Below are 57,671 nucleotides of genomic sequence, written 5' to 3' on the forward strand. Positions count from 1 at the left end.
CCAAAGATCCCGACGCCATCGCGCGCCTGTCACCCGAAGAATATCGCGTGACCCAGCAAAACGGCACCGAACGCCCCGGCACCGGACCGCTTTTGGACAACAAGGAACCGGGCATCTACGTCGACATCGTCTCGGGCGAACCGCTGTTTGCATCCTCTGACAAATACGAAAGCGGCTGTGGCTGGCCCAGCTTCACCAAGCCGATTGAACCGGCCCATGTGAACGAGTTGCGCGATGACAGCCTGGGCATGATCCGCACCGAAGTCCGCAGCACCCACGGCGACAGCCATCTGGGCCATGTTTTCCCCGATGGGCCACGGGATCGCGGCGGCTTGCGCTATTGCATCAACTCGGCCTCGCTGCGCTTTGTCCATCGTGACGACATGCAGGCCGAAGGCTATGGCGACTATCTCGACCAGGTGGAGGATGTGGCATGAGCGACGCACGCGCAGTTCTGGCAGGCGGATGTTTCTGGGGCATGGAGGATCTGATCCGCAAACGCCCCGGCGTGAAATCCACCCGTGTGGGCTATACCGGCGGTGACGTGCCCAACGCGACCTATCGCAACCACGGCACCCACGCCGAAGGGATCGAGATCATCTATGATCCCGCCATCGTGTCCTATCGCGAGTTGCTGGAGTTCTTCTTTCAGATCCACGATCCCACCACGCCAAACCGTCAGGGCAACGATGTGGGGCTAAGCTATCGGTCGGCGATTTATTACGTCGACGAAGAGCAGAAAGCCGTGGCGCTGGACACGATTGCCGATGTCGAGGCATCTGGCCTGTGGCCCGGCAAGGTCGTGACCGAAGTCGAACCGGTCGGTGACTTCTGGGAGGCGGAACCCGAGCATCAGGACTATCTGGAACGCATCCCCAACGGCTATACTTGCCATTTTATCCGCCCTGACTGGGTGCTGCCCAAACGCGCGGCGGAATAGACCCTAACAAAGCAATTCAGCCGTCCGCGACACGCGGGCGGCCCGACGCCTCGACCGTCAGCGTCGCCTCGACAAAGACCTGCCGCGCTTCAGCCTCGGCGGTGCGAATGTCCCGCTCCACCCTCACCTGGATATCCCCTGCACCGGCAGCCTGTGCCTCGGAAACTGCAGCCGACTGCAGGGCCGTTTCCAGCCGTGTCAGAGCCGCATCCGACGACATGAAGTCCTCGGGGCCGCTGTCCAGATGCACCCGGAACCGTCCTTCGCTGGGCGAGGTCACCGTGCCGCTGCGCCGCATCGTCACGCGCCCCACAACGGCGCCGATGGCATTGGCCACGCCTGCGTGTTCCGGCAGGATCATCTTGCAGCCCATCAACGCCCCCACAGCCGGGTAATAGCTGGCGGCAGAGGCGCCCAGACCGATCACCGGCACATTCAGGCCGGTGTCAATCCGCACAACGCCTGCGTGCCGGCCCAACCCGCGTTGCATCAGAACGTGACGCGCCAGGGTTTCGGGGGACAGGCCAAAATCCAGCGTGTCCTCGGCAAAAGCAGTTTCTAACAGGGCCAATCCGGTCTGATGTGTCAGCTGATCGACAATGATCTGCGCCATCACCAGTGGATCACGCGCCAGCGTCACCCCGGCACCTGTGCGTCGCCTGCCAAACAGTTCCAGCGCCATCTGCGCCGCCTCTGTATTCCAGGCTGACACGACCCCCAGCACATGCGCCGCGTCCGACGGCGTGACACCCGCAACTTGGACAAGACCACGCTCGACCAGCCGTTTCAGCGCCGCGACCTCCATGCGCGATTTCAGCACCTTGCCCACTGGCCAGACTGCAGTGCCGATCCGATGCAGCAGGTCGGCATCCCGTTCCGCCAGCCCGTGCGCCTCGATCCCCTGCACCGCGCGGACAAAGCGGGCATCGTATTCACCGGGCGTCGTGCTGCGCAATTGTTGCTCTAACACATGCAAAACCACGTCTTCCGCCTCATGCGCGATCAGCGAAACGGGCAGCAAACGGCGCGGTCCCAGCGTCACGCCACCTTGCAGGCCGTCGACGGTAAAATGCACCTCGCTGTCCCCGCCAAGGCCGGTGGTGCGCATCGCCACCGCCTCGACCATCGTGCGATAGGGGCCGACCTGCGCGCCCGCGGGGTCAATCGCCGGCCGCCCGTTTTTCAGCATGGCAACATCCGTCGTGGTCCCGCCAATGTCACTGACCAGCGCCGTATCCGCCCCCGTCATCCACCGTGCCCCCACGATCGATGCGGCAGGGCCACTCAGGATCGTCTCGATAGGACGCGCCCGCGCCTGCTCAGCGCTCATCAGCGCCCCATCTCCCCGCACGACCATCATGGGCGCCGTCACGCCGAGATCTGCCAGCACCTGTTCCGCGCGGCCGATCAATCGCAACGTCAGCCCGATCAACCGCGCGTTCAGCACCGCCGTCAGCGCCCGCTTTGGTCCGTTCAACTTGGCCGACAGCAGGTGCGAGGCCGACACCGGCCGCCCGGTGATCTGCGTGACCAGCTCTGCCGCCCGCAATTCGTGTGCAGGATTGCGCGTGCCGAACTGGGCGGCCACCGCAAAACCACTGACATCCGATTTATGTGTCTCTAAAAAGGCGATCAGTGCCGCCTCGTCCAGGGTTGCAACCTCTACACCGGCGTGATCATGCCCGCCGTCAACCACGATATAGGGATCACCCTTTAATGCCTCGCGCAGCCCGTGCGCCTCCAGGTCCCTTTCCCGAAAACCGATATACACCAGCGCCACGCGCCCGCCCTGCCCTTCGACCAGCGCGTTTGTCGCCAGCGTCGTTGACAACGACGCCATCGTCACCTGATCCGCCGTCACCCCCGATTGCGCCAGCACCGCCCGCACCGCGGCCCCTACGCCAATCGCCAGGTCCTGCCGCGTGGTCAGCGCCTTGGCGCTGGCAATCACCACCTGCTCGTCGCGAACCAGCACCGCATCGGTATAGGTCCCGCCCGTGTCCACACCCAACAAGATCGCCATCAGGCCGTTCCCTTCAATCGCGCCACCGCCCAGCGCGCCGCATCGGCCACCGTCGCATCCGCATCTTCACAGAAGCCTTGCGCCACCGGCACAAGCGCAGCGACACCTGAATTCCCAATTGCGTACAAAACGTTACGAACAAACCGGTCGCGCCCAATCCGCTTGATCGGAGAGCCGGAGAACCGCGCCCGAAACGCCGCATCGTCCAATGCCGCCAGTTCCGCCAACGGCGGCGCTCCAACGCCCCCATGATAGCGCAGGTCGCTGGCCGCCACGGCGAACTTGTTCCACGGACACACCGCCAGACAATCGTCGCAGCCGTAAATCCTGTTGCCCATCAGCGCACGCAGATCCTCATCCACAGGGCCTGCGTGTTCAATCGTCAGGTAGGAAATGCAACGTCGCGCATCCAACTGATAGGGGGCCGGAAAGGCGTCGGTCGGGCAGATGTCCAGACAGGCGGTACAGGACCCGCAATGCCCCACCTCTGGCGCATCGGGTTCGAACTCTAGCGTCGTGAAAACAGAGCCTAAAAAGGCCCAGTTTCCCCATTCACGGCTCAGAAGATTGGTGTGTTTGCCCTGCCATCCCAAGCCCGCCGCCTGCCCCAGCGCCTTTTCCGGCACCGGAGCGGTGTCGACAAAAACCTTGATCTCGCCGCCTGCGGTCTCGATCAGCCACCGCCCTAACCGCTTCAGCCGTTTCTTGACGATGTCATGATAATCGCGCCCTTGGGCATAGGCCGAAATCACCCCCCGCTCGCGTTCGCGCAGCAGCGGCAATGGGTCATATTCGGGCGCATAGCTTTCAGCCAGCATGATGACCGACCGCGCCTCGGGCCACAGGGCGGCGGGGTTGCCGCGCCAGTGCATCCGCTCGGCCATCCAGCCCATCTGTCCGTGATAGCCCGCCTGAACGAACGCCTCCAAACGCGCCGCAGCCTGCGGCACCGCATCCGGCCTGCACACACGCGCCATCACAAAGCCCTCTTCGAGGGCCCGTGTGATAACCTGCTGCTTCAGGTCCATGTCTTCTCTGGTTCAAAAAATCCCGGGGTCAGGCCACAGGCCAAGGGGCAATACCCCTGTGCCACGCCCGCCTTAGAAATCCAGGTCATTGTAATGCCGCGGTGGTGGAAAGCCAGGGACCTGGTCGGCCAGAATATTGCGAAACGCCGGGCGGCTCTTGATCTTGGCGTACCAATCCTTGACCACAGCCGACCGGTTCCAATCCACGTCCGAGATATAGTCCAGCGATGACAGATGTGCGGCGGCAGCGAAATCGGCCAGCGTCATCTGGTCACCCGCCAGCCAGCGACGATGGTCGAGCAGCCAGGTCATGTAGTCCAGATGGTATTTGATCGCCTTGGCCCCGGCTTTCACGTTCTTCGAATCGGGATAGCCTTGTCCCATCATCTTCTTGTTCACCCGCTCGTACAGCAGCTTGGATGTCACCTCGTGGTGAAACTTGTCATCAAACCAGTTGACCAACCGCCGCACTTCCAGTCGCGCCACCGGGTCCTTTGGCAGCAACGACGGCTCGGGCCGCGTTTCTTCCAGGTATTCGCAAATCGGTCCGCTTTCCGACATGATGATCCCGTCCAACTGCAACACCGGCACCTTGGCTGCGGGGTTGCGGCGCAGGAAATCGGCGTCGGCCTCCCAATATTTCTCTTCTACCAGATCAACCCCGATCTTCTTCTCGGCAAGGCTCAGACGGACCTTGCGGCAGAAAGGGGACAGGGGAACGTGAAACATTTTGGCCATGGGACATCCGTTATAGGGTGAACGAAACGTTCACCTTCCTTGCACGGGCTGCGAGGGCTTTTCAACTCTCGAAACAGGTTGCGCGACCATCCGCTTTAATTGTCGCCGCCCCGTCCAGCACAGCAGCGGCACGACGCCGGACCGATTTGCTGGGGTTGCTGGCAGATCGCTCTTTGGGCAATGGCAGGATCGCCGCCAGACGTGCCGCCTGCACATCGCTCAACGCGTCCGGGGCCACACCGAAATAGTGACGGGCCGCCGCGTCGACGCCAAACACGCCCTCGTCGAATTCAACCACGTTCAGATAGACCTCGATGATCCGCCGCTTGGACCACAGCGCCTCGACCAGCGGGGTCATCAGCGCCTCGAGTGCCTTTCGGGACCAGTTCCGCCCGTGCCAAAGATAGACGTTCTTGACCACCTGCTGGCTGATCGTCGAGGCGCCCCGACCCGAGCCTTCTTCGATGGCGGTGCGGATCGCAACCAGGTCAAAGCCCCAGTGATTGCAGAAATTCGCGTCCTCGGCGGCCACGACCGACCGGGCCATCACAGGGGCCACGTTTTCCAAGGGCACCCATTCGCGTTCAATGCCCCCCAAACGGCGCGATTCCTGCGCCATGTAGATCGTGGTGGGCGGATTCACGACCGAATACAAAACCACCAGAAACACCATCAGCAAGAACACGGCGCAAACGGCACGCAACAGCCAACGCCCGGGGCGAAGGCGCTTTCTCGTCTTGGTCTTCGCGGTTTTTTTCGTCGTTTTTCGGGCCATCCAACAGCTATAAACGTCCCCGTCAAAGCCCGCAATCGTTGGCTGCATGCTAAGGAAAAACTGCGAAATAGCTAAAATCAGACGGGTTTCCACGTCTGGCCTCGCACCAAGATCGACCCTGTTCCAGCCCTATCGGCACCAGATGTCGGGGGTCAGGGACCACGCACCCCAACATACCCTTTCAGGCATGAAACGCGCAGGCTGGGAATGCAGAAAAATTTAAGAAATATCAATTTGTTAAGCGGCGCACGCAATCGGCATTCCATGCTAGTGTGATAACACGGCTGTTTGGCCGATTACGCAACTCCCGCAACGCAACATGGAGACATCGGGATGATTACCGCACTCAGCGCGTCCGGCTCTGCCGGGCTGTATACCACACCACAGCCTGCCGTGCTCAGCTATGCTGATGCAGCAACGGTATGGCTGCTTAGCTGGTCCGGCAACGACGAAAACATCATCGCCGCCAAGATGGGCACCAACGTGGGCCGCGTGGCCGACATTCTGGCAGAAAACACCTATGTCGGATCACGCGACAACGCCGTGCGCATGCGCAACGCGCGCGCTGCGATGATGCAACGATAGGGCCAAAAGGCCCCATCGTCTCTTACTCGGCCGGGATCGCCTTTTCCTCGATGGACAAGGGGGCCGGCAGATGCACAAGCATCTCTTTCGGGCAGACCTGCATAAAATGCTTCTGCTCGATATCCCAATGCTGAAGAATGTCCGCGGCCTTCTGGCTGCCGGTTTCCTCAAGGTGCCGTTCCAGCAGGGTTTCAAGCTGATCGTGCCAATGGTCGACCGTCACGGGGCAGGTCACCAGCGTTTCGCGGTTCATCATGGCCGACGCCTTGCCTTCTGGGTCATAGAGATAGGCCATCCCACCGGTCATACCCGCGCCAAAGTTGGCCCCGATATCGCCCAGGATCACCGCCACGCCGCCGGTCATATATTCGCAACCGTTGCTGCCACAGCCTTCGATCACCACCGATGCACCCGAGTTGCGCACGGCAAACCGTTCACCTGCACGCCCCGCAGCGAACAGATAGCCCGCCGTTGCACCATACAGTACGGTGTTGCCGATAATGGTGTTCTCGGACGCGACAATCGACGAGGACATTGGCGGACGCACAACGATGGTACCGCCCGACAGACCCTTTCCGACATAGTCGTTGGCATCGCCCGACACTTCCAGTTTCAGACCCGGTGCCGCAAAGGCGCCCAGCGACTGGCCCGCCGAGCCTGTCAGCTTGACCGTCAGGTGGTCGGGCTGCAGCGTGTTGCGCATCCCGAACTTGCGGACGATGTGGCTGGAAATACGGGTGCCCACGGTGCGATGAGTGTTCTGCACCGCATAGGACAGCTGCATCTTTTCACCGTCCTCCAGGAAACGCGCGGCGTCGCGCACGATCTGGGCGTCCAGCGTGTCCAGAACCGCATTGCGCGGCTTGTCCCGGTTATAGACGATTTCCGACGCGCCATCGACGGTGATCAGCAGCGGGTTCAGGTCCAGATCGTCCAGGTGGGCCGACCCGCGCGACACCTGCGCCAGCAGGTCCGCACGCCCGATCACATCGTCCAGGCTGCGCGCGCCAATCGACGCCAGCAGCTCGCGCACTTCTTGCGCGTAGAAGGTGATCAGGTTCACGACCTTGTCCGCGTTGCCGGTGAATTTGCCGCGCAGCGCTTCGTCCTGGGTACACACGCCCACGGGGCATGTGTTCGACTGGCACTGACGTACCATGATACAGCCCATCGCGATCAGCGCGGCGGTGCCGATGCCGTATTCCTCGGCCCCCATCATCGCGGCCATGACAATGTCACGCCCGGTGCGCAGCCCGCCATCGGTCCGCAGGGTGACACGGTCGCGCAGGTTGTTCATCGCCAGAACCTGATGCGCCTCGGTCAAACCCATTTCCCATGGCAGACCCGCATATTTGATCGAGGTCGCAGGCGACGCACCCGTGCCGCCGTTGTGGCCTGAAATCAGGATGATGTCGGCCTTGGCCTTGGCCACGCCCGCCGCAATCGTGCCGACACCGCTGGACGCCACCAGTTTCACGGTGACTTTGCAACGCGGGTTGATCTGCTTCAGGTCATAGATCAGCTGCGCCAGGTCCTCGATCGAATAGATGTCGTGGTGCGGCGGCGGCGAGATCAGCGTGACCCCTTTGGTCGAATGCCGCAGCCGCGCGATCAGGTCGGTGACCTTCATGCCGGGCAGCTGACCGCCTTCGCCGGGTTTCGCGCCCTGCGCCACTTTGATCTCAAGCTCTTCGCACTGGTTCAGATATTCGGCGGTCACGCCAAAGCGGCCCGATGCGACCTGTTTGATCTTGGCCGACGGGTTGTCGCCGTTGGCTTCGGGCACAAAGTGCGCCGGATCTTCGCCGCCCTCACCGCTGTCGGATTTCGCGCCGATGCGGTTCATCGCAACGTTCAGGGTCTTGTGCGCCTCGGGCGACAGGGCCCCCAGCGACATGCCCGGCGTCACGAACCGCTTGCGGATCGAGGTGATGCTTTCCACCTCTTCCAGCGGCACGGGCTTGCCCAGCGGTTTGATGTCCAGCAGGTCGCGCAGATGGATCGGCGGGTTGCTCCGCATCTTGGCGCTGTACTGCTTCCACAGTTCGAACGACGCGCGGTTGCAGGCCATTTGCAACATATGCATCGACGTCGCTTCCCAAGCGTGGGTCTCGCCGGATTTGCGCGCCTTGTAGAAACCGCCGATGGGCAGAACCGCATCGCTCAGCCAGCCACGGGCATGCACTTCTTCCACCTTGGACTGAATACCGGTGACACCGATCCCGCTGATCCGGCTGGTCATGCCGGGGAAGTATTCGGCGCACATGGCACGGCTCAGGCCAACAGCCTCAAAGTTCAGACCGCCGCGATAGGACGACACGACGCTGATGCCCATCTTGGCCAGGATTTTCAGCAAGCCCTGATCAATCGCCTCGCGGTAACGCGCGATGGCGTCGGTCAGGTTGCCGTCCAACAGGCCGCGTTCGATGCGGTCGGCAATCGAGTCTTCGGCCAGATAGGCGTTGACGATGGTCGCACCGCATCCGACCAGCACCGCAAAATAATGCGCGTCCATGCATTCGGCGCACCGCACGTTCAGCGAACAGAACGTCCGCAAACCCTTGCGGGTCAGATGCGAGTGCACCGCAGAAGTTGCCAGGATCATCGGCATCGCCACCTTGTCGGCATTACTGTGATGATCCGTCAGAACGATATGACCGGCCCCAGAGCGCACGGCGTCCTCGGCCTCGGCGCGGATACGGGCCAGACCGGCGCTCAGGGTGTTTTCACCCGGCGCAAAGGTACAGTCGATCTCGACCAGGTTCGCGTTGAAATGTGTGGTCAGTTCGTCCCATTGGGCGTTGCCGACAAAGGGGCTGTCCAGTGTCAGGATCTCGGTCTGGCTGCTGTCTTCGTCCAGCACGTTCTTGAGGTTGCCGAACCGTGTCTTCAGGCTCATCACGCGGAATTCGCGCAAGCTGTCGATCGGCGGGTTGGTCACCTGGCTAAAGTTCTGGCGGAAGAAATGGCTCAGCGGGCGGTACATTTTCGACAGAACAGCCGACGGCGTGTCATCACCCATCGACGCCAGCGCCTCTTTGCCGTCTTCGGCCATTGGGGCCAGAACCTGCTCCAGATCCTCGACGCTGAAACCGGCCGCGATCTGGCGGCGACGCAATTCGCCACCCGAGAACAGCGCCTTTTCAGTGACCGCACCAAAGCTGTCACCCAGTTCCTTGATCTTGCCGACCCAATCCCCAAAGGGCTGCGAGGCGGCCAACTGGTCCTTGATCTGTGCGTCGTCGAACAACTTGCCCTCGGTCATGTCCACGGCCAGCAGCTGACCCGGACCCAAGGCGCCCTTGCGCACGATGCGGGTTTCATCCAACGGCACCATGCCTGCCTCGGACCCCGCGATAACCATGCCGTCGTTGGTCACGACATAGCGCATGGGGCGCAGCCCGTTGCGGTCCAGACCGGCGCAGACCCAGCGGCCATCGGTCATCGCCAGGGCGGCAGGGCCATCCCAGGGTTCGATCACCGAGTTGCAATAGGAATACATGTCGCGCCACGCCTGCGGCAGTTCGACCGCCTGCTTGGACCATGATTCCGGCACCAGCATGGTTTTCGCCATGGGCGCGTTGCGGCCTGCACGGACCAGAACCTCGAACACTGCATCCAGCGCTGCGCTGTCAGACGACCCGCTGGCGACGATGGGTTTGATGTCCTCGGCCATCTCGCCAAAGGTGCTGGAGGCCATGCGGATCTCATGGCTTTTCATCCAGTTCAGGTTGCCCTTCAGCGTGTTGATCTCGCCGTTGTGGGCCAGCATGCGGAACGGCTGTGCCAGCCACCACTGCGGGAAGGTGTTGGTGGAATACCGCTGGTGATAGATCGCAAAAGCGCTTTCGAACCGTTCGTCCATCAGGTCGGGATAGAAATCGGCAACCTGTTCGGCCAGCATCATGCCCTTGTAGATGATGCTTCGGCACGACAGCGACGCGATATACAACTGGGGCGCTTGCGCGGCCAGCGCCGCCTTTTCGATGCGACGACGGATCACGTACAACTCGCGTTCGAATGTCTCTTCGTCCACGCCCTTGCTGTTCGAAATCAGGATCTGTTCGATCTCGGGGCGGGTCGCGTTGGCTTTTTCTCCCAGGCAGGCAACGTTCACCGGAACGTGGCGCCAGCCATAGATGTTATAGCCCATGCGCAGCACTTCGGATTCAACGATCGTCCGGCAGGTTTCCTGCGCGGCAAAATTGGTGCGCGGCAGGAACACCTGACCGACAGCGATCAGCTGGTCCTTGCGGGGGCGGTGGCCGGTGCGCTCGATCTGGTCATAGAAGAACGGCACAGGGATCTGCACGTGAATGCCCGCGCCATCGCCGGTCTTGCCATCGGCGTCGACCGCACCGCGGTGCCAGATCGCCTTGAGCGCGGCGATGCCGTTTTCCACGACCGCACGGCTTTTCGAGCCGTCGATGTTGACCACAAGACCAACGCCGCAGGAAGAATGCTCTTCTTCTTCGGAATACAGGCCGTTTTCGGCCATGTATTTGCGTTTGGCTTCCTCGGCCCGGACCCAGTCTGCATCATATTTGGTCATTGGTCGTCTCCTTCTACGGGCGCGAACATCGCGATTGTCTCGGGCGTGCTCAGTCGACGATGATCGCCGGCCAGCGCATAGCCCTGCGGACACATGTCCGCGAAAAATTCCAGTGTCAGCGGCGCGTTTGCCGCATTCTTGAACAGTCCCGCCGCAACATTGCGTTCACCCGCGGCGGGGATTTCGTAAAACAGCGTCGACCCGCAGGTCGCGCAAAAGCCGCGATTGGCCCAGTCGGACGAGGCATATGTCGTCACGGGGCCGTCAAAGCGCAGGCTACCAGCATCCGTGGTCAGCGACACGAACATACCGCTGGTGTGCGCGCGGCACATGTCGCAATGACAGGCCCGCAACACGGGATCGGTCACAGTGGCGGCCACGGTCACGGCGCCGCACAGGCACTGGCCGTTGATAGGCCGGCTCACTCCGCATCCTCCACATGAAGATGTGTCGCTTCGTAATCCGCCTTGCTGACCCGTTGCAGATCACCACCCAACACCACACCCGACGGTGCGCAATCGGCATAGACAACGCGCGTCAGCGCAGCCCCGCCAAAACCGTCGAACAGACCCGGCGACAACTCCAGATTGGCAGCACCTTCGCCTTCGGTATCGGCAAACCAGACCGCAGTGCCGCAGTTCTCGCACCATGCACGCTCGGAAAAGCTGGACGAGGCATATGATTTGATCGGACCGGCATAAGTGACCCGTTCGCGCGGAATTTCCAGCCCCATCAGAACCGACCCAGTCCAACGGGTGCACGCCGAACAATGGCACGCCGAAACATCGCCCAAGGGACCAGTGACGGTAACCGTCACCGCACCGCACAAGCACCGCCCCTTGATCTGTTCAGAATTAACCTCGGTCATGTCCTGTCTCGCTTGGGTAAAGGCCGCCGGTTGTGGTGGCCTTGTGCCTATTCCGCAGCAACCTGCTGCGGGGCTTTCATCTGATCCAAGATCGCGTTGGCGCAATCACGTCCGTCACGAATGGCCCATACGACCAGCGACGCGCCGCGCACGATATCACCGACAGCATAGACGCCATCCATCGCGGTCTTGCCTGTGGTGAACTCGGCCATGACGGTGCCCCAGCGGGTCACTTCCAGATCGGGTTGATCCCACAGTGCCGGCAGTGCCTCGGGCTCAAAGCCCAGCGCCATGATTACGATGTCCGCGTCTTCGACGTAATCCGCGCCTTCGATGATCTCGGGCGATTGACGGCCTGTGGCATCAGCGGCGCCCAGACGCATTTTTTGCACCATGACACCGGTGACGTTGCCGTCCTTTTCGGTAAAGCCCTTGGGCGCGCTCAGCCATTCAAAGACCACGCCTTCTTCCTCGGCGTTCTGCACTTCACGCTGGCTGCCCGGCATGTTGGCACGGTCGCGGCGGTACAGACATTTCACCGATGTGGCCCCCTGACGGATCGACGTGCGCACACAGTCCATCGCGGTATCACCACCGCCGATGACCACGACACGCTTGCCTTTCGCGTTCAGCTCGCCGCTGTCAAATTCCGGCACATCGTCACCAAAGCTCTTGCGGTTGCTGGCGGTCAGGAAATCAATTGCGCGCACCACGCCCTTGGACGTGCTGTTGGGCGCGGTCAGGTCGCGGCTTTTGTAAACGCCCGTGGCGATGATGATCGCGTCATGTTTCGCCCGCAGATCGGCAAAGCTGATGTCTTCGCCCACGTTGCAATTCAGTTCGAATGTCACCCCGCCCTGCGTCAGCTGGTCGTTGCGGCGCATGACCACGTCTTTTTCCAGCTTGAAGCCGGGGATGCCGTAGGTCAGCAATCCGCCCGCGCGGTCGTAGCGGTCATAGACCGTGACCTGCACCCCAGCCCGACGCAGCACGTCCGCTGCGGCCAGGCCACCGGGGCCCGCACCAATGATGCCAACGCTTTCGGCGCGCTCTGCCTGTGGTTTGATCGGCAGTACCCAGCCTTCTTCCCAGGCGGTGTCAGTGATGTATTTCTCGACCGCGCCAATGGTCACGGTGCCGTGGCCGGATTGCTCGATCACACAGTTGCCTTCGCACAGACGGTCCTGCGGGCAGATGCGACCGCAGATCTCGGGGAAGGTGTTGGTGGCTTGGCTGACCTCATAGGCTTCTTGCAAACGTCCCTCGGCGGTCAGGCGCAGCCAATCGGGGATGTTGTTGTGCAACGGGCAATGGGTTTGGCAATAGGGCACACCGCACTGGCTGCACCGGCTGGATTGCTCCTTGGCCTTGGCCTGTGCAAACTCGGCGTAGATTTCGTTGAAATCCTCGCGGCGCTGCTGGGCTTCACGCTTTTGCGGCATGTCCCGTTCAACGGTTACGAATTTCAGCATCGGCTGCTTGGCCATGGATTACCTACCTTGCTTGGGGTCCTCTGCGGGCCTGATAAAGGATGTCCAACAACATTAAAAGGCAGCAATGCTGACCTATATTAATCTTTTTCGACCTCGTCTTGTTGTCTTTGGCAAAATCTAGGTGTTATTAGTTCCGTATCGGACCTATATTGCCACTTTCAATTTGATTCGCAGCAATTATACCAGCGTCAGCGGGCCATTTGGGGACTTCCATGTCGTTGTATTATCTGCTGATCGCCGCCGTCATCCAGGGCATCACCGAATTCCTTCCCGTCAGCAGCTCGGGCCACCTGATCCTGCTGCCCGCGCTCTCGGGCGCACAAGATCAGGGGCTGGCAATTGATGTCGCCGTGCATGTTGGCACGCTGCTTGCGGTGATCCTGTATTTCTGGCGGGACGTCCGCAGCGCCCTGATCGGGCTGGGCAGGCTGGCGCGCGGCAAGGTCGACACGCCGGGGGCGATGCTGGCCTTTCTGCTGATACTCTCGACCGTACCCGTGATGATCGTGGGCCTTGCCATCAAGCTGGCCGGTCTGGACGAGGCAATGCGCTCGGTTGCCGTGATCGGCTGGACGATGCTGGGCTTTGGCATCGTGCTGTACTGGGCGGACCGCACCGGCGCGACGACCAAGGCCAAGGACGACTGGACCCTGAAAGACGCGGTTGCGATGGGACTGGCGCAGGTCATCGCCCTGATCCCCGGCACCTCGCGGTCCGGCATCACCATCACGGCGGCGCGCAAGCTGGGCTATGACCGCGAATCCGCGGCGACCCTGTCGATGCTGATGTCGATCCCGACCATCATCGCCTCAGGCGTGCTGCTGGGGGCGGATGTGGTGGGTCAGGCAAATTGGGCACTGGCCCGCGACGGCGGCATCGCGGCCGCCTTTGCCTTTGTCGCCGCCCTGCTGGCGCTGAAGCTGATGATGAAACTGCTGAAAAGCGTCGATTTCACGCCTTACGTGATCTACCGCATCATCTTTGGGCTGTTTCTGCTCTGGTGGGCGTATAGTTAAGCGCGCAGGTTCTTCGCGCTTTCCTTGATCGCATCGTACTGACCCGAAGGGCGGAACCGCCACAGATAGTCCGGCAGCACCGATTCCATGGCGACGGGCTCAATCCCCAGCTCGGCAAAGCCGCGCGCGCCTTCGCTGACCACGTTGTCGTGGCGCAGGTTTTTGACCTGATCACCGGTGATCGGCGCCTTGACGATACCCAGCGACAGCGTCTGCCCCAGGCCAGCCAAGGCCGCCACGATACGCGCAATGCCGAAGGGCACGTTCAGGACCAGACGGCGGCGACGGATCACTTGCAGCATCTGCGCCATCAGTTCACGGAACGTATCGACATCCGGCCCGCCCAGCTCGTAGACACCGGTCACGTCATCACGGATCACCGCAGCCTCGGCGGCGCGGGCGACATCCTCGACATAGACAGGCTGGAATTTCGTATCGGCACCGACCACGGGCAGGATCGGCCCCATGCGGGTCATCCCGGCAAACCGGTTAAAGAATTCGTCCTCGGGACCGAACACGATGGATGGGCGCAGGATCACGGCCTTGGGCATATGCTCCAGCACAGCAGCCTCGCCTTCGCCCTTCGTGCGCGCGTAATCGCTGTCAGCGTCCACATCGGCACCGATGGCCGAGATGTGCACCAGCTTGGCAACGCCCTGTTGCGCGGCAATCCGAGCGACGCGGGCCGCACCTTCGGCCTGTACGGCGTCAAAGGTGTTCTTGCCGTTCACGGCCAGAATGCCCACGCAATTGATCACCGCATCGGCGCCCATCATCACCTCGGCAACTGACGCATCGTCACGGATGTTACACAGCACCGGCTCGACCTGGCCAACGACACCATAAGGTTTGACAAAGATCGCCTCGTTGGGGCGGCGCACGGCGACACGAACGCGCCAGCCCGCCTTGGCCATGCGACGCGCAACATAGCGCCCGACAAACCCGGACCCGCCATAGATAGTGACCAGCTTGGACATCGCAAAAGCTCCTTGGGGCAATTCGTTGCAGTCGGGTCTAACGGGCGCGCCCGCGCCAGACAAGACGGCAATTTGGCGCGGTTTCGCTGGCGACGGGCAAAATTTGCAAAAACTCGGGCCTGAACCCGAAAAACAGAAGAGAATCTGTTTGACACCCCCCGCCAGCTTGCCTAAACGACGCGACACCACCCGTGCCCAGATGGCGGAATGGTAGACGCGCTGGCTTCAGGTGCCAGTGGCCGCAAGGCCGTGGAGGTTCGAGTCCTCTTCTGGGCACCATTTTCCTTGACAATCAGAACGACGCGAACACGCTGATTTCAGCGTGTTATTTGCGCGTCCTGCGCACTCCAGCACCCCGCCAGACATTGATAATACCGATGATAGCGCCAACCTAAGACCGGTGCAGCACGAGCGCGGTTGCTTCGCGCCTCAATGCGTTACGAAAATTCCTATGCTAAGTCATATTGGTAACATTTACATTGCATCGAATCGTCGGTTTGGTTAAATTGAAAGCAATACCTGAGGAGAGTTTCATGACTGCATTCATCTGTGACGCACAGCGCACCCCGATCGGGCGGTACGGCGGCGCATTGTCGGGCGTTCGGGCCGACGATCTGGCGGCGGCACCGATTGCCGCGCTGATGGCGCGCAACCCCGATGTGGATTGGGCCAGCGTCGATGATGTGATCCTTGGCTGCGCCAACCAAGCGGGTGAAGACAACCGCAACGTGGCGCGCATGGCGGCGCTGTTGGCGGGTCTGCCCGTGGATGTGCCCGGCTCGACCATCAACCGTCTGTGCGCCTCGGGCATGGACGCCGTGGGCCTTGCCGCGCGCGGGATCAAGGCGGGCGATCTGGACATGGCGATTGCCGGCGGCGTCGAAAGCATGAGCCGCGCGCCCTTTGTCATGGGCAAGGCCACCAGCGCATTCAGCCGCGCCGCCGAAATTTTTGACACCACCATCGGCTGGCGCTTTGTGAACCCGAAGATGAAGGCGCAATATGGCGTCGATTCCATGCCGGAAACCGCTGACAATGTTGCCGCCGACCACGATGTGAACCGCGCCGATCAGGATGCTTTCGCTGCCCGGTCGCAAGAGCGCTGGGCTGCCGCGCACGAGGCAGGCTTGTTTGCCGAAGAAATCAGCCCCGTGACCATCCCCCAACGCAAGGGCGATCCCATTGTCGTCGACACCGACGAACACCCCCGCCCCGGCACCACGCTGGACGCCTTGGGCAAGCTGCGGGCCATCAACGGCCCCGATCTGACCGTGACGGCGGGCAATGCCTCGGGCGTGAATGACGGTGCCGCGGCTTTGCTGCTGGCCTCCGAAGCGGCTGCGGCCAAAAACGGCCTGACACCGATGGCGCGTGTCGTGGCGATGAATGCCGCGGGTGTTGAACCCCGCGTTATGGGCATCGGCCCGATCCCGGCCTGCGAAAAGGTGCTGAAACGCGCCGGTCTGACCATCGACCAGATGGACGTGATCGAACTGAACGAAGCCTTTGCCTCGCAAGGTCTGGCGACCCTGCGTGCGCTGGGTGTGGCCGACGACGATCCGCGCGTGAATGCTCAGGGCGGCGCCATCGCAATCGGCCACCCGCTGGGCATGTCGGGCGCGCGTCTGGTGATGACAGCAGCCTATCAACTGAAACGTACAGGTGGGCGCTATGCGCTGTGCACCATGTGCGTGGGCGTCGGCCAGGGTGTCGCGCTTATCCTCGAGCGGGTCTGACAACGGCCCGCCCTTCTGACCGACGAAAGGTTTGAACGATGTATGCACAGATGGTGAAATCCACCGGCGAGGGGGTCCGCTCCCTCGACGAGATGGACCCGCAGGAACGCGCCTTTCAGGAGCGTATTGATGCAGGCGGCAAGATCGAACCAAAGGACTGGATGCCGGACGGCTATCGCAAGACGCTGGTCCGCCAGATCGGGCAACATGCCCATTCCGAAATCGTCGGTCAGCTGCCCGAGGGCAACTGGATCACCCGCGCGCCCACGCTTGAGCGCAAGGCGATCCTGCTGGCAAAAGTACAGGACGAGGCCGGCCACGGCCTCTACCTCTATTGCGCGGCGGAAACGCTGGGCGTCACCCGCGACCAGATGACCCGCGATCTGTTGTCGGGCAAGATGAAGTATTCGTCGATCTTCAACTACCCGACCCTGACATGGGCCGACATGGGTGCCGTGGGCTGGCTGGTGGACGGCGCCGCGATCATGAACCAGGTGCCGTTGCAACGCACGTCTTACGGCCCCTACGCCCGCGCAATGGTCCGCATCTGCAAAGAGGAATCGTTCCACCAGCGCCAGGGCTTTGACATCATGATGAAGATGGCCCGCGGCACGCCCGAACAGAAGCGTATGGCGCAGGATGCGCTGAACCGCTTCTGGTATCCCTCGCTGATGATGTTCGGCCCGTCTGATGCCGACAGCGTCCACTCGGCGCAGTCGATGGCGTGGAAGATCAAGATGAACTCGAACGACGAGCTGCGGCAGAAGTTTGTCGATCTGACTGCTCCGCAGGCCGATTACCTGGGCCTGACCATTCCCGACGAAAATCTGAAATGGAACGAGGAAAAGGGCGGCTACGACTTTTCCGAACCCGATTGGGACGAATTCTTTGACGTGCTCAAGGGCAATGGCCCCTGTTCGGTCGAGCGCCTGGAAGACCGCAACCGCGCCTGGGACGAGGGCCGCTGGGTCCGCGAGGCCATGCTGGCCCATGCCGACAAGAAACGCGCAGCCAAACTCGCAGCGGAGTAACCGATATGAGCAGCCCTGAATCCAGCGCCTATGAAAACACCGAAGCCGCCCCGCACGGCGGTCCTCGGCGCACCGAATGGCCCCTGTTTGAGATCTTTATCCGTGGTCAGCATGGCCTAAGCCACCGGCACGTCGGGTCGCTGCACGCCCCCGACGCGGAGCGCGCCATGCAGAACGCCCGCGACGTTTACACCCGCCGCAAGGAAGGTGTCAGCATCTGGGTCGTCGAGGCCAGCAAGATCACCGCGTCGTCCCCTGACGACAAGGGGCACATGTACGATCCTGCGGATGACAAAGTGTACCGCCATCCGACATTTTTCGACATTCCCGAAGAAGTGGGGACCATGTGATGGCCACCGACGCGCAATTGTTCGAATGGCTGTGCCGCATGGGCGACAACGCCCTGGTCTTGGGCCACCGCGTGTCTGAATGGTGCGGCCATGCGCCCGTTCTGGAAGAGGACATTGCCCTTGCCAACACGGCACTTGACCTGATCGGCCAGACGCAACTGTGGCTGGGATTGGCGGGCGAGGTCGAGGGCGCGGGCCGTGACGCCGACGCGCTGGCCTATCGCCGCGACGTGCTGGATTTCCGCAACCTGCTGCTGGTCGAACAGCCTAACCGCGATTTCGGCCACACGATGATGCGCCAGTTCCTGTTCGACGCATGGCACATCGAAATGCTGAGCGCGCTCAAGGGACATGACCACGAACAGATCTCTGCCATCGCGGAAAAGTCGCTGAAAGAGGTGACCTATCACGCCGAACGTTCTGCCGACACGGTGATCGCACTGGGCGACGGCACCGAAGAAAGCCACACCCGCATGCAGGCCGCGCTGGACCGTCTGTGGCCCTATGTGGGTGAGATGTTCCTATCGGATGACACCGACCGCGCCGTATGCGACCCCGCCCCTCTGCGCGCGGCGTTCGATGCGCGCGTCAACGCCGTTCTGGCCGAGGCAACCCTGACCCGCCCCGACAGTGATTTCGCCCACAAGGGCGGCAAGACGGGCGTGCGCCACACCGAACATCTGGGCCACATGCTGGCGGTAATGCAGTTCCTGCCCCGCGCCTACCCGGACGCACAATGGTAACTGTCCAGCCTTCTGTCGCGGATGTGTGGGAGTGGTTGGATGCCGTCCCCGACCCCGAGATTCCGGTGATCTCGCTGGTGGATCTGGGGATCATCCGCGATGTGGCATGGCAAGACGACACGCTGATCGTCACCGTGACACCCACCTATTCGGGATGCCCCGCAACGACGATCATCAACCTGGACATCGAAACCGCCCTGCGCGGCCACGGCATCGAAAAGCTTGAACTGAAACGCCAGCTTTCGCCCGCGTGGACCACCGACTGGCTGTCAGAAAAAGGCCGCGCCAAGCTGGAAGACTACGGCATCGCGCCGCCCCAGCCCGCAGGTGGCCCGCAGCAATGCCCGCACTGCAAATCGCAGGCAGTCGAGCGGATCAGCCAGTTCGGCTCGACCCCGTGCAAGGCGCAATGGCGCTGCACCGACTGTCTTGAACCCTTCGACTATTTCAAATGCATCTAGGCTGACCCAATGGCGCAATTCCTTCCCCTGACTGTCACCGACATTCATCACACGATCCGTGACGCGGTGGTTCTGACCCTGCAACCAGAGGACCCCGACGCCTTTGCCTTTACCCAAGGCCAATACCTGACCTTCAAACAGGATTTCGACGGCACCGAGCTGCGCCGCAATTATTCGATCTGCGCCGGTCTGGACGATGGCAAACTGCAAGTGGGCATCAAACGGGTGGACGGCGGGGCGTTTTCGACCTTTGCCAACACCCAGCTGAAGGTCGGTGACACCCTGCACGCCATGCCGCCCTCGGGCAGCTTTCACACCCCGATCGAACCGGACAAGGCGAAGAACTACCTTGGCTTTGCGGGTGGCTCCGGCGTGACCCCCGTGCTGTCGATCCTGCGCACGGTGATGACCCGCGAACCCGACAGCACCTTTACCCTGATCTACGCCAACCGCGCGGTCGGCACGATCATGTTCCGCGAGGAACTGGAAGACCTGAAAAACCGCTACATGGGTCGTTTGACCCTGATCCACGTGCTGGAAACAGGCCAGGACATCGACCTGTTCACCGGCCGCGTCGATCAGGACAAATGCGCCGCCCTGTTCAAAAGCTGGATCGACATCGGCAGCATCGACACGGCGTTCATCTGCGGACCCGAACCGATGATGCTGGCCATTGCCGACGCGCTGAAATCTCACGGACTGGCCGACGGACAGATCAAGTTCGAGCTGTTCAGCGAAAGCCAGAAGGGCCAGTTGGCCAAGCAGGAAATCAAGGAACGCGCCAAGGGTCAGGCAGGCACCAAAACCACAGTGATCATCGACGGCACCGGCCACCAGTTCGAAATGCCCAAGGATCAATCGGTGCTGGAAACAGCACTGGCCAACGATCTGGATGCGCCGTTTTCGTGCAAGGCGGGCGTCTGTTCGACCTGCAAGGCCAAGGTGACCGAGGGCGAATATGAAATGCTGACCAACCACGCGCTGGAAGACTACGAGGTCGAGGCGGGCTTTGTCCTGACCTGCCAGTGCTATGCGCTCAGCGATACATTGGTTGTGGACTACGACCAGCACTAACAGGGGTTTCCCATGCAACATGTACATTCTTTTGCCGCCGGTCAGTGGATTGCTCCGGGGGCCGGTGCGCGGTCCATTGCCTCGGCCATCACCGGCGACGTGATCGCAGACGCGGGCAACGATGCGCTGGATGTGCAGGCAATGCTGGCCTATGGCCGCGATGTGGGTGGTCCTGCCTTGCGCGCGCTGACGTTCCACGACCGCGCCAAAATGCTCAAGGCGTTGGCGCTGCACCTGCGCGAACATCGGACCGCGCTCTATGATCTGAGCTATGACACGGGCGCAACAAAGTCCGACCATCAGATCGACGTGGACGGCGGCATTGGCACGATGCTGGTCTATGCCTCGAAAGGGCGGCGCGATCTGCCCGATGCGCATGTTTATCTGGACGGTGTGCCCGAACAGTTGGGCCGTGCGGGTGCCTTTATGGGCCAACACATCTGCACCCCGCTGCAAGGCGTCGCGGTGCACATCAACGCGTTCAACTTCCCCGTCTGGGGCATGTTGGAAAAGCTGGCCCCGACCCTGTTGGCCGGCCTGCCCGCGATCATCAAACCCGCCACCGCCACCTGTTATGTCACCGAAGCCTGTGTGCGACTGATGCTGGACAGTGGCCTGTTGCCTGCAGGCGCGCTGCAACTGGTGTCGGGCGGTCTGGGTGACATGCTGGACCATGTCGACTGCCAGGACGTGGTGACATTCACCGGCTCCGCCGACACGGCGCTGAAACTGCGCGGCAATGCCAACATCCTGTCCAACAGCGTGCGCTTTACCGCCGAACAGGACAGCCTGAACGCATCCGTCCTTGGCCCCGACGCCGTGCCCGGCACGCCCGAGTTCGACCTGTTCGTCAAGGAAGTCCAACGCGAGATGACTGCCAAGGCGGGCCAGAAATGCACCGCCATCCGCCGCATCATGGTCCCGCAAGCCCACGAACAAGCAGTGATCGAGGCGATATCGGCCCGACTGACCAAGGTCACTATCGGCGATCCGCGCGACGCGGCGACCGGCATGGGGGCGCTTGTCTCTGCCGCCCAGAAACGCGATGTGCTGGACAAGGCCGCCGCCATCGGCGCCGAAGCAACCCGCGTGTTCGGCGACCCCGACGATTTTGCCATGTCAGGCAGCAAGGGCGCGTTCGTGCCGCCGATGCTGTTCCACTGCGCCGACCCCGACACCGCCACCCGTGTGCACGACACCGAGGCGTTCGGCCCCGTGTCCACCGTCATGGGCTACCGCGACCTGGACCACGCGATTGCGCTGCTGAACCGTGGCCAGGGCTCGCTCGTGGCATCCGTCATCACCCATGACGGCGACGTGGCCCGCGCCGTGGCGATGGGCGCAGGCGCGTTCCACGGGCGGATCTATTTCAACAACCGCGACAGCATGGCCGAGGCCACAGGCCACGGTGCGCCCCTGCCCCATATGGTGCACGGCGGACCGGGCCGCGCAGGCGGCGGCGAGGAATTGGGCGGCAGCCGGGCGGTCATGCACTATTTGCAGCGCACCGCCATTCAGGGCAGTCCCGACATCCTGACCGCCGTTGGCAACCGCTGGGTGCCGGGTGCGACCGAACATGCGGACAAACCGCACCCTTTCACGCGCGTTTATGGCGATCTGGAACTGGGCGATACTTTCAACTCGCCGTCGCGCACGATCACGCTGGACGACATCGAAACCTTTGCGCATTTCACCGGCGATACGTTCTATGCCCACATGGACGACGCGGCGGCCAAGGCGAACCCGTTCTTCCCCGGTCGCGTGGCCCATGGCTATCTGCTGCTCAGCTTTGCGGCGGGCCTGTTCGTACAGCCCGACCCCGGCCCTGTTCTGGCCAACACCGGTCTGGACAACCTGCGCTTTATGAAACCGGTACAGGCCGGTGACAGCATCAAGGTGCGCCTGAGCGTCAAAGCCAAAACCCCTCGCAATAACGAATATGGCGAGGTACGCTGGCACGTGACCCTGACCAATCAGGACGACGAACAAGTGGCTGAATACGAACTGCTGACGATGAATGCCTTCTGATCCCTACAGCGCCGCGCTGAACATCCTGACCGCTACCGGAACACAGCGGGTGTGGTCGGTGCTGGTCAGCGTGTTCGGCGATCTGGCCCGCCACGAGGGCGAGGGCATCGACGGCCCCGTGCTGACCGCGTTGATGGCCGAGGCACAGATCAAACCCGAAGCAACCCGTGTCGCCCTGCACCGTCTGCGCAACGACGACTGGATCACCTCGGTCAAGTCGGGACGCACCAGCCACCACAGCCTGACCCGCACGGGCCGTCGGCTGAGCCTGGCCGCCAGCGCGCGCATCTACAGCACCCCCGTCGAGGCGGCCCAAGGCTGGCAACTGGTGCTGCTGGAAACAGCCACATCGGAATCCCGCGAACAAATGGAAGCGCAGGGCTTTGCCCCGCTTGCACCGCGCCTGTATATCGGCGCGGACACCGCGACCCCTCCGGCCGGTACGCTGGCACTGCCCGCCACCACCGCCCCCCGCTGGCTGGGCGCACAGTTCGAGCCCAAGGACCTGAGCCAGGACTATGCCGCCCTGTATGAGCGTCTGGCGGCTCTGGATGCGCTGAAACTGGACGCCGCTGCACTGAGCCCCATCCAGATCGGCGTGCTGCGGTCGCTGATCGTGCATGGCTGGCGGCGGCTGGTGTTGAAACACCCCGACCTGCCCCCCGACGTCTATTCCGACGCATGGCGCGGCCACGACTGCCGCGCGCTGGTCACCGGCCTGTTGGCCCGCCTGCCCCGGCCTGCGCTGTCTGCTCTGCACGACTAGGCAAAAGCGCAAACTGGCGCAAATACGCGGCATGTGCTTTCCCGCCGCCCAATGCCGCGCTATAGCACTGGCATGACGAATTATTTGCACACCTCGGATTTGCCCGACGATCTTGACCTTGGCCCTGTCGTCGCGATTGATTGCGAGACGATGGGCCTGAACCCGCACCGCGACCGGCTGTGCGTGGTGCAGCTGTCTGCCGGTGATGGCAATGCTCACATGGTGCAGATCATGAAGGGCCAGACAGAGGCACCCAACCTCTGCGCCCTGCTGGAAGATCCCGAAGTTCTGAAGCTGTTTCATTTCGGACGCTTTGACATCGCGGCCATGCTGAACACCTTTGGCGCGGTCGCCGCCCCCGTCTATTGCACCAAGATCGCCAGCAAGCTGGTGCGCACCTATACCGACCGGCACGGGCTGAAAAACCTGGCCCAGGAACTGCTCGGCGTCGACATCTCGAAGCATCAGCAAAGCAGCGATTGGGGGGCCGCCAAGCTGACCGATGCGCAACTGGACTATGCCGCATCCGACGTGCTGTATCTGCACCGGCTGCGCGAGGCGCTGAACAAACGCCTGCTGCGCGAGGACCGGATGGACATCGCACAGGCTTGCTTCGACTTTCTGCCAACACGCGCCAAACTGGACCTTGCAGGCTGGCCCGACACGGACATTTTTGCGCACCTATGACCACTGATACCCCCTTTGTCGACACGGGTCGCCGCGTCATCGCCATCGAAATGCAGGCGCTCAGCCAGCTGCACGACGCGCTGGACGCCAATTTCGCGCGCGCCGTTGACCAGTTGCTGAAAACCACCGGCCGCGTGATTGTTACCGGCATCGGCAAATCCGGCCACATCGCCCACAAGATCGCGGCGACACTGGCCAGCACCGGCACGCCCGCCCAATTCGTCCACCCCGCCGAGGCCAGCCACGGCGATCTGGGCATGGTCACCAGCCATGACGCGGTTATCGCCATCTCGAACTCGGGCGAAGCCCCCGAGCTTGCGGACCTGATCGCCTATACCCGCCGCTTTGCGATCCCGCTGATCGGCATCACCAGCCGCCCCGAAAGCGCGCTGGGCAAGCAATGCGATATCATCGTCACCCTGCCCCGCGCCGAAGAGGCTTGTGGCACCGGCATTGTTCCCACCTCGTCCACCACAATGACGCTGGCCGTGGGCGATGCACTGGCCGTGGCGCTGATGGAACACCGCGCCTTTACCGCCGAGGATTTCCGCGGCTTTCACCCCGGTGGCAAGCTGGGCGCGCAACTGAGCCGCGTGGCCGACCTGATGCACAGCGGCGACGCGTTGCCGCTGGTGACCGAAGACACCGGCATGGGCGATGCGCTGATCGAAATCAGCCAGAAAAGCTTTGGCGTGGTCGGCGTGACAGACGCCAGCGGCGCGCTGGTCGGGATCATCACCGACGGCGACCTGCGCCGCCATCTGGACGGGCTGATGTCCCTGACCGCCCGCGACGTGATGACCGCAGCCCCCACCACCATCGGCCCCGATGCGCTGGCCGAGCAGGCCGTGGGCGTGATGAACACCCGCAAGATCACATGCCTGTTCGTCACCGATCAAAAGACAGCGCCGACTCCGCTGGGCCTGTTGCACATCCACGACTGCCTGCGCGTTGGTCTGGGTTAAGGCGGGGCGATGGACTGGTATTCAAAACTGGTCGCCACGCTCAAGGTGCTGTTGCCCCTGATCGCCCTGGCCTTGCTGTCGACGCTGTTTTTGCTCTCGCGCACCGTCGATCCGGTCAGCACCATCCCCTTTGCCGACGAAGACGTGCGCGACCGCATGGAACAACAGCAGATCACCGGCCCGTTCTTCTCGGGCGCGACCGAGTCGGGCGACAGCCTGTCGTTTTCCGCAGCCAAGTTGACCACCAGCACCAACAACCGCAACGAGGCCACCGACGTCACCGCCAAAGTGGACATGGTCGATGGCACCCGCATTGACCTGGTGGCCGATGTCGCACGGTTGAACCTGGTCGCGTCCAAGATGGACCTGTCCGGCAATGTGGTCATCACCACCTCGACCGGGTTCAAGATTGCCTCGGACGCGCTGATGGCCAATCTGGAAACGGCAACGCTGACCTCGCCGGGACAGGTACAGGCGCAAAGCGGGTTTGGCGACCTGACGGCAGGACAGATGATCATGTCCGGCAGCCGCGGCGGTGGCCCGTCCCAATTGGTTTTCACAAACGGTGTGAAGCTGGTATACGATCCTAAACAAACAGATGAGTAAACTATCGTGAACGCATTCCGTGCCCTGTCCACCGCCCTGTTGCTGTGCTGCGCCGCGCCTGTTCTCGCACAAGGCACGAACGTCACTTTTGGTGCCATCACCCAGGACACGTCGCTGCCGGTCGAGGTGACTGCCGACAATCTGGCCGTCGATCAATCCTCGGGCACTGCGGTTTTTACTGGTAATGTGATGATTGGCCAGGGCGAGATGCGCCTGACAGCGGCGCGGGTTCTGGTCACCTACAAATCGCAGAACGCAGGCATCGCCAAGCTTGAAGCAACGGGCGGCGTGACGCTGGTCACCGGCGAAGATGCCGCCGAAGCCGAGCGCGCGGATTACAGCATTGATTCGGGCGAGATTGAAATGTCGGGCAACGTGCTGCTTACCCAAGGCAACAGTGCGCTGACGGCGGAAAAGATGTTCGTGAACCTGCGCGACGGCACCGCCCGCATGTCGGGCCGGGTCAAGACGATCCTGCAAACCGGAAACAACTGATCCATGTCGGCCCCTGATCTGTCCATCGCAGCCGCCAATGACGGGCTGCACATCTCGCATTTGCGCAAATCCTACCGCAAGAAAGTCGTCATTCGTGACTTTTCCATGCATCTGGATCGCGGTGAGGTTGTGGCACTTCTGGGGCCAAACGGGTCGGGCAAGACCACGACGTTTTACGCCATCGCAGGCCTTGTCACACCAGAGGGCGGCACGGTCAAAGTGGACGGCACCGATGTGACAACCCTGCCGATGTACCGCCGCGCCCAGATGGGCATCGGCTACCTGCCGCAGGAAATGAGCATCTTTCGCGGCCTCAGCGTGCAGGACAACATCTCGGCCATCCTCGACATCACCGAAGCCCACCGCCACAAGCGGCGCGAACGGCTCGAAGAATTGCTGTCCGAGTTCTCGATCGAACACCTGCGCCGCGCGCCGGCGCTGGCGCTGTCGGGGGGCGAACGCCGGCGCGTGGAAATCGCCCGCTGTCTGGCTGCGAATCCCAAGTTCCTGCTGCTGGACGAACCCTTCGCCGGCGTTGACCCGATCAGCGTGGGCGACATTCGCCATCTGGTCGCGGACCTGAAAAAACGCGGCATCGGTGTGCTGATCACCGATCACAACGTGCGGGAAACATTGGAAATTGTCGATCGCGCCTATATTCTGCACGAGGGCAAGGTGCTGATGTCCGGTACCCCTGCCGAGGTCGTCGAGAACCAAAACGTGCGCCGCGTCTATCTGGGTGAAAATTTCCGCGTTTCTTAGCCGATTAAAATGTCTTGTCGGCAAAACTTGACCCACTTCACAGTGCTTTTGATTGACAGCAAGACGTGTTTGGGCGCTGAATAGGGTATGGCAAAAGCACTTTTTGAGACTGCTGTGACCTGCGCCTTGAGCAATCAAGCGACGATACTGCATCTCTTTGCTTTGCCTTTTCCCGAGACCCAAAACTAGGCCCCGTGGCGGGCCACGTGCGGCCTGTCGCCCCCAGTCCGGGTCCCTAACCGTGAGGAGAGACAATGCGTTACCAAATCAGCGGCAAACAGATCGACATCGGCGCAGCACTGCAGACACATGTGCAGACAGAGCTGGGCGCGGCAGTCGGAAAATACGCCGACCGCCCGACAGATGCGCAGGTGGTGTTCTCGAAATCCGGTCACGAATTTGTCTGCGAGGCGACGGTCCACCTGTCCACGGGCCTGAACGCCACGGCCAAGGCGCGCGGCACCGAAATCTATGCCGCATTTGAAGCCTGCTGTGAAAAAATGGAAAAACAGCTGCGTCGCTACAAGCGTCGCCTGAAGGACCATCACAAGGAACGCCCCCAGCCGGTTGAACTCTTCGGCGCTTCCTCCTATATCCTCGCCTCCGAGGTAGATGACACATCTCCTGAACCGGATTCGTTGCAACCGATCATCGTGGCGGAGATGGAAACCAAGATACAGTCGCTAAGTGTTGGCGAGGCCGTGATGCAGATGGAGTTGGCGGGTGCGCCGGTTCTTGTGTTTCGGAAAGAAGGACAAGATGGGTTGAACGTTGTGTATCGCCGCGAAGACGGCAATATCGGCTGGATCGATCCATAAGGATTTAACGGCGCCCAGGGCGTCAGAGCAGTGCGAGCCAAAATGGAATTTGCAAAGCTTCTCAAGCCGGAGGCCGTGAAGGTTTTAACCTCGGCCTCCAGCAAGAAACGTCTGTTGCACGAGATCTCTGATCTCGCGCACAGCGCCTATGGCTTGAATGCAAGCCACGTGAACGAGGCGCTGATGGCCCGCGAGGCGCTGGGACCCACCGGCGTGGGCCGTGGCGTGGCCCTGCCCCATGCGCGGCTGGACGGCGTGAACGAAGTCATCGGCGTTTTCGTGGTGCTGGACAAACCCATCGACTTTAATGCGGTGGACCGCCTGCCCGTCGATCTCGCCTTTGCGCTGTTTGCCCCCGAAGATGCCGGGGTCGAGCATCTCAAGGCGCTGGCACTGGTGTCGCGCACCCTGCGCAACACGTCGATCTGCACCAAACTGCGGGCCAACCACGACGCCAGCACGCTGTACACGATCCTGTCCGAGGCGCAGTCGGCCCAGGCGGCTTAAGCCCAGCGCGAGAATCCGAACATCATGTAATCGCGCTGGTAAACATCACTGACCAGCGATTCGATACTGTCGTCATAGATGTCTTGCAACGTGAACGGCCCCGGCTCGGACACCGGCGGCAGTTGCGGCACCTTTTTCACACCGATCTGCGCGGCAATTTCGGCCAGTTCGGCCTGAAGGTTCTCTTCACGGATGATCCGGTCGGGCAATACGAAATCGCCGAAACCCTGCACCGCCTGCGTCTGCGTGCACCATGCCGCATCAACGCGAATCGCAGTCTGACCTGCAAGGTTGCCCTTGAGAAACTCCAGAAACGCAGTGAAGGCACGGTGATGGGCCGCCCGGTCATAGCTGGCGCCCGGCGCCTCTTGGGGGATCGGCAGGGCATAGCGACGGATCAGCGTCTGACGCAGGACGTCATAGCAATCCGGCCCCGGGTTCAGGATACGGTGGCAAAACGCGTGATGCGCCCGCGCCGCCGGATGGCGCAGTACCGTGAAACTGCGGTGACCGCGATTGCGGCGCTTCCATTGGCGCAGGTCCTTCTGGCTCATCCTGCGCAGCAGCTCGTCCGCCCCCACACCGTCCAGCGCCGCCATCCAGTCGTAAATCTGATCCTCCGGGCCGCTGCGCATCGGCAAGTACATCAACGGGGACTTGGCAGCGGCCACATAGGTCGGAATCACCGCACCGCGCCGCGGCTCGAAGTTGGGTGTGCGGGTCAGGTTGAAACGGTCCAGCCGGTTCAACGCCTGCGCCATCTCATCCGCGTTGGTCACCTTTTCCGTGATCGGGCTGGGGTTCTGCTTTTTCAGGCTCTTGTCCAGCCCCTCAAGCCGGCTGTCGATGCCCAGATAGGCCGCCAGCCCGTTCATCACCTCGACGCTTTGCAGGTCTTCGTAGGCCACGTAGAATGCGGTTTGCCCCGACACCTGCAAGCGGTTCATCAGCATAACCTGAAAGCTTTGCAGCGCCTCCAGATGGGCCTCGAATTCGGTCGCGTCGAATTCGGCGGCACCTTCCTTGCGCCGTTTGACATCCGTCAGCTTCCACTGCCCCGTGGCCTGCGCAATCTTCCATGACACATAGCTGTCGACCGGATTGCGCGTCAGCACGATCTTGGCACATTTCGGATCATTTACGATCGCATCGAACACCCGCGGATCGTGGTCGTGGAAATAACGAAAGCCGCCCAAACCGTTGGTCTGCTTGCGGATCACGCGAAGGAACCCCTTGGGGTCGGCATCACGGGCGGCTTGGGTCACGCCCAGAATCTCGGTCACATTGGGATAGCCGATGAAATGCGGATTGAACGCCTCGCCGTGGCAGGTGATCCCGTCAAAGGCATTCAGGTTGGTTTCCAGAAAATTTGAACCGGTGCGCATCTCGGCGAACACCACGAAGCAATCGAATTTCTGCGCCATCTTTTATCTTACCAAATAGGGTTTTCGCGGCGCTTCAGACTGCGTTTCAATGCCGCGTTCGACAGGGAAATCCCCCATCAGATAGGGATGCATCCCTTGGTTCTTCAGGTTTTGTAAGAACTGACCAAAGCCGCTGAGGTCGACCATCTTTGGCACTTCGGACAGCCGGCGCTGTTGCGAGGGGCCGATCTCGTCCAGAATACCCTGAAGCGGCTCCATCGGGGCCTCGATGAATTCGGCCATCATCCAGATGCGCACCCGCGCCTTGGTATAGGGCGACCGCAGCACGTTCAGAAAATCGCTTTCGATCTTCTGCAAGGCCGCCGCCTCTTTGCGGATGTCCAGAAAGTTGCGGTTCGACCGGAACAGCGGCACCGCCCACGCGCCACTGATCACCGAAATCTGGGCGTTGGGGTCTTTGGCCATGCGCCAGTTGATCGTCTGGTTGTCCGCCGGTCCAAACTGGAAACACTGCCGTTCGCCGCGCGTGTTCCAGATCAGGTTGGTCAGAAACGCCGCCGCGTTATAGTCGCGCAGCTTTGGTGCCTCGCTCAGCGCGCCGTGGATCGTGGTTTGCCCTTCGGCGAAATGGGCGCGATCCGGTGCGAACAGATGCCCATGCACCCGCGCGCCGGTGGCCTTGGCCAGCCACGGATCAAAGTTCTCGAACACTTCGGAGAAACCGCAGAACACCGAATAGGGCGCAGCTGTCACGCCATTTTCCCAGTCCTCGTTGGGAAACCGGCTTTGCATATACAGGCCTGGCCGCCCGCGTGTCCGGCGGTCCACCGCCTTGGCAAAGATACGGTCGATCTTGCCGGGGTTTGGCTCGGTCCGTTTCATGGCACCGGCGGGATCGGTCAGGAATGCCTCGTACAGGCGGTCGGCATAGGGCCAGATCTTGCGGGCCACGAAACAGTCGGACCGGCGCAGCAGTTGCAGGTGGTCATCGTAGAAAATATGCGGCTTGCCCTGAAAATCGAACTTGGACAGGGTCAGCGACCGGCTTTCAATCTTGATCGCATATTGCCGGGCAAGGGTCTGGAAATAGCTTTCGTCGGGAATCCAGACCTGACGAAAATAGCGGTCGTATTCGGCGCGGTCCGGGTCTTGCAGGATCGCCGACAGGGTCTGCCGCGTCAGGCACCACCACTGCGACCCCATATGTGGCGTCAGCCCGTTGGGAATCCTGCGCCGCAACCGCAGCCTGCGCTGCAACTCCACGTATTTGTCGAACAGGAACCGGTTGCGCTTCCATGAGAAGGGAAACCGCAGGGTGAACCGTTCGTGATCCAGCCCGCCCACCGTCCACGGCACATCCGCGGTCGTGGCGCTTTCGATGAAATCGGTCTGCGGACGCGCTTCAAGGTATTCGATCAGCTCTTCGACCGGGCGCAACGGCAGGCACGACCCCGACGCCAGATAGACATGGCGCACCTGGCGGAACCGCTCCAGCATCAGTTCCGACGCGGCCTGTGATGCCGCAACGATGCCCCATGTGCCCCATTCACAGCGAAAGCGCGTGCTGAACTCGACCGATTTCACATCGGACAGGGACGCCACGAACCGTTCATATGTGGCACGCGGCACGCCCTTGTCCACATGGATCACCACCGGACAGCCCGCCGCCGCCCAGTGCCGGGCAGCCTGTTCGGCGCGGCCCAGTGCGGTGTGCACCAGCATGATGATCCCCACGCTCATGCCCAGTTGCCTTTCGACATCAGGCCCAGGATCTCAAGCTGTCTCCAGTTGATGTATTTCTCGGACCATTTGCACCAGAGATCGGGATCGTCTTTCAGGCTTTCGGCATAGGCCTTGTATTCGACCGACGCGCTGTAATGCTGACCGCGGCTCAACTCTTCTGCCGCTTTTGACGTGAAGGTATCCAGGAACTTGGCATGCAGCAAAACGCCGCTGGCTTTTTCGCCGCCCCATTCGTCATAGACCTGATTCAACCCGCGCGGCAGCAGCATGTGGGTTGAACTGACATAGGCATATCTTTTGTCCCATTTGACCAAGGGCACCTTGTTCAGGGCGGGGGCATTCTCGGGCTGGTCCGCGAAAAAGACACGGGCGCGCGGCCCGCCCTGTATCCACAGGTTGCCAAACAGGCGATTGCGCGACATCGTGTAGTTGCCACTGTCGAACCAGCCTGCAATCTCGATCGGGTTCTGTCCCTGCTGATAGGGATGCGCATCCAGCCGCCCCTTGGGGTACATATCCAGCAACATCGCGCTGAACGATTTGATCGACGAGGCATCCAGCCAATCGGTCAGCGCACGCAGCGGACGGGTGTCGCAGAACGGGTAAATCAGAAATTCATCGGGATCGACCGTCAGGCACCAATGCCCGTGGGCGTGTTTGATCATCAGCCAGTTCAGCCAATCGACACCAAAGCGGGATTTCTTGTAGCTGGCCTTGGCCTGCCAGACCGAGACATCAGGCTGGTCGGCCAGATAATCCGCCGAACCATCGGTGCTGTCATTGTCCACGATGAAGAAATGGTTAACGCCTTGTTCCCGGTAATAGTCCAGGAAGTATGGCAGGCGGATTTTCTCATTCCGCTGTGTCGAGAACAACAGGATATCGTCAGGTCGGATCGTGCTGGTGCGGTCGGCGATACGGGTCAGTTCACGACGTTTGCGAAAGGCACGGATACGCCAACGCTTGCGCTGCAACCTCAGTCTGTATGACTGCCAGACACCCAAAGTTTCTGCCCTTTCCCCGCCGGATACTATCCGGCCCCCAATCGCTTATCATAGCGACCTTAACACGGTGTTGAAGTGTTGGGACCAAGCGGGAGCCTGAAATTGAACTTTTTCCCGCCCCAGTTGCCCAGCTTCTGCCATGTCTTTTAACGTCTTTTCCCACAGATACCGATCATGTGCAGGCAGGTAAACGGGAATATTTCCAAGGATTTCGCGGATCACCGGTAAATCGTTTGCCACCACGGGCACACCCAGCGCCGCCGCCTCGACGGGGGGCAGGCCATAGCCTTCGGCAAAACTGGGAAAAACCAGCCCGCAAGATCCCGCGATCAGCGCCGCAACCGCACCATCAGACAGCCCTGCGCGTTCGATCACGCGGGTGTCGGTGCGGCCATCCAGCCGGGCGAAAACCGCCGCATTGTTCCACCCGCGCGCGCCGCAAATCAACAGCGTCGGGGCATCTGCACCCATCACGTCCCAGACATCCAGCAACAGCGCGTGGTTCTTGCGCGGCTCGATGGTGCCAACGCTGATGAAATAGGGACCGGACGGCGGCAGGTCGTCGGGCAGCAGATCGGGCTGGGGCGTGGTCAGGTCCGTTCCCAGGTGGGCAACAATGCCTTCGGGCACCTTCCCCCACTGGGCCATCACCTGCCCTGCGCGGTGCAATGTATCGGCCGAGTTGCAGATGATCACATCAGCACAGGCTTGCACCCGATGCATCTTGGCGCGAAAGGGTTCGACCGTTTCGGGGCGCTGGAACTGCGGGAACTCCAGCGGGATCACATCGTGGACGAAGACACCAATGCGCCCGCCCAACCCCTGTGCCGCCTGCAACACGCGGTCGGTCAGGTTGGAATGGCCGGTGTTCAGATAGGTCGTGCCCTGCGGCAGATGCTTGCGCAACATTGCCGCCAGCCCGCGCGGCAACGTCCGCGCCATAGCCAGCCTGCGCACCTCTGTTTGCGCCGCCTGCTGCACCGCTGTCTGGCCCCGCGCCAGCCGTGACAACAGGTCGGGCCTGGCCCAGGGCACAGCACCCTCGATCCGCAACACCAGCGACGCCATACCCGCACGGTCAAGCAGTACATATCCCAGCGGAGTACGTACAAGACCAAAGGCCGGGACATCATCCGCCACCAGCCTGCGCAGATAGGCCATCTCGACCCGGTCCACGCCCGTGAGCACGCGCCCAGCCCGACGCACAAGCCGCGTCAGGTCCAGCAGCCGCGCGGGCGGGTTATTTGTCAAAGTGGCCAGTTTGATGCCATCTCCAGGCGTCGGCGATCATGGTGTTCAGGTTCGACCGGTCAGGCTGCCAGCCCAGCTCGGCCACAGCACGGGTTGACCCGGAAACCAGCTTTGTCGCGTCCCCGGCCCGCCGCGCGCCCTCTTTGAACGGCACGGTGCGGTTGGTCACGGCCCGCGACTGGTCGATGACCTCGCGCACGGAAAACCCGCTGCCTGTGCCCAGATTGAACACGCGGCTGCCCTTGCCGTCTTGCAACCACTTCAGTCCCAGAACATGCGCGTCCACCAGATCGCAGACATGCACGTAATCGCGGATACAGGTGCCATCGGGCGTGTCGTAGTCGGTGCCAAAGATGGTCAGCGCATCGCGCTTGCCGTCGATGGCGTCCAGCATCAGCGGGATCAGGTGGGTCTCGGGCTGGTGGAACTCGCCGACCTCGGCCTCGGGGTCGGCACCGGCCACGTTGAAATAGCGAAAGATCACATTGCGCAGCCCGTGGGCCGCTTCGAAATCGCGCAGGATGTCCTCGATCGCACGCTTGGACGCGCCATAGGCGTTGATCGGATACTGTGCGCTGTTTTCATCCAGCACCACATTGTCCTGATCGCCGTAGGTGGCACAGGTGGAGGAAAACACAAAATTCATGCAGGCCGCGTCGACCGCTGCCTCGACCAGGTTCAACGAACCACCGACATTGTTGTGCCAGTAGCGGCCCGGTTGCGACATGCTTTCACCGACCTGACTGAGGGCCGCGAAATGCATGACCGCTACGGGCGTGTATTTGGCAAACACTTCGTCCAGCCGCGCCCGGTCCAACAGGTCGCCCCGTTCGAACGGCCCGAATTTCACCGCGTCCTGCCAGCCGGTCACCAGATTGTCGAACGTCACAGGCACATAACCCGCACGGCGCAACGCCTTGCAGGCGTGCGCGCCGATATAGCCCGCGCCGCCTGTTACCAATACGTGATTGTCCACTTGCAGCCCCCGGTCCGCGTTATTCTGCGGCCTTCTCCATATTCACAATGTCACGAATATAGGCCGACAGGTCGTCCCGCAACTCTTCGCGCGCCAGACCAAAGGACACCGTGGCCTGAAGGAAACCGGACTTGGACCCGCAATCGAAACGCTGCCCGCTGAAGCGGTAGCCATAAACCGGATTGTCCTGCGCGATTTCATCGGCAATCGCATCGGTCAATTGTATTTCACCACCGGCGCCGGACTTCATCCGGTTCAGGTTGGACAGAACATTGGGTGACAGGATGTAACGACCGATCACCGCAAGGTTCGATGGCGCTGTGCCGGGTGCGGGTTTCTCGACCATGCTCTTGACCTTGACCAGATCGCCCATGTCTTCGCTGACTTCCAGAACACCGTAAGACGACGCCTTTTCGGGCGGCACTTCCATTGCGGCGACCATGCTGCCACCGGTTTCGGCATAGGCCTCGACCATCTGCTGCAGGCACGGCTTTTCGGCGGCGATGACATCGTCCGGCAGGATCACGGCAAAGGGTTCATCGCCCACCAGCCGACGTGCGCACCACACGGCATGGCCCAGACCCAGCGCCTTGTGCTGACGGATATAGGCAATCGCACCGGAGTCCATGTTGGTGTCCTTGAGGATATCCAACAGCTCGGTCTTGCCCTTCTTGCGCAGTTCCTGTTCCAGCTGGGGGGCGTGGTCGAAATAATCCTCAAGCGCACCCTTGCCACGCGAAGTGACAAAGATGAATTCCTTGATACCCGCCGCGCGCGCCTCGTCGATGGCGTATTGAATCAGCGGGCGGTCGACCAGCGTCATGATCTCTTTCGGCACCGATTTGGTCGCAGGCAAAAACCGCGTTCCCAGACCTGCCACCGGAAAAATGGCTTTTGTTACTTTTTTGGGCATACTCTTGTCCTCATACTGTCCGCGGTGCCTGCGGTTAGGCGCATTTAACTACAAAATTTTGCCCGGATCATGGCGCAATTTAGGGTTTCGGGTGCTTTAAGCTAGAAAAACACCTTGGCAATCAATTTGTTTCTAAAGTTCCAAAGTCTTTCAATCCGGTCCACCGCGGATCGCGGATAATCTCTTTTTTTCGGCGGAAAACCGATCATTAAATCGCCAGAATTTCAACAATGACTGGCTGCGACTGCTTTTTCCAAACAAACCGCCACGTTGTTCCCAATAGCCATCAGGGTGAAATCTTGCCTGATGGTACAGAGCATCGGGGGACAGAATGATCAAGGTGACAACCTCGCCGTTTTTCACCCTGCGCAAGGCCTCTGCGCGTGCCTTTGCGGCATTTGAACGCCATGCTGCCATATAGGACATGGACCCGCTCAACGGCGCGACCCGCTTGAAGGGGGCGTTGGGGGTCTGGGTGACATGTCCCTCGCCCATGCGCCGCGCGATTCCCTGACCATAGCCCTGGTCCAGCCGCGAAATCAGCCCCGTGACCGCGCGCGGTTCAATATGGCCGCTGACCATAAGGCGCACGGCGCGCCTGCGTTCGGACATGCGAATGGTCCGCCAATGGTCGCGGCGTTTGTCCTGCGGGATAAACTTGCGCTGGAACACCGCCCAGCTGGCGCCGATGTCGAACAGGTCTGTGGGCACGCGGTCGGCCCGGCGCAGTTTGTTCGCGGCAAAACCGTGGTGCACCTGTGCGCGTGGAACGATGGCACAGGCGTATCCGGCCTTGGCCAGACGCATGTTCAGGTCGGTTTCGTCCAGAAAATAGTGGTACGCCGGGTCAAAGCCGCCGACCTCCACCAACACGTCACGGCGCACTGCCATGTTGGTGCCTTCGGTCTTGGCACAGCGCGTGGGGGTGGGCTGTACCACGACCGGCTCCAGCCCTGTCACGGGCATGTCCACCGCATCGCCCAGCGCGTCCAGCGTGCGCCCTTTCCATTGATAGGAAATGCCGTTGCGGCCCCGCACATAGCCGCCCGCCACCACGACATCGTGCTGCTGCATCGCCTGTGTGAGGTGGGTCAGCCAGGTGGGTTCCGGCACCGCATCGTCGTCGACAAAGGCCACGATCTCGCCCGCCGCCGCATTGATCCCGACATTGCGTGCCGCTGATATGTTGGCGTCGTCAAAGCCGATGATCTTGATCTGTTTGGCAAAGGACAGCGCCTGCGCCGCGGCGACCCCGACGGGGTCGGCCACCACGACGATCTCGAACGGATCATAAAGCAGCTGCATGCAGCCGGTCAGACACACCCGCAAAGCATCCGGTCGGCCGCGGCTGACAATCACCACGCTGACCGGGGGCTGGGTCATTCCAGACCCATCTGGGACATCATCGTCTCGATCCGGGGCACGTCTTCGGGATTGTTCAGCTCCCAGAACTGACGGCCACGCGCGTCCACTTCGACGCATAGAACCGCGCCGCCACTTTCCATGAACCGCAACTGTTCCAGCCCTTCGAGCTGTTCCAGCGGACCCACGGCCCAACCGGGATAGGCGGCCAGCGCCGCGGGACGGTAGGCATATACGCCAACATGATGAAACACGGGCGTTTCATCGGCATCCTCGGCAAAGGTGGTGCCGATGTATGGGATCACTTCCTTGCTGAAATACAGCGCCTTGCGGTTGCGATCAAAGACCGCCGTCGTGCCGCCGACACGGCCCGCCTTGCGGTCGGCCAGAAGTCCGTTCAGCGTCGCGCCGTCACAGCGCAGCACCGGCGTTGCAATGTCGGCATCCTGTGACGCCTGCATCGCCTCGATCAGCGCCTCGACGAACCACGGCGGCGTCAGGGGCGCGTCGCCTTGCAGGTTCACGACGACATCATAACCACCGCCCAGCGCGGCGTGGGCTTCGGCGCAGCGTTCGGTGCCGTTGGCGCATTGGGTCGAGGTCATTACAACCTCGGCCCCGAAAGCCCGCGCCGCATCGGCGATACGGTCGTCATCGGTGGCCACCACCACGCGGTCCACACCTTGCACGGACATGGCAGCGCGCCAGCTGCGTTCGATCAACGTGGACGCCACGCCGCTGGCACCGGTCAATGCCACCAACGGCTTGCCGGGATAGCGGGTCGAAGCGTAACGGGCCGGGATGACAACCAGAACCGACATCAGGCGGGCTTCAGCGCGACGTCGGGCGAATAGGCGATGAAGAACGGGTTGGCATAGTCGTCCTTGCCATAGGTCAGATCGCTGTGATCATCAAAGCGCACGACCTTGCCGCCCGCACCCAGCAGCACGGCATGACCTGCGGCGGTGTCCCATTCCATGGTGCGACCCAGACGCGGGTACAGGTCCGCCTCGCCCGTGGCGACCAGGCAGAACTTCAGCGACGAGCCCGCCGAGGTCATGTCCTTGACCGCGTATTTGTTGATGTAATCATCCGTCGCCTGATCGCGGTGCGATTTCGACGCCACCACCATCAGCGCGTCATTTTCCGGCTGGGACACGCGCAAGGGCGTCAGCGAACCGATCAAATCTTTTTGAAAGGGGCCCGCCTCTTCGACGGTCTGGCCATCGGCTTGGGTGAAGAACATGCGGTTCTTGGCCGGTGCATAGACCACGCCGCGCGTCGGTTTGCCCGCTTCGACCAGTGCGATGTTCACGGTGAAATCACCGCGACGGTGCACGAATTCCTTGGTTCCATCCAGCGGGTCAACGATCAGGAACGTGTCGCCGGTGGTGTCGTGGGTGTCCGATTGTTCTTCTGTTACCAGCATCAAATCGGGAAATGCCTCACGCAGACCTTCCGAGATAATCGCATCAGCCGCTTCGTCGGCAGCGGTCACGGGGCTGTCATCCGACTTGGTTTTGACCTCGAAGTCATCGGCGTCATAGATCTCCATGATCTTGTCGCCAGCTTCCAGCGCCAGACGGCGCATGACAGGCACCAAAGTCTCGTAATTCATGAAATATTCCCTTTGCTCGGCCCAGATTGAAATGCGTGCAGGTTCACCTTATGATGCCGCAGTAACGGAACGGCAAGATTTCCCTGCGACTTTCGCACCACCTGAGGCACGACCGCATATGTTCCAATCAACACGCAAGCCGCAGTCGGGCATCGGGACCGCGATCCTGATCGCCGAACTGGTCTATCATTCGGTGGTGCGCAACGTTCGGAAAACGCACAACAACGCATTCATGGCCATCGCCATGAACATGCTGCAAGCGGCGATATTCGTGCTGGCCTTCTACGTGATGTTCTCGATTCTCGGTCTGCGCGGATCTGCGTTGCGGGGGGATTTTCTGGTCTACATCATGTCGGGCATCTTCCTGTACATGACCCACACCAAGACGCTGGGCGCGGTCGTGGGATCAGAAGGCCCCGCCAGCCCGATGATGCAGCACGCGCCGATGAACACCATCATCGCGATTGCCTCTGCCGCGGTGGGGACGCTGTATATTCAGGTGCTGTCCCTGTTCATGATCCTGTTCATCTATCACGTGGCCTTTGTCCCGCTTGAGATCGACCGCCCGATTGCGGCCTTTGGCATGTTGCTGGTGGCGTGGTTCACCGGCCTTGCGCTGGGGCTGGTGCTGTTGTCGATCAAACCGTGGTTTCCGACTTTCGTGAACATTTTCACCACCATCTATCAGCGTGCCAACATGATCGCCTCGGGCAAGATGTTCGTGGCCAACACGCTGCCCGGCTACATGCTGGCGATGTTCGACTGGAACCCGCTGTTTCACTGCATCGACCAGGCGCGTGGCTTTGCCTTTATCAACTATGCGCCGCATCATTCGTCGGTCTCCTACCCGATCTACGTGGGGGGCGTGCTGATCATGCTGGGTCTGATGGGCGAATTCTACACCCGCCGCCATGCATCGCTCAGCTGGAACGCACGGCGATGATACGCGCACTGGCTGTTTCGCTGGCGCTGCTGTGCTGGGTGCCGCAGGCCGGTTGGGCCTTTGACTTTCCGGCGCTTTACCACGTGATCGACGTGGCTGACGACGATGTACTGAATGTGCGCGCACAGCCCGATGCGCAAAGCGACATCATCGGCACGCTTCTGCACGATGAAGCGGGCGTCGAAGTGATAGCCCTGTCCGACGACGGAAAATGGGGTCTGATCAACGTGGGTGAAAACGCAGGCTGGGCCGCAATCCGGTTCCTGCAACACAGCGGTGCGCCAGACCGCCCCTTGCGCGCCAAATGCGGCGGGACAGAGCCGTTCTGGAACCTGTCCCTGGGCACAACCCATGTCTTTCGCGCCCCCGAAACCGGCCCGCAGCCCTACCAGCCCACAGCCGAGTTGAGTTCACCAAACACCACCAACAGCCTTGCGATTCTGGGCCGCGGCCCCAGCGGCCAGATGATCGCCACGGTGGATGCCCGCGCCTGCTCCGACGGCATGTCGGATCGCAACTATGGCCTGTCCATCGGCCTGGTGCTGACGGACGAGCATGGCGCCCGTTACCTGACCGGATGCTGTTCGCTGTCGCCCTAATCCACCACCCGCAGCGTCAGGTTGATCCGCCCGCCTCTTGGCAGCAGTGACCCCGCGCCGAACTTGATCCGGTCGACCCCGTGATAGACCAGCCGCGCAGGCCCGCCCAAAACCACCACATCGCCACTTTCCAGCCAGACCGATTCGGTCTTGCCGCCACGCGTCGGGTTGCCGACCCGAAACAAACCCGGATCGCCCAGCGACACCGACACGACAGGCCACGCAAAATCCGCCTCGTCACGATCCTGGTGCAGACCCATCCGCGCGCCTTCGCCGTAATAGTTGATCAGACAGCAATCGGGCCGCCGCGCCAGCCCTGTCACCTGGTCCCAGATCGCCAGAATCGCCTCCGGCACCGGCGGCCACGGCGCCCCCGACGGGTGCCGGTCGGCATAGCGATAGCCGCTGCGGTCGGAAAACCAGCCATAGCGCCCAGCAGAACTCATCCGCACCGACATCGGCTTGCCATATGGCGTGTCAGGCTGGAACAACGGCGCTGCGGCCACCACCCCGCGCACAGCATCCAACAGTTCGCCCTGTGCTGTGCGATCCAGAAAACCTTTGTGAATTTCAACATCCCGCAGGATCAACTTCGTCATATCCGCATCAAACCGTGAAAATTCGCCTTAATGCCGCCTCAAGAGCGGTTGCAGCGTGCTTTTACGCTCCTTATATACCCATCGAACCGCACGGGGCACTCCGCTTCGTGATACTTCATTCGGGGCTTGGGTGCCGAAACGGGCCCTGCCTCGTGTCATCGCCTTGAGTAGAAAAAGGGATCGAAAATATGGCTAAAGTCATCGGTATTGACCTTGGAACAACAAACAGCTGCATCGCCATCATGGACGGCAGCCAACCGCGCGTAATCGAAAACGCTGAAGGCGCGCGTACAACACCATCAATCGTTGCGTTCACAGACGACGAGCGTCTCGTCGGCCAGCCCGCCAAACGGCAGGCCGTGACCAACCCCGACAACACGATCTTTGGCGTCAAGCGCCTGATCGGTCGTCGCAATGACGACCCGGATCTGGCCAAGGACAAAAAGAACCTGCCGTTCACCGTCATCGACGGCGGCAACGGCGACGCATGGGTTCAGGCCAAAGGCGAGAAATATTCGCCCAGCCAAATCTCGGCCTTTATCCTGGGCAAGATGAAAGAAACCGCCGAGAGCTATCTTGGCGAGGAAGTGACCCAGGCGGTTATCACCGTTCCGGCCTACTTCAACGACGCCCAGCGTCAGGCCACCAAGGACGCGGGCAAAATCGCCGGTCTGGAAGTGCTGCGGATCATCAACGAACCGACAGCCGCCGCGCTGGCCTATGGTCTGGACAAAGAGAACACGCAAACCATCGCGGTCTATGACCTTGGCGGTGGTACATTCGACGTGACCATCCTGGAAATCGACGACGGTCTGTTCGAAGTGAAATCGACCAACGGCGACACCTTCCTGGGTGGTGAAGACTTTGACATGCGCATCGTCAACTACCTGGCGGGCGAGTTCAAAAAAGAACACAACGTCGACCTGACACAGGACAAGATGGCGCTGCAGCGTCTGAAAGAAGCAGCTGAGAAAGCCAAGATCGAACTGTCCTCGTCCTCGCAAACCGAGATCAACCAGCCGTTCATCTCGATGGGGTCGAACGGCCAGCCGCTGCACATGGTCATGAAACTGACCCGTGCCAAGCTGGAATCGCTGGTCAGCGACCTGATCAAGGCGTCGATGAAACCCTGCGCCGCTGCGTTGAAAGACGCGGGCCTGTCCGCATCCGACATCGACGAGGTCGTGTTGGTCGGTGGTATGACCCGTATGCCGCGCGTCATCGAAGAAGTGACCAAGTTCTTTGGCAAAGAGCCGCACAAGGGTGTGAACCCTGACGAAGTCGTGGCGCTGGGTGCTGCCATTCAGGCCGGTGTTCTGCAAGGCGACGTCAAGGACGTGGTCCTGCTGGACGTGACCCCGCTGTCGTTGGGCATCGAAACGCTGGGTGGCGTGTTCACCCGCCTGATCGACCGCAACACCACGATCCCGACGAAAAAGTCGCAGGTGTTCTCGACCGCCGAAGACAACCAGAACGCCGTGACCATCCGGGTGTTCCAGGGTGAGCGTGAAATGGCTGCCGACAACAAGATCCTCGGTGCCTTCAACCTTGAAAACATCCCGCCTGCTCCGCGCGGTATGCCCCAGATCGAAGTGACCTTCGACATCGACGCCAACGGCATCGTGTCGGTCGGCGCTTTGGACAAAGGCACCGGCAAAGAGCAGAAGATCACGATCCAGGCGTCTGGCGGTCTGTCCGATGAGGACATCGAAAAAATGGTCAAGGACGCCGAAGAGAACGCCGAGGCGGACAAGGAACGCCGCAGCCTGATCGAAGCGAAAAACCAGGCCGAAAGCCTGATCCATTCGACCGAGAAATCGGTGGAAGAGCATTCGGACAAGGTCGACCCGACCACGGTCGAAGCGATCGAACTGGCCATCGCCGCGTTGAAGGACGAGCTGGAAACCGACAACGTCGACAAGATCAAATCGGGCATTCAGAACGTGACCGAAGCGGCCATGAAACTGGGCGAAGCGATCTACAAGGCTGCTCAGGAAGAAGGCGAAGATGCGCCGCACGCCGCCGATGAACCGCGCAGCGACGATGACGACATCGTTGACGCCGAGTTCGAAGACCTCGACGACGACAAGCGCGCTTAAGCATTCGCACGGAACCACTCAGAGGGCCGGTCCGATCTCCGGGCCGGCCCTCGACGTTCCAGACAAGGACATGACACATGGCAAAACGTGATTATTACGAGGTCCTTGGGGTCGCAAAAGGCGCGTCTGCGGATGAGATAAAAAAGGGCTATCGCACCAAGGCCAAGGAACTGCACCCCGACCGCAACGCCGACAATCCCAAAGCCGAAGCGCAGTTCAAAGAGGCCAACGAGGCCTATGAGGTTCTCAAGGACGCCGACAAGAAGGCGGCCTATGACCGCTATGGCCATGCCGCATTCGAAGGTGGCATGGGCGGCGGCGGACGCCCCGGCGGTGGCTTTGGCGGCGGCGGTCATGGCGATTTCGGATCGGCCTTTTCCGACGTGTTCGACGACCTGTTCGGCGACTTCATGGGCGGACAGCGCGGTGGCGGGCGCCGTGCCGCGCGCGGCTCGGACCTGCGCTATAACCTGCGGGTGTCTCTGGAAGACGCCTATGCGGGTCTGCAAAAGACGATCAACGTGCCCACTGCGGTATCGTGCAATGTCTGCAACGGATCGGGTGCCGAAAACGGTGCCGAACCCACCACCTGTCCGACGTGCTCGGGCATGGGCAAGGTCCGCGCGCAACAGGGCTTTTTCACCGTGGAACGCACCTGTCCGACCTGCTCGGGCATGGGTCAGATCATCAAGAATCCCTGTAGCGCCTGTCAAGGCGCCGGCCGCGTGGAAAAAGACCGCGCATTGTCGGTGAACATCCCCGCAGGCGTCGAAACCGGCACCCGCATCCGTCTGGCCGGCGAAGGCGAGGCCGGTATGCGCGGCGGGCCGACCGGGGACCTCTACATCTTTATCGAGGTGACCGAACACAAGCTTTTCGAACGCGACGGTAACAACCTGTATTGCCGCGTGCCGGTCAGCATGGGCACCGCCGCCCTGGGTGGCAGCATCGAAGTGCCGACCATCGACGGCGGCCGTGGCCGCGTGCAGATCCCCGCAGGGTCGCAATCGGGCCGCCAGATGCGCCTGCGCGCCAAGGGCATGCCAGCCCTGCGCGGCGGCGGGCCCGGCGATATGTTCATCGAACTGGCGGTGGAAACGCCGGTGAACCTGACCAGCCGCCAAAAGGAACTGTTGCGCGAATTCGAAGACCTCTCGGAAGAGAACAACCCCGAATCCAGCAGCTTTTTCTCCTCGGTCAAATCCTTCTGGGATTCGATGAAAGGCTAAGACCAGCGCGGCGGGCGATACCCCGCCGCGCGCCCCTCGCACTTTTGGTGGGGCGTGTTATACCCGCCCAAAGCTTGGGGGCGTGCAAATGGACTATTCCGAATTCCGTCAGGACGAAATCAACGGCTGGTCGCAGCGTGCGGGCGGCTATGGCAAGGCAACGGCGCTTGCCACGGTTCAGACCATCCCCACCCTGCTGGCCGCTGTGCGCCTGTACCCCGGCGCACGAATGCTGGATGCGGGATGTGGCCCCGGTTACGCCGCCGGGGCTGCGATGGCCCTGGGCGCGTCCTGTGTGGGCGTGGACAACGCCCCCGCGATGATCGACGCCGCGCACACCCGCTATCCCGGAAGCGAGTTCAAGACAGGCGACATCGAGGCGCTGGATTTCCCTGACCACAGCTTTGACATCGTGGCGGCCAATATCGTGCTATTTCACGTGACCGACCCGCGCAAATCCATTGCCGAGGCGTTTCGCGTGCTGCGCCCCGGCGGGCGGTTCGCGTTCAGCCAGTGGTGCGGGCCGGACCGGTCCGAATGCTACAAGCTGATCTATGACGTGATCTCGGCCCACGCTGACATGACACTGGCCAGCCCCGCGCCGAATGCTTTTGATCTGTCACAGCCCGACCATGCGAAATCGGTGCTGGAGGATGCAGGTTTCACCGACACCGCCACTGTCCACGTGCCCAACGTGCTGCGCACAGGCGCCGAAAGCTTTTATGATTTCTTCATGCAGTTCGGCGTGCGCATTCCACTGATCATGCAACGGCAGTCGAATCAGGTGCAGGCCACCGTGCGCGCCGAAATTGACGAACGCGCACAGGCGTTTCGCGTGGGCGACGAATTTCACATGCCGATGCCCAGTATCGTGGTTTCGGGGCAGCGACCTGCGTGACACGTTAACCGCGTGGTAACCAAGGACGCGGCAAGCTGTCGCCATGTCCAGTTTCGCCGAACAACCCCTGCCCTTCGACTTTGACGAAGCAACGCCCGCGCCCCTGCCGGAGGGGCAGCGTCCGTCCTATATCGCCGACCATCGCGCGCGGCTGCGGGCGCGGTTCATGGCCGGCGGGGCGCAGGCGATACCCGATTACGAAATGCTGGAACTGGTCCTGTTCCGTGCCATTCCGCGCCGCGACGTAAAACCGCTAGCTTATGATCTGCTAGAGACCTTTGGCGACTTTAACCGCGTCATCACCGCCTCCGAATCCCGCCTGCGCAAGGTCAAGGGCGTAGGCGACGCCGTGATCGTCGAGTTGAAGATCATAGAGGCCGCAGCACACCGCATGGCCCGCGCGAAGGTTCTGAACCGGAACGCCATTTCCAGCTGGGACGCGCTGGTGGATTACTGTCACACCACGATGGCCCACCGCGAGACCGAGCAATTCCGCGTGTTGTATCTGGACCGCAAAAACATGCTGATCGCGGATGAGGAACAGGCCAAGGGCACAGTGGACCATGTGCCTGTCTATCCACGAGAGGTCGCCAAGCGGGCGCTGGAACTGAACGCCTCGGCGCTGATTCTGGTGCACAACCACCCGTCAGGCGATCCAACCCCCAGCCCCTCGGACATATCCATGACCCAACAGATCGAGGCAGCCTGCATCGCTTTGGGCCTGTCACTGCACGACCATCTGATCGTCGGCAAATCAAGCGAGCTCAGCTTTAAATCAGAGGGGTATCTTTAGAGCTCCAACCCTAGAGCACTACTCAAAAGCGCGTTAACGCACCCAGACCTCGACCCGGCGATTGGCCTGCCTGCCCCACGCGCTGTCGTCACAGGCCATCGGCAGCGCCTCGCCAAAGGCGTCCACGTCCAATGTCACACGTTTGGTGTCCTCGGACTGGGCCGCCTCGGTAATGGCCTTGCGCACAGCGTCCGCGCGGCGCAGGGCGATGTTGCGGTTGGCCGCTGACGGCCCGTCGCCATCGCTGAACCCCACGAACAGGATACGCCGCGCGTCATAGGTGCCGACCTCCATCGCGCGGGCCAGTTGTTGTACGTTGCTGCGCGATTGCGCGTCCAGCCGGATCGACCCGGCCTCGAACCGGAACGACGTGGTCAGCCGCGACATGCCGTCCAACGTGCGCACCATGCGCTGCAGTTCTTCCAGCGGAACCTCGGGGCCTGCGGTGCTGATCGCGTTGGCAAAACGGTTGCCCTGCATGTCGATCGGCACCTCTTCGGGGGACTGGTCGACAAAACCGGCGCGACGGATCACCACCTGGGCGGTCGGGCTGCGGGTAAAGGCCAGAAACTCCCGCGCAATCTGCGGCAAACGCCGCGCGGGCAGGTACAGGAACATCGGCGCGGTCAGCGGATAATCCTCGGTCTTGATCGTGCGCCGCCCGGCCTCAAGCGCAAAACCACAGGCCCCCGTCAGCACCAGCGGCACCGCATTGCCCACCTCGGCGTAGCTGGCAATGCCTATGGCAAAAGGGTCATCCGCCACCGCCGCCGACAGCGCAGTGCCCAGCGGATGCCGCACGACATTGTCTGTGATCTCAAGCCGCACCGGTTTCATCACCTGATCGGCCACCGCTTGGCTCAGGCCCGTCGCGGCCTGCGGCAGGTGCAGAGAAATCGGCGCATCGACGCCGCCCAGATCCTGCCAGTTGGTCACTTGGCCCGAAAACACCCGCGCCAGATCCAGCGGCGATATGCTGCGCACCGGATTGCCCGGCGCCACCACCGGCACGACCGCATCCAGCGCCAGCACGCGGCTGCGGTGCAGGCCTGTCATGTCGCCCATCCCCGCCTCGCGGGCGCGCTGCCGTTCGCCGGGCCGTATCTCGCGCAGGGCCATGACGATGTCGGCCTCGTTGGCCAGCAGGTCGGCAAACCCTTCGTCGGTGGTGGTCACGCGAAAATGGAACCGCGCCGCCAGCTTGCCCGTCTCGGTGTTGGTCAGAAGATAGCGAAAGCGGGTGTCGTCCACAGGCTCGCGCACCGCGTCATAGCCCGCGCGTTGCGCAAACCCCTCGACCAGCGCAGGCATCAGCACCGCACCCATTGTGGTAGAGCCGGACACGGACAGTTCGGCCACGTAATCCTGAAGGTTCGGACACGCTGGCCCCTCGCACAGCACGCCAGAGCTGTCGACGGTCAGTTCGCCAAATTCGGTTTCCAGCCTGTAGAACTCGCCGTCAAAGCCCAGCAGCATCCCGCTCAGCTCGATTGCGCCGTCGCGTGATGTCAGCGTGACATCCTGCGCCGCCACCGGTGCCACAAAACCAAAAAGGAAAAGTGCGGCGAGGGCCGCCGCACGTTTCAAAACCATGATGAAACCCCGTGTCGCGAATTACTTTTGCGCGACTGTCAGGTCTTGGATCAGATTGTTCAATACCAGAAAGCTTCCGATGGTGTCACAACCCGGCACGGTCATGTTCAGATTGCGGGTCATAATCTCGGAATCGCGCAGTTCCAGCGACTGTGCCTCGATCTCCAGACCGCAGTTGAACAGGCTCACCTCGACCTCGGCACTCAGATCGACCACACCGGCGTGACGCGATGCACCCGACGGATAGGTGTAGATATCCGCGACCATTGCCTCCGACGCCGACGGGTCCCCCAGCCGCACCAGGAAACCGCCTTCACCGCTGATCGCCTGCACCGGATCGCCGGGCGATTCGGCCCAGATGTCGCCTTCGGTCCCATAGTCCGCGCCGAATTCACGGGCGTGGATCTGAAAACCCGCATCGCCCTTCCATTGCAGCACCACACGGTCAAAGTCGCCCAGGCTGGGCACGGCAGTTTGCGCCACGGCCCCGTCACCGTTGGCAAAGGCCACGACAATCACCGCAGGGTCCGCCAGAACGGGCATGGACAGGTCCAAAGCTCCGGTGGCGTCTGTTGTTTCGGTAAATCTCATGCCGCTGTGATGCACGGTCAGACGTTCGTTGGCAAAACAGGGCGCCGTGACGGTCAGATCCACCAGCCCAAGGCCCGAGGGCTTGGCGGTTGCGTTCACGGTGCAGGACTGGCCGGGGGCCACATCGGTGGTGTCCGGCGTGACAAGCGTATCGGCAGGCGCCAGGGCGACAACCGTATCGCGCATGCCCGGTGCATCCTCCAGCGCCGAGGTCAGCACGATGTCATGCACATCCAGCACCGGACCATCCAACGCGGATGTATCCGCCGCAGCCGCCGGAGCCTGTGCCGCAGATTGCGATCCAACCGCAGTGTCCGCGCCATAACGGCTTTCGGCGGTGTCACTGCTTTGCATGATAAATCCAATGCCCACCGCGCACACAAGCGTGCCGGCAGCCGTCGCAATCTCTTTGTAATACGCCATTGATCCTTGCCCTCGTAAAATTGGGTCAGAATCAACAATCGCAAATAAAGCCGGCCAAGTTATGGCCCTAATTGGAGGCAATGCGGCGCGATTGTGTCGCGCCGCGCGACAAAGCCTGTCAGGTCAGCGTGCCGTGGCAGTGCTTGAATTTCTTGCCAGACCCGCAGGGGCAAGGTTCGTTCCGGCCCGGGTTGCCCCATGTGGTCGGATCGTTTTCGTCAAACCCCGTCGCAACGGCTTCGGCGCTCGGCGCAGGCGTTTGCGCATCCCGCGAATCTTTGGCAGCCTGCTGCAACTGCGCTTGTTGGGCCGCGGCCTGTTCCAGCATCTCTGTACGCTCTTCTTCTGTCATGGGACGGATTTGCGCCAGCTTCTGGGTCACGTCTTCACGCAGCGAATCCAGCATCACTTCGAACAACTGGAACGCTTCGTTCTTGTATTCGTTCAGCGGATCACGCTGTGCATAGCCGCGGAACCCCACGACCGACCGCAGATGATCCAGCGTCAGAAGATGTTCGCGCCATTTGCCGTCGATGGCCTGCAACAGGATCTGCTTTTCGATCATGCGCATGTTCTCGGGGCCGAACACTTCGGCCTTTTGCGCCATCAGCTTGTCGGTGGCCTCGATCAGACGTTCGCGGATTTGCTCGTCGTCCACGCCGTCCTCTTCGGCCCATGCCATCACAGGCACGTCCACGCCAAGGTTTTCCATCACGGCGGCATAAAGCCCTTCGGTGTTCCACTGATCGGCGTAGGAGCCCTGGGGCATGTATTGGTCGATCAGGTCATCGATCACCTGTTCACGCATGTCCGAGGTAATCTCGGACAGGTCTTCGGCTTCCATGATGTCGCGGCGCTGGCTGAACACAACCTTACGCTGGTCGTTCATCACGTCATCGAACTTCAGCAACTGCTTGCGCATGTCAAAGTTGCGGCCTTCGACCTTGGCTTGCGCGCGTTCCAGCGATTTGTTCACCCACGGGTGGATGATCGCCTCGCCCTCTTCCATGCCTAGGGTTTTTAGAACCTTGTCCAACCGGTCCGAGCCGAAAATGCGCATCAGGTCATCTTCGAGCGACAGGTAGAACGACGTGCGACCGGGGTCACCCTGACGGCCCGAACGGCCACGCAGCTGGTTGTCGATCCGACGGCTTTCGTGGCGCTCGGACGCCAGAACGAACAGGCCGCCAGCCGCCAGAACCTTTTGTTTCTCTTCTTCGTGCTCGGCTTCGATCCGCGCGCGGATGGCTTCGGGATCGGCATCCGGGTCGGCGGTCAGCGCCTCAAGCACTTTCAGATCGACGTTGCCGCCCAGCTGAATGTCGGTGCCGCGTCCGGCCATGTTGGTGGCGATGGTCACCGCGCCAAATTTGCCCGCGTCCGCGATAATCTGCGCTTCCTGCTCGTGCTGGCGCGCGTTCAGGACGTTATGCGGAATGCCCTTTTCGGTCAGGATCGCGCTGAACATCTCGGATTTTTCAATCGACGTGGTGCCGACCAGAACCGGCTGGCCCTTTTCATGCGCCTCTTTGATCTCTTCGATCATCGCCGCGTATTTTTCGGTGGCGGTGCGATAGACGCGGTCATCTTCGTCGACACGCGCGATAGGTCGGTTGGTGGGCACTTCGACCACACCCAGACCGTAGATTTCGTTGAATTCCTCGGCTTCGGTCAACGCCGTACCGGTCATGCCTGCCAGCTTGTCGTACAGGCGGAAATAGTTCTGAAAGGTCACGCTGGCCAGCGTCACGTTCTCGGGCTGGATATTGACGCCTTCCTTGGCCTCGATGGCCTGGTGCAGACCTTCGGACAGGCGACGGCCGGCCATCATACGGCCGGTGAATTCGTCGATCAGCACGACTTCGTCGTTGCGGACGATATAATCCTTGTCCTTCTGGAACAGCTTATGCGCCCGCAGGCCCTGGTTGACGTGGTGCACAATCGAGGTGCTTTCGGGATCGTAAAGGGTCATACCCTCTTCGATCAGACCCCGCGCCAGCAGTTGCTGTTCCAGGAATTCGTTGCCTTCCTCGGTGAAGGACACGTTGCGGGTTTTCTCGTCAACGGAATAGTGGCTTTCGTCCAGCAGCGGAATCACCGCATCAATGGTCTGGTACAGCTCGGACCGGTCGTCCAGCGGGCCAGAGATGATCAGGGGCGTACGCGCCTCGTCGATCAGAATACTGTCGACTTCGTCTACAATCGCGAAATTGTGACCGCGCTGGACCATCTGGCCCAGTTCGCTCTTCATATTGTCGCGCAGATAGTCGAACCCAAGCTCGTTGTTGGTGGCATAGGTCACGTCACTGGCATAGGCCGCGCGCTTTTTGTCCTCGCCCATGCCGCTGTAGGCACAGCCGCTGGTCAGACCGAGGTGGGCAAAGACCTTGCCCATCCACTCGGCGTCGCGTTTCGCCAGGTATTCGTTGACGGTCACAACGTGCACGCCCTTGCCGGTCAGGGCATTGAGATAGGCGGCGAATGTGGCGGTCAGGGTCTTGCCCTCACCCGTCTTTTGTTCGGCAATATTGCCCCGGTGCATGAAAATCGCACCCATCAACTGGGTGTCGAACGCCCGCAGGCCCAACGCACGGCGGGCGGCTTCGCGGCAGTTGGCAAAGGCTTCGGGCAGAAGATCGTCCAGGCTTTCGCCTTGCAGGGCGCGCTTGGCGAATTCTTCGGTCTTGTCTTTCAGGCCTGCGTCGCTCAGCGCCTCGAATTCAGGCTCCAGCGCGTTGATCTTCTCGACCAGCGGTCGCACCGATTTGACCAGACGGTCATTGGGGGTCCCAAAGACCTTTTTGGCGAGTGTTCCGATACCGAGCATGCGTTCTCCAGCCGATCTTGTGTCAGGTTGCGCAGCATCTGCTTGTCGGCGCCACGTGCAGCCCATAGATACAGGGTCAAGCCGATCCTGGCCGCGCCCATAGGGCGATGTAAGGGTCACATGAAACCGTGTCAATGTCGCGTCCGGCCACGAGGGGCCGCAAAACACGCGGCAACAACTGAACAGGACCAATCCATGTTGAAACGCCTATCGATTCTGCCCGCAGTCGCGGTCGCCCTGACTTTGTCCCAGCCGCTGTACGCGCAGGATGAAACGCCCGACCTGTCCACCGTCGTTGCCACCGTTGACGGAACCGAAATCACCCTGGGCCACATGCTGGTCGCCAAGGCGACCCTGCCCCAGCAATACCAGCAACTGCCCGACGAAGTGCTGTTCCCCGGCATTCTCGACCAGTTGATCCAGCAAACCGCGCTGGAGAAAAGCTATGAGGGCGATCTGCCCAAGCGCGTTGAATTGTCGATGGAAAACGAGCGCCGTTCGCTGATCGCCGGTGAAGCCATCGAGAAAATCCTGGCCACAGCGGTTTCGGAAGAGGCGATTCAGGCTGCCTATGACGCAACCTATGCCAACGCTGAACCCACACAGGAATTCAACGCCAGCCACATCCTGGTCGAAACCGAGGATGAAGCCAAAGCCATCATCGAAGAGTTGAACGGCGGCGCGGACTTCGCAGCCACAGCACGCGAAAAATCCACCGGCCCCTCCGGCCCCGGTGGCGGTTCGCTGGGTTGGTTCGGCCCCGGTGCCATGGTCCCCGAATTTGAAACTGCCGTCGCGGCAATGAAGGCCGGCGACATCTCTGAGCCCGTCCAGACCCAGTTCGGCTGGCACGTGATCAAACTGAACGAAGTGCGCAACGCCGAAGCCCCCGCGCTGGAAGATGTGCGTGCCGAGCTTGAGCAGCAAGTGCGCTCCGAAGCCGTGACCGCCGCCGTTGACGCGCTGGTGGCAGATGCCGACGTGAACCGCGACGGCGCCGAAGGCATGGACCCCTCGGTGCTCAGCACCCTCAAACTGGGCGAATAATCATGGCTGGCAAAATCGCACTCTCGCCGCTGGCGCCCGAACGCTTTCCCGATCTGCCGGTGGTGGACGGTGTGACTTTTGCCACCATCGCCGCAGGCGTCCGCTATGCCGGGCGCACCGATGTGATGCTGGCCAAAATGGTGCCGGGCACGGCCATCGCGGGCGTGTTCACACGTTCGTCGACCCGTGCGGCACCGGTTCTGGATTGCCAGGAGAAACTGGGCGGTGACCCGGCGGGCGGCGCTGCCTTTCTTGTGAACTCGGGCAACGCCAACGCCTTTACGGGCAAAAAGGGGGCTGAATCCGTCCACGAAATCGTCGAGGCGGTGTCGATCAACTGTGGTGTGCCCTCGGCGCGTGTCTTTACCTCGTCCACAGGTGTCATCGGCGAACCCCTGCCGCACGACCGTGTGGTGGCCAAAATGGGCGAGCTGAACGACGCCCTGCGCGATGACGGCATCGCGGAGGCGGCCCGTGCCATCATGACAACTGACACCTACCCCAAAGGGGCCGTGGAAACCGTCGAAGTGAACGGCGAAACCATCACAATCGCCGGTATCGCCAAAGGGTCCGGCATGATCGCGCCCGATATGGCGACGATGCTGGTCTATATCTTTACCGATGCGCGCATCGCGCAGGACAACCTGCAAGCCATCGTATCCACCGCTGCGGACCTGACCTTCAACTGTATCACCGTGGACAGCGACACTTCGACCTCGGACAGCGTTCTGATGGCCGCCACTGGCGCCTCTGGCGTGGACGTGACGGGCGACGCCAGCTTTGCTGATGCCGTGCACCGGCTGATGCAGAATCTTGCCTTTCAGGTCGTGCGGGATGGCGAAGGGGCAACCAAGTTTGTCGAAATCACCGTGTCGGGTGCAGACACCGCCGCCAACGCCAAGGTACACGCCATGGCCATCGCCAATTCGCCGCTGGTGAAAACCGCAATCGCCGGACAAGACCCCAACTGGGGTCGTGTCGTGATGGCCATCGGCAAATCCGGCGCGCCGGCGGACCGCGATCTGCTGAGCATCCGCTTTGGCGACGTGATCGTGGCGGAAAACGGTTGGGTCAGCCCACAGTATTCCGAAGCAGACGCCGCCGCACATATGAAGGGTGACGAGATCAACATCACCGTTGATCTGGGACTGGGCGAGGCTGCGGCCACCGTATGGACCTGCGATTTGACCCACGCCTATATCGACATCAACGCCGATTACCGTTCGTAAGATGAAAGTTGTCCTGGTCTCTGCTGTCGCCTTGATCGACGTGGACGGGCGCGTGCTCTTGGCACAGCGTCCCGAGGGCAAGTCGATGGCAGGACTGTGGGAGTTTCCCGGCGGCAAGGTCGAACCGGGCGAAACGCCCGAGGCGGCCTTGATCCGCGAATTGCACGAAGAGTTGGGCATCGAAACATGGCAAAGCTGTCTGGCCCCGCTGACCTTTGCCAGCCACAGCTATGACGATTTCCACCTGCTGATGCCGCTGTTTGCCTGCCGCAAGTGGGGCGGAACACCGATGTCCAAGGAAAATCAGGCGTTGAAATGGGTCAGGCCCAATGACCTGAAGACCTATCCCATGCCTGCCGCAGATGTGCCATTGATCCCGATTTTGCGCGATTGGCTGTGACGCCGGACCTGATTGTTCAGGTTTTCGAAAAAATCACCCTTTTCTTTTATCTTTGGTAATTTTTTTGTGACTTATCAAGAGTTATGCCTCTAAATAGGGCTACGTACTCATCGGGGGAGAGAAAAACGTGCTGAAAACTATCTTGTTGGGCAGTTGCGTCTTTGTTCAGGGCAAGTTTGTGCGGATGCTTCCGGATGGCCGCATGAGCGTGACTGTCGATGGACGGATCTATTCGGGTGCGCCGGTCAACGCCGCCGCCTGAACTTTCAACTCACGGAAAAGAAAAAGGGGCGGCTCTTTCGAGCCGCCCCTTTTTTCAATCTGAACAGGTGGATCACGCCAAAGTACGTGTCACCTCTTCGCGCTCGAAAATCTCGATCACGTCGCCTTCGCGAATGTCATCATAGTTCTCGAACGCCATACCGCATTCCTGACCCGACTGGACATCCGACACTTCGTCCTTGAAGCGTTTCAGCGTTTTCAGCGTGCCTTCGTGGATCACGACGTTGTCGCGCAGCAGACGCACACCGGCGCTGCGGCGTGCGACGCCTTCGGTGACCAGACAGCCCGCGACCTTGCCCACACCCGTGACCTTGAACACTTCCTTGATGTTGGCATAGCCAATGAAGTTTTCCTTGATCTCGTTGCTCAGCAGGCCCGATGCAGCGGCTTTCACGTCGTCCACCAGGTCGTAGATCACCGAATAATAGCGGATCTCGACGCCCTTCTGGTTGGCGGTGTTGCGCGCCGATGCGTTGGCACGAACGTTAAAGCCCATAATGGGCGCGCCCGATGCTTCGGCCAGACCCACGTCGGTTTCGGTGATGGCACCAACACCCGAGTGCAGCACGCGCACGCGCACTTCGTCGTTGCCGATTTTCTCCATCGCCTGAACGATCGCTTCCGCAGAACCCTGAACGTCCGCTTTCACCAGGATTGGCAATTCGCTGACGTTTTCGTTTTCCTTGGCATTCGCCATCAGCTGTTCCAGCGTCGTGGCGGCACCGGCGGCGGCGCGTTTGTCCTTGGCGGCTTTTTCGCGGTATTCCGCAATTTCGCGCGCCTGCGCCTCGGTCGATGTCACGTTCAGAACGTCGCCCGCTTCGGGTGTGCCGTTCAGGCCCAGAACTTCGACCGGAACCGAAGGACCGGCTTCCTTGATACGCTCGCCCTTGTCGTTGATCAGCGCACGGACCTTGCCGTACTGCTCGCCCACAACAAAGATGTCGCCCTGACGCAATGTGCCGTTCTGGATCAGAACCGTGGCCACGGGGCCGCGGCCCACGTCCAGCTGTGCCTCGATCACGGCACCCTGGGCGGCGCGATTGGGGTTGGCTTTCAGTTCCAGCAGTTCGGATTGCAGCGCAATGGCCTCCAGCAGATCGTCCAGGCCTTCGCCTTTGATGGCCGACACTTCGACGTCCTGCACTTCGCCCGACATTTTTTCGACGATAACTTCGTGCTGCAACAGATCGGTGCGCACTTTGTCAGGGTTGGCACCCGGTTTGTCGATCTTGTTGATCGCGACGATCATCGGAACCTTGGCGGCCTTGGCGTGGTTGATCGCCTCGACCGTCTGCGGCATCACGGCGTCATCCGCCGCAACCACCAGAACAACAATGTCCGTCACTTGCGCACCGCGCGACCGCATCGACGTAAACGCGGCGTGGCCCGGAGTGTCGAGGAAGGTCAAAAGCTGACCGCTGTCGGTCGTCACCTGATAGGCACCGATGTGCTGGGTGATGCCGCCGGCCTCGCCCGCGACAACCTTGGCGTTGCGGATCGCGTCCAGCAACGATGTCTTGCCGTGGTCAACGTGACCCATGATCGTGATGACCGGAGGCCGCGCTTCCAGATCTTCGGGCTTGTCCTCGACCTCGTTGATCACCTGTTCAACGTCGGCGTCGGACACGCGGTTCACGGTGTGGCCGAATTCTTCGATGATCAGCTCGGCTGTATCGGCGTCGATGGTCTGGTTCTGTGTGACCATCATACCCATTTGCATCAGCGATTTGACAACATCGCCCACACGCTCGGCCATACGGTTGGCCAGCTCGGATACGACAATGGCCTCGGGCAGGTTGACGGTGCGCGTGACCTTTTCACGCTCGACCGAACCACCCATCGCTTTTTGACGTGCACGCTCTTGCTTGCGCTTCATCGCAGCCATGGACCGCTGACGGCCACCTTCGCCACCGGACAGAGCCTGGTTCAGCGTCAGCTTGCCCGAGCGGCGGCCATCGTCGGCACCCTTGTTGCGGGCCGTGCGCTGGTCGGCGTCGCGGTCTTTCTTGCGGGCAGCGTTCGCATCCTGCTGAGGTGCGGCGCGCGACGGAGCGGCGCGTTGCGGCTGATCCACGTCTGTGGGCGCCGGCGCAGCAGCGGCCTGAGCGGCGGCGGCAGCGGCTTCGCGTGCCTTGCGCTCTTCCTCTTCGGCCTTCGCCTTGAGGCTTTCCTCGCGCTCGCGTTCTTCCTGCTCTTTGGCTTCCTGCTCGGCGCGGCGACGCTCACGCTCTTCGGCGCGTGCTTTTTCTTCCGCTTCGCGTGCGGCGGCCTCTTCGACCTCGCGCGACCGGGCGGCCTGAACCGCCTTCAGGCGGCGTTCCATTTCCGCATCGGTAATCCCTGCGGGACGCTTCGCCGGATCGCCCAGCGACGGGTTGCTGGTGCCACCCTTGGCCGCACCTGTCTTGGGCACCACAACGCGCTTGCGCTTGGTTTCGACGACGACGTTCTTGGTCCGCCCGTGGCTGAAACTTTGTTTCACATTCCCCGGACGCGCGCCACCGCGCAGGCCCAATGTCTTTTTACCGTCTGTATCGCTCATCTAGCTCGTCTATCCTTCCAGATGGCCCCTGCCATCTATGCGTTTGGGCGCAAACCCTTCAGCCTTCGGGCTTCCTCTACAACACGTTGCGTGAGTCCACCAGAGGCGAGCGCCCCATGTATCACAGTTTGACGTCCGAAAGCCAAACCCAATTCATCCGCGCTTAGCCAGCCGATGTAGCTGCCGTAGTGCGGAGTGCTCAATTTCGTCTTGCCGCGCGCCGATCCATCCACAGCCTGGATCAACACTTCGGCCTCTTCGGTCTGAAGCCAGGTTTTCACCTTTTCATAGCCCGCAACCGCCCGGCCGGACTTGCGCGACAGCGCGATCAGGTCGACGACACGGCGCGCCAACTGACGTTCCACCTCGTCCACAAGGTCTTCTTGCACCGTGACCTGCATTTTCGCACCACGCGAAAACAGCTTTTTGGTCACGGCCTTTTGTATCGCATCCCGGTCCGCCGCGACATAAATGCCCCGACCCGGCAGTTTTCCCGCAATATCGGGGACAATCTGCGTGTCCGGGCCAACCACGAACCGGACCAACCCATATTTAGGTTGGACCTCGCCCGTGGCAATGCACTTGCGTTCCGGACCGTCTTCACGGTCTTTGGTGGCGCCACCGCGTGCCATCAGCGTCCTCCGAGGCCCCGATCAGGCCTCGGCCTCCTCCGACTCTGCGCCGTCCTCGTCGTCCAGATCTTCGTCGGCTTCCAGCTCGGTCGGATCGACCCAACCCAGCAGAACGCGCGCGGTCATGATCATGGTCTGCGCTTCTTCCAGGCTGATGTCGAAGGGCTCCAGCACGCCGTCGTCCTTGACACGCTCGCCGTTGACCGTGGTCCAGCCCCCGGCCAGTTCCCAGTCAGCGCAGGTGGCAAAGTCTTCCAGCGTTTTGACATCGTCCTTTGCCAGTGCCTCGATCATTTGGGGTGTCAGGCCTTCGAATTCAACCAGGCTGTCCTCGACACCCAGCGCGCGCGCGGCTTCAAGGGCTGCCTTGTTCTGCTCGGCCAGCACATCCTGCGCACGGGCCTGCAGCTCCTTGGCCGTGTCGGAATCGACACCGTCGATGACCAGCAGTTCATCCTGCTCGACATAGGCGACTTCTTCCAGGCTGGTGAATCCTTCGGCAACCAGAAGCTGGGCAAAGAATTCGTCCAGGTCCAGGTTGTCCATGAAAAGCTTGGTGCGCACTTCGAATTCCGCCTGACGACGCGCCGATTCTTCGGCTTCGGTCATGATGTCGATGTCCAGACCGGTCAGCTGCGACGCCAGACGCACGTTCTGGCCACGACG

At 61.5% G+C, this 57,671-nt stretch carries 53 protein-coding genes, 1 tRNA gene and 1 pseudogene (2 of these 55 running past the window's edge); 30 read left to right on the plus strand and 25 right to left on the minus strand.

The genetic code is table 11. The features are described from left to right. Both msrB and msrA read left to right on the plus strand, forming a co-directional pair. Positions 1-437, plus strand: the 3' portion of a protein-coding gene (msrB, locus tag BUC08_RS12095; protein WP_037923372.1) for a peptide-methionine (R)-S-oxide reductase MsrB. The gene continues 13 nt to the left of window position 1, outside the view; the window shows 437 of its 450 coding nt (coding positions 14-450); the start codon falls outside the window, past its left edge; its stop codon occupies positions 435-437. Next, positions 434-940, plus strand: a complete 507-nt coding sequence (gene msrA / locus BUC08_RS12100) for a peptide-methionine (S)-S-oxide reductase MsrA (protein ID WP_037922369.1) — start codon at positions 434-436, stop codon at positions 938-940. The genes msrB and msrA overlap by 4 nt, the downstream gene beginning before the upstream one ends. A 16-nt stretch (positions 941-956) precedes the next feature. On the opposite strand, the gene BUC08_RS12105 is transcribed toward msrA, so the two are convergent. From BUC08_RS12105 to mtgA, 4 genes are all read right to left on the minus strand, one after another. Continuing rightward, positions 957-2,963 (minus strand): hydantoinase/oxoprolinase N-terminal domain-containing protein, encoded by a 2,007-nt coding sequence (locus BUC08_RS12105; protein WP_037922371.1) that lies wholly within the window; start codon positions 2,961-2,963, stop codon positions 957-959. Further along, a complete protein-coding gene (gene queG / locus BUC08_RS12110) occupies positions 2,963-3,991 on the minus strand; it encodes a tRNA epoxyqueuosine(34) reductase QueG (protein ID WP_037922374.1) in 1,029 nt (342 codons plus the stop codon). The genes BUC08_RS12105 and queG overlap by 1 nt, the downstream gene beginning before the upstream one ends. Before the next feature lie 72 nt (positions 3,992-4,063). After that, positions 4,064-4,729: an FtsZ-binding protein FzlA gene (fzlA, locus tag BUC08_RS12115; protein WP_028955733.1), complete on the minus strand. Its 666-nt coding sequence runs from the start codon at positions 4,727-4,729 to the stop codon at positions 4,064-4,066. Positions 4,730-4,790: 61 nt separating this feature from the next. After that, entirely contained in the window at positions 4,791-5,504 is a 714-nt protein-coding gene (mtgA, locus tag BUC08_RS12120) for a monofunctional biosynthetic peptidoglycan transglycosylase (protein ID WP_037922376.1), read from the minus strand. Between the two features lie 333 nt (positions 5,505-5,837). On the opposite strand from mtgA, the gene BUC08_RS12125 reads away from it, so the two are divergent. Continuing rightward, positions 5,838-6,089 (plus strand): hypothetical protein, encoded by a 252-nt coding sequence (locus BUC08_RS12125; RefSeq protein WP_051539426.1) that lies wholly within the window; start codon positions 5,838-5,840, stop codon positions 6,087-6,089. A gap of 22 nt (positions 6,090-6,111) precedes the next feature. Here BUC08_RS12125 and gltB read toward each other — a convergent pair whose 3' ends face one another. The 4 genes from gltB to BUC08_RS12145 are packed head-to-tail and all read right to left on the minus strand — an operon-like array spanning position 6,112 to position 12,996. Next, positions 6,112-10,641, minus strand: a complete 4,530-nt coding sequence (gltB, locus tag BUC08_RS12130) for a glutamate synthase large subunit (RefSeq protein WP_037922378.1) — start codon at positions 10,639-10,641, stop codon at positions 6,112-6,114. Further along, the gene (locus BUC08_RS12135; protein ID WP_037922380.1) at positions 10,638-11,066 is read right to left on the minus strand and encodes a GFA family protein; all 429 of its coding nucleotides are present in this window, start codon (positions 11,064-11,066) and stop codon (positions 10,638-10,640) included. The genes gltB and BUC08_RS12135 overlap by 4 nt, the downstream gene beginning before the upstream one ends. Beyond that, positions 11,063-11,509 (minus strand): GFA family protein, encoded by a 447-nt coding sequence (locus BUC08_RS12140; RefSeq protein ID WP_037922383.1) that lies wholly within the window; start codon positions 11,507-11,509, stop codon positions 11,063-11,065. The genes BUC08_RS12135 and BUC08_RS12140 overlap by 4 nt, the downstream gene beginning before the upstream one ends. Before the next feature lie 47 nt (positions 11,510-11,556). Then, the gene (locus BUC08_RS12145; protein ID WP_037922385.1) at positions 11,557-12,996 is read right to left on the minus strand and encodes an NAD(P)-dependent oxidoreductase; all 1,440 of its coding nucleotides are present in this window, start codon (positions 12,994-12,996) and stop codon (positions 11,557-11,559) included. Between the two features lie 218 nt (positions 12,997-13,214). Here BUC08_RS12145 and BUC08_RS12150 point away from each other — a divergent pair, with 218 nt between their 5' ends. Then, on the plus strand, positions 13,215-14,018 hold the full coding sequence (locus tag BUC08_RS12150) for an undecaprenyl-diphosphate phosphatase (protein ID WP_037922389.1): 804 nt from the start codon (positions 13,215-13,217) through the stop codon (positions 14,016-14,018). Here the strand turns inward: BUC08_RS12150 and BUC08_RS12155 are convergent. Continuing rightward, positions 14,015-14,995, minus strand: a complete 981-nt coding sequence (locus BUC08_RS12155; protein ID WP_028955725.1) for a complex I NDUFA9 subunit family protein — start codon at positions 14,993-14,995, stop codon at positions 14,015-14,017. The genes BUC08_RS12150 and BUC08_RS12155 overlap by 4 nt on opposite strands. 193 nt (positions 14,996-15,188) lie before the next feature. Between BUC08_RS12155 and BUC08_RS12160 the strand changes: the two genes are divergently transcribed. The 16 genes from BUC08_RS12160 (at position 15,189) to BUC08_RS12235 (ending at position 28,024) form a co-directional block, all read left to right on the plus strand. After that, positions 15,189-15,274 (plus strand) — tRNA-Leu (locus BUC08_RS12160). Between the two features lie 254 nt (positions 15,275-15,528). After that, on the plus strand, positions 15,529-16,731 hold the full coding sequence (pcaF, locus tag BUC08_RS12165; RefSeq protein ID WP_037922392.1) for a 3-oxoadipyl-CoA thiolase: 1,203 nt from the start codon (positions 15,529-15,531) through the stop codon (positions 16,729-16,731). 38 nt (positions 16,732-16,769) lie between these two features. Then, the gene (gene paaA / locus BUC08_RS12170) at positions 16,770-17,762 is read left to right on the plus strand and encodes a 1,2-phenylacetyl-CoA epoxidase subunit PaaA (protein ID WP_037922394.1); all 993 of its coding nucleotides are present in this window, start codon (positions 16,770-16,772) and stop codon (positions 17,760-17,762) included. A gap of 5 nt (positions 17,763-17,767) precedes the next feature. Continuing rightward, positions 17,768-18,112: a 1,2-phenylacetyl-CoA epoxidase subunit PaaB gene (gene paaB, locus BUC08_RS12175; RefSeq protein WP_081780509.1), complete on the plus strand. Its 345-nt coding sequence runs from the start codon at positions 17,768-17,770 to the stop codon at positions 18,110-18,112. Next, positions 18,112-18,855, plus strand: a complete 744-nt coding sequence (paaC, locus tag BUC08_RS12180) for a 1,2-phenylacetyl-CoA epoxidase subunit PaaC (RefSeq protein WP_037922398.1) — start codon at positions 18,112-18,114, stop codon at positions 18,853-18,855. The genes paaB and paaC overlap by 1 nt, the downstream gene beginning before the upstream one ends. Further along, the gene (gene paaD, locus BUC08_RS12185; RefSeq protein WP_037922401.1) at positions 18,849-19,316 is read left to right on the plus strand and encodes a 1,2-phenylacetyl-CoA epoxidase subunit PaaD; all 468 of its coding nucleotides are present in this window, start codon (positions 18,849-18,851) and stop codon (positions 19,314-19,316) included. Before paaC ends, paaD begins: the two co-directional genes overlap by 7 nt. 9 nt (positions 19,317-19,325) lie before the next feature. After that, on the plus strand, positions 19,326-20,390 hold the full coding sequence (locus BUC08_RS12190; RefSeq protein ID WP_037922403.1) for a 2Fe-2S iron-sulfur cluster-binding protein: 1,065 nt from the start codon (positions 19,326-19,328) through the stop codon (positions 20,388-20,390). 12 nt (positions 20,391-20,402) lie between these two features. Continuing rightward, positions 20,403-22,418: a phenylacetic acid degradation bifunctional protein PaaZ gene (gene paaZ, locus BUC08_RS12195; RefSeq protein WP_037922406.1), complete on the plus strand. Its 2,016-nt coding sequence runs from the start codon at positions 20,403-20,405 to the stop codon at positions 22,416-22,418. After that, the gene (locus tag BUC08_RS12200) at positions 22,408-23,184 is read left to right on the plus strand and encodes a PaaX family transcriptional regulator C-terminal domain-containing protein (protein ID WP_037922408.1); all 777 of its coding nucleotides are present in this window, start codon (positions 22,408-22,410) and stop codon (positions 23,182-23,184) included. The genes paaZ and BUC08_RS12200 overlap by 11 nt, the downstream gene beginning before the upstream one ends. Before the next feature lie 72 nt (positions 23,185-23,256). Continuing rightward, positions 23,257-23,871 carry a ribonuclease D gene (locus tag BUC08_RS12205; protein ID WP_037922411.1) on the plus strand — a complete coding sequence of 205 codons (615 nt, stop codon included), beginning with the start codon at positions 23,257-23,259 and terminating at the stop codon, positions 23,869-23,871. Beyond that, positions 23,868-24,836: a KpsF/GutQ family sugar-phosphate isomerase gene (locus BUC08_RS12210; protein WP_037922414.1), complete on the plus strand. Its 969-nt coding sequence runs from the start codon at positions 23,868-23,870 to the stop codon at positions 24,834-24,836. Before BUC08_RS12205 ends, BUC08_RS12210 begins: the two co-directional genes overlap by 4 nt. Positions 24,837-24,845: 9 nt before the next feature. Further along, complete coding sequence (gene lptC, locus BUC08_RS12215; protein WP_037922418.1) at positions 24,846-25,442, plus strand: LPS export ABC transporter periplasmic protein LptC; 597 nt, start codon at positions 24,846-24,848, stop codon at positions 25,440-25,442. Positions 25,443-25,445: 3 nt separating this feature from the next. Then, positions 25,446-25,937, plus strand: coding sequence for a lipopolysaccharide transport periplasmic protein LptA (gene lptA / locus BUC08_RS12220; RefSeq protein ID WP_051693967.1), 492 nt, complete (start codon positions 25,446-25,448; stop codon positions 25,935-25,937). Positions 25,938-25,940: 3 nt separating this feature from the next. Beyond that, a complete protein-coding gene (gene lptB / locus BUC08_RS12225) occupies positions 25,941-26,699 on the plus strand; it encodes an LPS export ABC transporter ATP-binding protein (protein ID WP_028955693.1) in 759 nt (252 codons plus the stop codon). A gap of 254 nt (positions 26,700-26,953) precedes the next feature. Next, complete coding sequence (gene hpf, locus BUC08_RS12230) at positions 26,954-27,517, plus strand: ribosome hibernation-promoting factor, HPF/YfiA family (protein WP_037922424.1); 564 nt, start codon at positions 26,954-26,956, stop codon at positions 27,515-27,517. Positions 27,518-27,559: 42 nt separating this feature from the next. Then, positions 27,560-28,024, plus strand: a complete 465-nt coding sequence (locus BUC08_RS12235) for a PTS sugar transporter subunit IIA (protein ID WP_028955691.1) — start codon at positions 27,560-27,562, stop codon at positions 28,022-28,024. On the opposite strand, the gene BUC08_RS12240 is transcribed toward BUC08_RS12235, so the two are convergent. The 9 genes from BUC08_RS12240 to cysQ all read right to left on the minus strand — a co-directional run bounded on the left by BUC08_RS12240 (position 28,021) and on the right by cysQ (position 38,276). Beyond that, complete coding sequence (locus BUC08_RS12240) at positions 28,021-29,448, minus strand: sulfotransferase family 2 domain-containing protein (RefSeq protein ID WP_037922426.1); 1,428 nt, start codon at positions 29,446-29,448, stop codon at positions 28,021-28,023. The two genes, BUC08_RS12235 and BUC08_RS12240, sit on opposite strands and share 4 nt — an antisense overlap. A 3-nt stretch (positions 29,449-29,451) precedes the next feature. Next, positions 29,452-31,149, minus strand: a complete 1,698-nt coding sequence (locus BUC08_RS12245; RefSeq protein ID WP_037922432.1) for a DUF5927 domain-containing protein — start codon at positions 31,147-31,149, stop codon at positions 29,452-29,454. After that, entirely contained in the window at positions 31,146-32,132 is a 987-nt protein-coding gene (locus BUC08_RS12250) for a glycosyltransferase family 2 protein (protein WP_224769822.1), read from the minus strand. Before BUC08_RS12250 ends, BUC08_RS12245 begins: the two co-directional genes overlap by 4 nt. A 72-nt stretch (positions 32,133-32,204) precedes the next feature. Further along, a complete protein-coding gene (locus BUC08_RS12255) occupies positions 32,205-33,407 on the minus strand; it encodes a glycosyltransferase (RefSeq protein WP_037922439.1) in 1,203 nt (400 codons plus the stop codon). Beyond that, on the minus strand, positions 33,397-34,383 hold the full coding sequence (galE, locus tag BUC08_RS12260) for a UDP-glucose 4-epimerase GalE (protein ID WP_037922442.1): 987 nt from the start codon (positions 34,381-34,383) through the stop codon (positions 33,397-33,399). Before galE ends, BUC08_RS12255 begins: the two co-directional genes overlap by 11 nt. A gap of 19 nt (positions 34,384-34,402) precedes the next feature. Further along, positions 34,403-35,296: a UTP--glucose-1-phosphate uridylyltransferase GalU gene (gene galU / locus BUC08_RS12265; protein WP_037922444.1), complete on the minus strand. Its 894-nt coding sequence runs from the start codon at positions 35,294-35,296 to the stop codon at positions 34,403-34,405. Between the two features lie 150 nt (positions 35,297-35,446). Then, complete coding sequence (locus BUC08_RS12270; protein WP_037922446.1) at positions 35,447-36,679, minus strand: glycosyltransferase family 2 protein; 1,233 nt, start codon at positions 36,677-36,679, stop codon at positions 35,447-35,449. Beyond that, positions 36,676-37,479, minus strand: coding sequence for a 3-deoxy-manno-octulosonate cytidylyltransferase (locus tag BUC08_RS12275; protein ID WP_037922448.1), 804 nt, complete (start codon positions 37,477-37,479; stop codon positions 36,676-36,678). Before BUC08_RS12275 ends, BUC08_RS12270 begins: the two co-directional genes overlap by 4 nt. Further along, positions 37,479-38,276, minus strand: a complete 798-nt coding sequence (gene cysQ, locus BUC08_RS12280) for a 3'(2'),5'-bisphosphate nucleotidase CysQ (RefSeq protein ID WP_037922450.1) — start codon at positions 38,274-38,276, stop codon at positions 37,479-37,481. The genes BUC08_RS12275 and cysQ overlap by 1 nt, the downstream gene beginning before the upstream one ends. A 118-nt stretch (positions 38,277-38,394) precedes the next feature. On the opposite strand from cysQ, the gene BUC08_RS12285 reads away from it, so the two are divergent. Together BUC08_RS12285 and BUC08_RS12290 are read left to right on the plus strand one after the other, a co-directional pair. Continuing rightward, the gene (locus BUC08_RS12285; RefSeq protein ID WP_037922452.1) at positions 38,395-39,219 is read left to right on the plus strand and encodes an ABC transporter permease; all 825 of its coding nucleotides are present in this window, start codon (positions 38,395-38,397) and stop codon (positions 39,217-39,219) included. Then, positions 39,216-39,818, plus strand: a complete 603-nt coding sequence (locus tag BUC08_RS12290; RefSeq protein WP_051693968.1) for a COG3650 family protein — start codon at positions 39,216-39,218, stop codon at positions 39,816-39,818. The genes BUC08_RS12285 and BUC08_RS12290 overlap by 4 nt, the downstream gene beginning before the upstream one ends. On the opposite strand, the gene BUC08_RS12295 is transcribed toward BUC08_RS12290, so the two are convergent. Further along, complete coding sequence (locus tag BUC08_RS12295) at positions 39,815-40,417, minus strand: alpha-ketoglutarate-dependent dioxygenase AlkB family protein (protein WP_037922454.1); 603 nt, start codon at positions 40,415-40,417, stop codon at positions 39,815-39,817. The genes BUC08_RS12290 and BUC08_RS12295 overlap by 4 nt on opposite strands. A 188-nt stretch (positions 40,418-40,605) precedes the next feature. Here BUC08_RS12295 and dnaK point away from each other — a divergent pair, with 188 nt between their 5' ends. From dnaK to radC, 4 genes are all read left to right on the plus strand, one after another. Then, positions 40,606-42,516 (plus strand): molecular chaperone DnaK, encoded by a 1,911-nt coding sequence (gene dnaK, locus BUC08_RS12300; RefSeq protein ID WP_037922456.1) that lies wholly within the window; start codon positions 40,606-40,608, stop codon positions 42,514-42,516. A gap of 77 nt (positions 42,517-42,593) precedes the next feature. Beyond that, positions 42,594-43,745: a molecular chaperone DnaJ gene (dnaJ, locus tag BUC08_RS12305; RefSeq protein ID WP_037922458.1), complete on the plus strand. Its 1,152-nt coding sequence runs from the start codon at positions 42,594-42,596 to the stop codon at positions 43,743-43,745. Between the two features lie 88 nt (positions 43,746-43,833). Then, positions 43,834-44,643, plus strand: coding sequence for a methyltransferase domain-containing protein (locus BUC08_RS12310; protein WP_051693970.1), 810 nt, complete (start codon positions 43,834-43,836; stop codon positions 44,641-44,643). A 43-nt stretch (positions 44,644-44,686) separates the two neighbouring features. Then, on the plus strand, positions 44,687-45,436 hold the full coding sequence (gene radC, locus BUC08_RS12315; RefSeq protein WP_037922460.1) for a RadC family protein: 750 nt from the start codon (positions 44,687-44,689) through the stop codon (positions 45,434-45,436). Positions 45,437-45,469: 33 nt separating this feature from the next. Here radC and BUC08_RS12320 read toward each other — a convergent pair whose 3' ends face one another. The 3 genes from BUC08_RS12320 to secA all read right to left on the minus strand — a co-directional run bounded on the left by BUC08_RS12320 (position 45,470) and on the right by secA (position 50,870). Continuing rightward, positions 45,470-47,029 (minus strand): substrate-binding domain-containing protein, encoded by a 1,560-nt coding sequence (locus tag BUC08_RS12320; protein WP_037922462.1) that lies wholly within the window; start codon positions 47,027-47,029, stop codon positions 45,470-45,472. A 21-nt stretch (positions 47,030-47,050) separates the two neighbouring features. Then, on the minus strand, positions 47,051-48,043 hold the full coding sequence (locus BUC08_RS12325) for a hypothetical protein (protein WP_037922464.1): 993 nt from the start codon (positions 48,041-48,043) through the stop codon (positions 47,051-47,053). A 118-nt stretch (positions 48,044-48,161) separates the two neighbouring features. Next, complete coding sequence (gene secA / locus BUC08_RS12330) at positions 48,162-50,870, minus strand: preprotein translocase subunit SecA (RefSeq protein WP_037922466.1); 2,709 nt, start codon at positions 50,868-50,870, stop codon at positions 48,162-48,164. A 195-nt stretch (positions 50,871-51,065) separates the two neighbouring features. On the opposite strand from secA, the gene BUC08_RS12335 reads away from it, so the two are divergent. The 4 genes from BUC08_RS12335 (at position 51,066) to BUC08_RS25115 (ending at position 53,808) form a co-directional block, all read left to right on the plus strand. Continuing rightward, on the plus strand, positions 51,066-51,917 hold the full coding sequence (locus BUC08_RS12335) for a peptidylprolyl isomerase (RefSeq protein ID WP_037922468.1): 852 nt from the start codon (positions 51,066-51,068) through the stop codon (positions 51,915-51,917). A 2-nt stretch (positions 51,918-51,919) separates the two neighbouring features. Next, a complete protein-coding gene (argJ, locus tag BUC08_RS12340; RefSeq protein WP_037922470.1) occupies positions 51,920-53,146 on the plus strand; it encodes a bifunctional glutamate N-acetyltransferase/amino-acid acetyltransferase ArgJ in 1,227 nt (408 codons plus the stop codon). A gap of 1 nt (position 53,147) precedes the next feature. Next, positions 53,148-53,546 (plus strand): (deoxy)nucleoside triphosphate pyrophosphohydrolase, encoded by a 399-nt coding sequence (locus BUC08_RS12345; protein ID WP_037922473.1) that lies wholly within the window; start codon positions 53,148-53,150, stop codon positions 53,544-53,546. 127 nt (positions 53,547-53,673) lie between these two features. Next, positions 53,674-53,808: a hypothetical protein gene (locus BUC08_RS25115; RefSeq protein ID WP_263480960.1), complete on the plus strand. Its 135-nt coding sequence runs from the start codon at positions 53,674-53,676 to the stop codon at positions 53,806-53,808. A 72-nt stretch (positions 53,809-53,880) separates the two neighbouring features. Here the strand turns inward: BUC08_RS25115 and infB are convergent, their stop codons facing one another. From infB to nusA, 3 genes and pseudogenes are all read right to left on the minus strand, one after another. Beyond that, positions 53,881-56,373 carry a translation initiation factor IF-2 gene (gene infB / locus BUC08_RS12350; protein ID WP_037922476.1) on the minus strand — a complete coding sequence of 831 codons (2,493 nt, stop codon included), beginning with the start codon at positions 56,371-56,373 and terminating at the stop codon, positions 53,881-53,883. A 9-nt stretch (positions 56,374-56,382) separates the two neighbouring features. Further along, positions 56,383-57,005 (minus strand): annotated as a pseudogene (locus BUC08_RS12355) (RNA-binding protein). Between the two features lie 21 nt (positions 57,006-57,026). After that, positions 57,027-57,671, minus strand: partial view of a transcription termination factor NusA gene (gene nusA, locus BUC08_RS12360; RefSeq protein WP_037922480.1) — the 3' portion only. 978 nt of this gene lie beyond the right edge of the window; 645 of the gene's 1,623 nt are visible here — the last part of the coding sequence; the start codon falls outside the window, past its right edge — the gene reads right to left on this strand; it ends in the stop codon at positions 57,027-57,029.

Origin of the sequence: Pseudosulfitobacter pseudonitzschiae, from assembly GCF_900129395.1 — a bacterium.
GTDB lineage: Bacteria > Pseudomonadota > Alphaproteobacteria > Rhodobacterales > Rhodobacteraceae > Pseudosulfitobacter > Pseudosulfitobacter pseudonitzschiae.

Bases quoted from the DNA above. Each gene is read 5' to 3' on its own strand.
- msrA (WP_037922369.1), top strand. From the start codon at position 434: ATGAGCGACGCACGCGCAGTTCTGGCAGGCGGATGTTTCTGGGGCATG.
- BUC08_RS12105 (WP_037922371.1), bottom strand. From the start codon at position 2,963: ATGGCGATCTTGTTGGGTGTGGACACGGGCGGGACCTATACCGATGCG.
- queG (WP_037922374.1), bottom strand. From the start codon at position 3,991: ATGGACCTGAAGCAGCAGGTTATCACACGGGCCCTCGAAGAGGGCTTT.
- fzlA (WP_028955733.1), bottom strand. From the start codon at position 4,729: ATGGCCAAAATGTTTCACGTTCCCCTGTCCCCTTTCTGCCGCAAGGTC.
- mtgA (WP_037922376.1), bottom strand. From the start codon at position 5,504: ATGGCCCGAAAAACGACGAAAAAAACCGCGAAGACCAAGACGAGAAAG.
- BUC08_RS12125 (WP_051539426.1), top strand. From the start codon at position 5,838: ATGATTACCGCACTCAGCGCGTCCGGCTCTGCCGGGCTGTATACCACA.
- gltB (WP_037922378.1), bottom strand. From the start codon at position 10,641: ATGACCAAATATGATGCAGACTGGGTCCGGGCCGAGGAAGCCAAACGC.
- BUC08_RS12140 (WP_037922383.1), bottom strand. From the start codon at position 11,509: ATGACCGAGGTTAATTCTGAACAGATCAAGGGGCGGTGCTTGTGCGGT.
- BUC08_RS12145 (WP_037922385.1), bottom strand. From the start codon at position 12,996: ATGGCCAAGCAGCCGATGCTGAAATTCGTAACCGTTGAACGGGACATG.
- BUC08_RS12150 (WP_037922389.1), top strand. From the start codon at position 13,215: ATGTCGTTGTATTATCTGCTGATCGCCGCCGTCATCCAGGGCATCACC.
- BUC08_RS12155 (WP_028955725.1), bottom strand. From the start codon at position 14,995: ATGTCCAAGCTGGTCACTATCTATGGCGGGTCCGGGTTTGTCGGGCGC.
- pcaF (WP_037922392.1), top strand. From the start codon at position 15,529: ATGACTGCATTCATCTGTGACGCACAGCGCACCCCGATCGGGCGGTAC.
- paaA (WP_037922394.1), top strand. From the start codon at position 16,770: ATGTATGCACAGATGGTGAAATCCACCGGCGAGGGGGTCCGCTCCCTC.
- paaB (WP_081780509.1), top strand. From the start codon at position 17,768: ATGAGCAGCCCTGAATCCAGCGCCTATGAAAACACCGAAGCCGCCCCG.
- paaC (WP_037922398.1), top strand. From the start codon at position 18,112: ATGGCCACCGACGCGCAATTGTTCGAATGGCTGTGCCGCATGGGCGAC.
- paaD (WP_037922401.1), top strand. From the start codon at position 18,849: ATGGTAACTGTCCAGCCTTCTGTCGCGGATGTGTGGGAGTGGTTGGAT.
- BUC08_RS12190 (WP_037922403.1), top strand. From the start codon at position 19,326: ATGGCGCAATTCCTTCCCCTGACTGTCACCGACATTCATCACACGATC.
- paaZ (WP_037922406.1), top strand. From the start codon at position 20,403: ATGCAACATGTACATTCTTTTGCCGCCGGTCAGTGGATTGCTCCGGGG.
- BUC08_RS12200 (WP_037922408.1), top strand. From the start codon at position 22,408: ATGCCTTCTGATCCCTACAGCGCCGCGCTGAACATCCTGACCGCTACC.
- BUC08_RS12205 (WP_037922411.1), top strand. From the start codon at position 23,257: ATGACGAATTATTTGCACACCTCGGATTTGCCCGACGATCTTGACCTT.
- BUC08_RS12210 (WP_037922414.1), top strand. From the start codon at position 23,868: ATGACCACTGATACCCCCTTTGTCGACACGGGTCGCCGCGTCATCGCC.
- lptC (WP_037922418.1), top strand. From the start codon at position 24,846: ATGGACTGGTATTCAAAACTGGTCGCCACGCTCAAGGTGCTGTTGCCC.
- lptB (WP_028955693.1), top strand. From the start codon at position 25,941: ATGTCGGCCCCTGATCTGTCCATCGCAGCCGCCAATGACGGGCTGCAC.
- hpf (WP_037922424.1), top strand. From the start codon at position 26,954: ATGCGTTACCAAATCAGCGGCAAACAGATCGACATCGGCGCAGCACTG.
- BUC08_RS12235 (WP_028955691.1), top strand. From the start codon at position 27,560: ATGGAATTTGCAAAGCTTCTCAAGCCGGAGGCCGTGAAGGTTTTAACC.
- BUC08_RS12240 (WP_037922426.1), bottom strand. From the start codon at position 29,448: ATGGCGCAGAAATTCGATTGCTTCGTGGTGTTCGCCGAGATGCGCACC.
- BUC08_RS12245 (WP_037922432.1), bottom strand. From the start codon at position 31,149: ATGAGCGTGGGGATCATCATGCTGGTGCACACCGCACTGGGCCGCGCC.
- galU (WP_037922444.1), bottom strand. From the start codon at position 35,296: ATGCCCAAAAAAGTAACAAAAGCCATTTTTCCGGTGGCAGGTCTGGGA.
- BUC08_RS12270 (WP_037922446.1), bottom strand. From the start codon at position 36,679: ATGACCCAGCCCCCGGTCAGCGTGGTGATTGTCAGCCGCGGCCGACCG.
- BUC08_RS12275 (WP_037922448.1), bottom strand. From the start codon at position 37,479: ATGTCGGTTCTGGTTGTCATCCCGGCCCGTTACGCTTCGACCCGCTAT.
- cysQ (WP_037922450.1), bottom strand. From the start codon at position 38,276: ATGAATTACGAGACTTTGGTGCCTGTCATGCGCCGTCTGGCGCTGGAA.
- BUC08_RS12285 (WP_037922452.1), top strand. From the start codon at position 38,395: ATGTTCCAATCAACACGCAAGCCGCAGTCGGGCATCGGGACCGCGATC.
- BUC08_RS12290 (WP_051693968.1), top strand. From the start codon at position 39,216: ATGATACGCGCACTGGCTGTTTCGCTGGCGCTGCTGTGCTGGGTGCCG.
- BUC08_RS12295 (WP_037922454.1), bottom strand. From the start codon at position 40,417: ATGACGAAGTTGATCCTGCGGGATGTTGAAATTCACAAAGGTTTTCTG.
- dnaK (WP_037922456.1), top strand. From the start codon at position 40,606: ATGGCTAAAGTCATCGGTATTGACCTTGGAACAACAAACAGCTGCATC.
- dnaJ (WP_037922458.1), top strand. From the start codon at position 42,594: ATGGCAAAACGTGATTATTACGAGGTCCTTGGGGTCGCAAAAGGCGCG.
- BUC08_RS12310 (WP_051693970.1), top strand. From the start codon at position 43,834: ATGGACTATTCCGAATTCCGTCAGGACGAAATCAACGGCTGGTCGCAG.
- radC (WP_037922460.1), top strand. From the start codon at position 44,687: ATGTCCAGTTTCGCCGAACAACCCCTGCCCTTCGACTTTGACGAAGCA.
- BUC08_RS12320 (WP_037922462.1), bottom strand. From the start codon at position 47,029: ATGGTTTTGAAACGTGCGGCGGCCCTCGCCGCACTTTTCCTTTTTGGT.
- BUC08_RS12325 (WP_037922464.1), bottom strand. From the start codon at position 48,043: ATGGCGTATTACAAAGAGATTGCGACGGCTGCCGGCACGCTTGTGTGC.
- secA (WP_037922466.1), bottom strand. From the start codon at position 50,870: ATGCTCGGTATCGGAACACTCGCCAAAAAGGTCTTTGGGACCCCCAAT.
- BUC08_RS12335 (WP_037922468.1), top strand. From the start codon at position 51,066: ATGTTGAAACGCCTATCGATTCTGCCCGCAGTCGCGGTCGCCCTGACT.
- argJ (WP_037922470.1), top strand. From the start codon at position 51,920: ATGGCTGGCAAAATCGCACTCTCGCCGCTGGCGCCCGAACGCTTTCCC.
- BUC08_RS12345 (WP_037922473.1), top strand. From the start codon at position 53,148: ATGAAAGTTGTCCTGGTCTCTGCTGTCGCCTTGATCGACGTGGACGGG.
- infB (WP_037922476.1), bottom strand. From the start codon at position 56,373: ATGAGCGATACAGACGGTAAAAAGACATTGGGCCTGCGCGGTGGCGCG.